The organism is Ruegeria sp. BHSB058, assembly GCF_059613285.1.
Genome location: NZ_JBXWSF010000031.1, coordinates 1 through 44,784, shown reverse-complemented (window position 1 = coordinate 44,784; position 44,784 = coordinate 1). Strand labels below are relative to the sequence as shown.

Here is a 44,784-nt window from a genome sequence, read left to right as displayed (position 1 = left end):
ATCGCGTTTGCAGCCGAGACAACCCACAAACCCGACGAAACCGATTTCGTCGGCTCGCTCAGCAAACTGAACGAAGCCGGCTGCGACATCGTCACCATCGCCCTGGGCGTTCGCCAGGCCATCACGGTTGTTGGCACCGCAAATAAGATGGGCCTGAACGACATGAAGTTCATGGGCACCTCTGCCAGCTTCCTGACCGTCGTGGCACAAGTCCCCGGTGGTGTCACCGACGGCTTTTATGCCGCTGCTTCCTGGCAGGATCTTTGGGCACGGGCGGACGAACCGGCCCCCAAGGCGTTTATCGAGGAATACAAGGCCGCCACCGGCGAAGACGCGGTTGGTTTTGCCATGCTCGGATATGCGGCGGCGGAAATGATGGTCAGGGCGCTTGAGGCCGCTGGCCCGGACCTGACACAGGAAAGTTTCATCGCCGCAATGGAAACCCTGAACTACCAGGACGATCTGGTGGGCAACCACATGACCTATGGGCCAGACGATCATCAGGGTGCTGACTCGGTCTACGTCAATGTGGTCGAGAATGGCGCGTGGAAGAAAATCCACGAAGAGTAATCGGCCTCGGGCGCTCTCCGTTCAGGAAAGCGCCCTTTTCGTTAATCCTGGTCAGTTTGATTTTCGATTGTAATTCAACAACATCTGTTCCGGCAAAATAGTGCCGGATCCAACAAATCGGTTGCCGCCGAAACCGGCAACGCGTCATAGTCCGGGCATGAGCGGCCCATCACTGACACAGGAATTTTCCGACGGTCGCCTCTTGATCCGGTTCAAGGGGCGGTTGTTGACGCAGTTTCTGGGCCAGGCGGAAACGCAGTTGGCTCAACTCCGTTCCGATGCTGATGTGGTCGCGTTTGACCTGTCAGGGGTCGAGGCCATCGACACCGGCGGTGCGTGGCTGATCGCGGACCTTCAAAAACGGTTGGAAAAGGCGAACACGCCGGTTTCGATCATTGGCGCGTCGCAGGCGCAGAAGGCCCTGATCACGACCGTGGCGAAAAGTCTGTCCGATGAAGCAGCAGCGCAGGAACCACCACGCGGGTTTTTGCCATGGGTGGAACATATCGGCAAAGGCACGGTCGCAGCGTGGATGGACACGCTGTCGATCCTGAACTTTCTGGGACTGACCCTGCATCGGCTGGCCCGTTCAATGGTGATGCCATGGCGGTTGCGTGCCGCGCCGTTGGTAACGCAGATGGAAGAAACCGGTCTCAAGGCTGTTCCGATCATTGCCCTTATGGGGTTCCTGATCGGGGTGGTTCTGGCTTTTCAGGGATCTACCCAGCTCAAACAATTCGGGGCCGAGGTCTTTGTGGTCGAACTGATCTCGATATCGATCCTGCGCGAGCTGGGCATCCTTCTGACCGCAATCATCGTTGCCGGTCGATCCGGATCGGCCTTCACCGCCTCCATCGGCTCGATGAAGGTGCAGGAAGAGATTGACGCCATGCGAACCATCGGACTGGACCCGATCGAGGTTCTGGTCGTTCCCAGAACGCTCGCGTTGCTGATCGTCCTGCCGATCCTTGGCTTCATCGCGGACATATCCGGCCTGATCGGCGGCGCAATCATGAGCTGGATCGACCTTGGTGTCAGCCCGGGCATGTTCGTGACCCGACTGAAAGACAACACGGATGTCTGGCACCTTGCGGTCGGTCTTATCAAGGCCCCGTTCTTTGCCCTCGTGATCGGGGTCATCGCCTGCTGGCAGGCAATGCAGGTTCAGGGATCGGCCGAAAGCGTCGGGCGCCGAACCACGGCATCGGTGGTGCAATCCATCTTTATGGTCATCGCGCTGGATGCGCTGTTCTCGATCTTTTTCTCGGAAGTCGGGGTCTGACATGGCCGACGATTCAACCGGACAAAGCGAGATGCCAGACCGCGAAGCTGTCATTCGCGTGCGCGGCCTGACCACCCGGTTCGGCCCTCAGGTCGTGCATGACAATCTTGACCTCGACGTCTGGCGCGGCGAAGTGCTCGGCGTTGTCGGAGGTTCGGGCACCGGCAAGTCGGTCCTGTTGCGAACGATCGTCGGGCTGAACACGCCTGCGGCCGGGTCGATCGAGGTTCTGGGCGTTGACTTCCTCAACGGTCCCGAAGAAGACCGCCTGAGGATCGAACAAAGCTGGGGTGTGGCCTTTCAGGACGGTGCGCTTTTTTCGTCGCTGACCGTGTTGCAGAACGTGATGGCGCCGATGCGCGAACATCTCAAGCTCAGCGAACACCTGATGAAAGCGCTGGGGGAGTTGAAGATCAGCCTCGTCGGCCTGCCCCGGCTCAGCTGCGGGAAATTCCCGTCCGAGCTTTCAGGCGGCATGCGAAAGCGCGCGGCCTTGGCGCGCGCGCTGGCGCTGGACCCCGAGATCGTGTTTCTGGATGAACCGACCGCCGGGCTCGATCCGATTGGCGCGGCGGCCTATGACGATCTGATCGGCGAATTGCAGCGTGCGCTTGGGCTGACCGTTTTCATGGTGACGCATGACCTCGACAGTCTTTACGCGATCTGCAACCGGGTCGCGGTACTTGCGGAAAAACGCGTCCTGGTTGAGGGTCCTATTGATGACATGACATCTGTAGACCATCCTTGGGTACAGGAATATTTCACCGGTCCGCGCGCCAGAGCCGCGCAGAACAGGGAACGGGACAGTTAGGGGCAGCGGATGGAAACCAAGGCAAACTATATCCTGATAGGAGCCTTTACGCTGGCAGGCATTCTGGGCGTTTTCGGTTTTCTGTTGTGGCTCGCCAAGGTCGAGGTGAACCGCCAATACGCCTATTATGACATTCTGTTCGACGATGTCTCGGGCCTCGCGACCGCTTCAAGCGTTCGCTACAACGGCTTGCCCGTCGGTCAGGTCCTTTCGCTTCATCTTGACGACGACGATCCGTCAAAGGTGCGTGTACATATCGAAATCGACGCCGAAACACCGGTCAGGCAAGACACGATCGCTGAACTACAAGCCCTCGGCGTCACCGGCGTCAGCTATGTCGCGCTGTCCGGCGGCACGCCGGCTTCCGCACCATTGCCGTCCGGCGGCACCATAAAAAGCCGCCGAAGCGCACTGCAATCGATATTCGAAGGGGCGCCTGAACTGATGAGCAAGGCCATTTCCTTGCTCGAAGACCTGCAATCCATCGTGAACGAGGAAAACCGAACCGCGGTTTCGAAGCTGCTCGAAAACCTGTCCTCTGCATCGGGCCGGTTGGATCAGGCCCTGTCCGATTTCGAAACGCTGTCCAAGGATCTGGGCGGCGCATCCCGCGAAATCGCGGCCTTTACCGACAAGCTAGGCAAGCTGACGGAAACGGCGGAAACCACACTCAACACGGCAACCACCGCATTGAACGACACGCGCGACGCGGCCGTTTCCACTCTGGATACGGCAAAACAGACCTTTGCCACTGCCGACGGGCTGATGAAGAACGAAATAACCGAATTCATCGGCAAGGGCACCGAAGTCGCCGAGACCGTCAATCGCGTGGTGGCCGAGGTGGGTACAGATGTGACCAGGGTTGCCGAACGCCTGAACGCGTTGTCCGACGAAGGCAGCGTGGCACTTGCAGTCGCGACCGAAACATTTTCCAACGCCAATGAGACCCTGTCAGACATCAGCAGCGCCATGGAAAGCGCCGGGACAACGCTGTCCTCTGCCAACGAGACATTCGAGTCGGTGAACAAGGTTGTGAACGAAGACGTCGGCCAGATCGTGACGGACTTGCGCGGGGCAATCGACACATTCAAAACCACCGTCGACAATGTGGCCAACAATGTCGACCGCATCGCCGACAACGTGCTGGACGCGTCGCAATCCGCGTCGGATCTGATGGGGACGGTCGATGGCATCGTTCAACAGAACCGCAGGCAGGTTTCGGATTTCATGCGCGTGGGCCTGCCGCAACTGCAACGCTTTGTCGAAGAATCCCGCCGCCTTGTCGTCAATCTCGACCGTCTTGTGGACCGTATCGAACGCGACCCGGCACGCTTCCTTCTTGGCACTCAGGCATCGGAGTTCCGTCAATGAAACGATCTGACTTTCTTGCCCTCGTCATCGGGGGGGCTCTTCTGAGCGGCTGCACCGGTCTGGATACGCTTAAGAAAGCGGCAGAACCGAACGATCTTTACGTTCTGACCCCCAAAAGCACGTTTTCCGCGTCACTCCCGCGTCTCAGACAGCAGATCGTGATCGAAGAACCGACCGCTACGGCGGCGGTCAATACTGATCAAATCGCGGTCCAGCCCACGCCGCTTCAGGTTCAGTATCTGCCGCGCGCCCGCTGGGTCGACCGCGCGCCACTCATCGTGCAGGCATTGCTGATCGAAAGCTTCGAGAATTCCGGCAAGGTCGCTGCAGTCGGCCGTTCGACCGTGGGATTGCGGGCGGATTACGTGATCGTGCCGGAACTGCGCGAGTTTCAGGCTCATGCAATCGGCGGCGACGATCAGACGAAATCGCTACGCGTCGATGTCAGGCTGAACATCAAAATCATCGATACTTACGAAGATCACATCATCGGATCAAATTCGTTCGAAAAAGCAATCATTTCTGCTTCGGACAAAGCTCCCGATCTGGCGATGGCCTTTGATCAGGCTTTGGGTAACGCGATGAAAAACGCGGTCGAATGGAGCATTCGCAGGATCCATTCCCATGCCGCACAAAACCCCAGACCGGATTTGTTGTGATCACACGCCGTTGACTTGTGTCTGGATCGGGTAGCGGGGATGACCCGGCTCTTTCAATGTGCGAATTCGCGCAAAACCGCCCCGGCGTTCTCGTTGGTCCTTGCACCGTTGCGCATGGCCAAACGCCCGTTCACCATGACATGGGCAACACCTGACGCATAGCGCCTTGGATGACGCGCCGAACAGTTGCTGGCGATGCTGGCCGGATCGAAGACGCAGATATCTGCCCTGTGTCCCGGTGCCAGACGCCCACGGTCCTTCAGCCCCAACCGATCCGCCGGGACAGAGGTTATGCGCCGGATGGCATCGGGAAGTGACAGAACCTTTCGGTCTCGAACATAATACTGAAGAAATCGTGCGGCCCAGCCATACCCGCTCAGCGATCCGACGTGATCCCTGAGAATTCCGTCCCTGGCCACGGCGATAGTGTCGGAAATCACCGCGCATTCAGGCTGTTTCAGACACAGATCTATATCAGCGTCCCGAAATGACTTTGATGTCCAGAAGACGCCCATCAGATTGTCGCCCTCTTCCAGAAGGATATCGAGAACCGCATCATATGGATCAACGCCGCGCATCCGTCCGATCTCGGCAAAATCGGCACCGACCAGATCCTTGTTCACCGACGCGTTCAGCAGAACGATATCGCTCCATTTCCGGGCCTTCACGATCAGCCACATGGGCTGCGGATTGGCCTTGATCCTTGCGCGCTGTTCCGGATCCGAGAGGCGTTTCAGCACTTCGTCCAGTCCTCCCGCCTGCGCCCATTTGGGCAGGATTGCCGCCGTCAGCGTATGGTTCCAGTCATGGGGAATGACGTCAAAGGCTACGTCGACATCGTGGCGGCGGGCCAGATCGATCATTTCCAGCGTGTGCTCCATCGCATAGTCCGGCGCGCCGAATTTCGGCTGGATGTGCGAAATCTGCAGTTTCGCGCCCGATTGGCGGGCCGTCGCGATGGCTTCGGCAAAGCCCAGGTCATAGTGCGTATCGCGGTTTCTCACATGGGTTGCATAGAGCCTTCCGCGTTGAGCTGCCTTTTCACACATCGGCACCAGATGTTCGGGCGCGGCCAGAATTCCGGGCCAATACTCCAGACCGGTCGAAAATCCACCAGCTCCCTCCTCAAGCGCCTGTTCCACCATCCGGCTCATCCGGTCAATCTCGTCCGGCTCACCCGCCCGCAGCGCATCCCCCAGAACCGCGCGATGAATGCTGCCATGACCCACAAAGGCCATGACGTTTACGCCAAGCTCAGTGCTTTCCAGAGCATCCAGATAATCGCCAAAGCTGTGCCAGTGCGGATGATCGGCCTTGTCGGTGTACCACGGGGAAACGGCCGGGATCTCGCTGTGACTGCACACGGGCGCACAGCTGATCCCGCATTGCCCGACAACCTCGGTCGTGACGCCCTGGTGCACCTGGCTTTCGGCGCGCCCATCGGCAATCAGGGTGAAATCGGAATGCGTGTGCATGTCGACGAAACCGGGCGAAACGGCCAGCCCGCTGACGTCGATGATCTCTGCCGATCCGTTGTCTTCCAGTTGGCCAATTGCCGCGATCCGGTCGCGCGTAATACCAATATCGGCGGTGAAACTTTCCGCGCTCACTCCGTCGAAAACTTCACCGCCCTTGAGGATCAGATCGAACATCTCCTTATTCCCCTACTTTGCCGGCCCATAGACCCAGTCGGGCAGGAACAGGGTCAGATCCGGGATTAGGATCAGGATCACCATGCCGATGATATAGGCCAGAATGAACGGCAGCACGGCAACCGAAATCCGTTCGATTGAAACTCCGGAAATCCGCGCCGCGACCGTCAGGTTTGCCCCCAACGGAGGGGTCAGGAACCCGATCTCGCAGGTGATCACCGTGAACACTCCGAACAGGACCGGATCGATGCCCAACGACACGGCCAACGGCAGGAACACGGCGGTGAACAGAACGATCTGGGCCAGCGATTCCATGAAGGTGCCGATAAAGATGTAGAACACCCCGATCAGCAGCATCACCAGGATCGGGTTTTCGGTGATCGACGTGATCCCCTGTTGCACAGCGGTGGGCACGTCGTAGAACGCGGTCAATTGCCCAAAGGCCAGCGTAGGCGTCAGCAGGATCAGGATGCCGGTCAGCAAAGCCGTGAAACGCAGCGCCTCGACGATCTTTCTTGCGGTCAGTTCGCGATAGATGAAAAGCCCCACGAACAACGCGTAAAACACCGCAACGCCTGCGGCCTCGGTCGGCGTGAACGCACCACCATAAATGCCGCCGAGGATCAGCACCGGCGCTCCGATCGACCATTTTCCCTCCCAGGCGGCGTGAAGGAACGGCCGCCATGAAAACGGATGCCCCGTCCCGCCATAGTTCCGACGGCGGGCGATGATATAGGTGGTGACCATCAGCAGGATCGTCACCAGCACGCCCGGAATGAGCCCCGCCAGAAACAGGCGCGGGATCGATGTCTCGGACACAAGACCGTATATGATCATCAGGTTCGACGGCGGGATCAGGCTGCCAAGCGCTCCGGCGCTGGCGGTGATCGCGGCGGCAAATGGGACGTCATAACCGTCCCGCCGCATCGCCGGCACCGTGACAGAGCCGATGGCCGCAGTCGTTGCCGGCCCCGACCCGGACAATGCGGCAAAAAGCATGCAGGCAAAAACCGTCACAAGCCCCATCGACCCGCGATAGGCGCCAACCAGTTTGGTCGCAATTGCAATCATCCGGTTGGCCATGCCGCCAACCTCCATCAACCGACCCGCCAGAACGAACAGCGGGATGGTCAGCAATGGAAAAGGCGTCAGGCTGGAATACCCCGTCTGCGCCATCAACGTGTAAGGGATTTCTATGAGATAGAGCGCCAACGCAGTGGTTATGCCAACAGCCACGAAAAGTGGTGTGCCGATGATCGTAAGCCCGACGAAGGCAATCGCAAGAATGAGAAGCGGATTCACAGCTGATGCTCCTGCTCGTCGGTGGTTTCATCCCATTCCTCGTGCAGCATTCCCGGGATACCTTCGCCGCCATCCCTGTACCATGTCACATAGGTCTGGATCAGGCGCACGAGCATCAGCGCGTAACCGATCACAAGCACGGATTGCGGATAGAACTGGTCGATGCCCAGACTGGGACTGCGCGAAGTGAATTTCCACAATACGGCCAGATAATCCCAACTGACCCGGATCATGAAAATCGAAAACGCGGCCCATGCCAGATCGGCGGCAAAGATCACGATACGGCCCGTCCGCTCGGGCAGGGCTTTGACGCCAACGAGGATTCGGATGTGAAAGCGTTCGCGCACGCACAGCGAGGCCCCCATGTAGACAGCCCAGACCATGCTGATCGAGGCAATCTCTTCGGACCAGTGCAATGCGACCTGAAACACATAGCGCGCGATCACTTGCGCAAAGACGCTAAAAGAAATCACCACGAGAGCGGTGCAGCACACCACTTCTTCGAAGTGCCGTTCCAGCCATTTCAGCGCTGACATATCGGGCACCTGTTCCTTGGGCTTGGTCAGATCAGGCAGGGCGCATGCAGCGCCCCGCCAAAGCGGCGGATCTTCAGTTGGCCGCCGCCTGAATGGCGTTGACGAGTTCGACGAAGTCTTGCCCACGCTCTTCTGCAAATGCCTGCTGCACCCCCTGAGCGGCGGTAATGAAATCGGCCTTGTCCGGCGTGGTCATCGCCATGCCGCCCTCGGCAACCAGCCATTCGCGGATTTCCTCGGTTTCCGAAGCGACCTGACGGCGCAGTTCCGCCCCGGCCTCGTTCGCGGCCTGCTGAACCATGGCGCGCTGTTCGTCACTCAACCGTTTCATGAAAGCGTCCGATGCAAAAAGCGGCGCCATCGCCACGAAATGTTCGAGGATGACAAGATGGGGCTCGAACTCATAGAACTTCATGTCGCGAATGAACGAGGTTCCGTTGTCGCCACCGTCCACGGTTCCGGTCTGCAAGGCGGTTGGTGTTTCCGACCAGGCCAGCGGCACCGGCTCTGCCCCAAAGGCTTCGAAGGTCGCAATCATCACCTCGTTCTTGGGAACCCGGATCTTCAACCCTTCCATGTCCGCCATCGTATTGATGGCACGCTGCGAGTTGTAAAAATCCCGATAGAGCGCCGGCCCGAAGCTCAGCAAATGAACGCTGGTCTCGGCCTGCAGCCTGTCCTTCATGACCTGACCGACTTCACCATCGACCACCCGTTCCAGATGGTCCTTGTTCTGGAATATGTATGGCAGAACCGTCACATCCATCAGTGGCCAGTGCGGCGACACGTTGTTCGCAGTGATGAAAAATCCATCAACTGTTCCCAACTGCATCGCCTTGAACGCCTCGTCCTCTGTCGAAATCTGGTTGCAGCAACGCAACTTGACTTCGATCGCCCCGTCCGAGATCGCCTCAAGCCGTTCCTTGAACAGCGTACCGAAACGGCCATAGATGGAGGCTTCGGGCGCGCCGAAACCCAGGTTCATTGTCACATCGGCGGCCGCTGCCGGTAACGCCGAAAGGCTCAGCCCGGCGGCAAGCGACACTGAGGTAGCCAGTTTAATCAAAGAACGTCTGCGCATATCTCTCCTCCCTGACAGCACAATTCGCCCATCGGCCCGGTCCCCGTCTTGTTTGCGAGCGGTTGCTTTGCCGGACGTCGATCGACGTTGTTCCAAAGGCTAGCCGAAGCCCATACCTCCAGAAAACAGGGTTTTGTGAAGCGTAATGTCACATAAAATGCAGTTAAGGCCGAAGCAGAAGATGTTCGAACGCACCTTTCTGAGCCAGAGATTTGCCCGTGTCGATGATGGCACGCACTACGGCAGAACTCTCAAGCTGCGATGCATAGCCGATGCCGTAAACCGGTTCATCCACCTCGCCCGAGATGGGAATCGGAGTATATCCCCCCTGCCCGTCGCGGTCATTGGGACCGCAGATGTTCAGGATCGCATAGCCGAACTTGGCGCCCACCAGACCGCGCAAGACAGCGCCCGACTTGGTGCTGTGGACAATATCCGGCACCAACCCCTGTTTTTGAAACATGCTAAGGAAATAATCCCGCGTTCCATGCACATCGAGCATGATCAGAGGTTGTTCGGAAAGCTCATCAAGTGTGACCGACTTGTGCTCGGACAATGGCGAATGATGCGGAACAAGCGCCCAGGGTCTGGCCCGGAACAAGGGGACAAAGCGGTTGTCGGGATGCGTGTAACGGCGATAGGTCAATACCGCATCCACTGCACCAGAACGCAGCAATTCGTTCACGACCAGCATGTCGCCTTCCATCACATCGATACGGATGTCGGGGTAACTGTCGGCAATGCAGCGCAGCAGCGGTGGCAGAACGTAGGGGGCCGTCGGCTCGTAACAGGCCAGCCGCAGCGTCCCCGTCGGATCACCGACAAGCGACAACAAGTCGGATTCGAAAACTCTGGATTGCTCTAGGAAAGTGGCAATCTGTTTGCCCGCCATCTGTCCCAATTCGGTCGAAATCAGCCCTTTGGCCGGTATCCTGCGAAACAGCTCCGCGCCAAGGCTTTGTTCGATATGATCGATCGCCGCCGTGATCGACGATTGCGAAATGTTCATCTCGACGGCGGCGCGCGCAATCGAACCTGTCCGCATCGCGGCATCGAAATAACGCAATTGTTTGAGCGTGAATTTCATCTCAATCCACCATTCAATATATCTTATTGAGAGGTTAAATCCATTTTGCCGTGGAATAAAGTTGCGATACTCCGGCTGTTACCCGGGAGGACAGCATGCAACCCACGACCGTTTTCCGTTGCCGCAAGATCATCACCATGGACCCGAACCGCCCCGAAGCGACCCATGTGGCCGTGCGTGACGGCAAGATCCTTGCCGTAGGCGATCAGAACTGCGCCTGGCCCGGCGATGAAACGATCCTCGACGACAGTCTGGCCGACGCGGTTTTGATGCCCGGTTTCGTCGAAGGTCACGCACACATGATGGCGGGCGCGATGTGGCGCTATGCCTATGTCGGATTTCACGACCGCATGGACCCGAACGGCGTCCTGCATCGAGGGCTTGAAGACATCCCGGGCGTGGTAGAACGGCTGCGCCTGTATGATGCGGACCTTCCCGAAGGCCATGCGTTGATTGCTTGGGGGTTCGATCCGATTTTCCTTTCCGGGGAAAGGCTGGCGCGGCATCACCTTGATCAGGTTTCAACAACGCGGCCCATAGTTGTTCTGTTTTCGAACTTCCACCTGCTGTGTGCCAATTCGGCAGCTCTGACCGTGGCCGGATATGGCAGCCACACCAATGTCGAAGGTTTGGTGAAGGGTGCCGATGGCGAACCAACCGGTGAACTGCAGGAAATGGCAGCGATGTTTCCGGTCATGCGCCGGACCGGGATCGACTTTCGGGCACTGACCCAGACTCCAGAGATCATCCGCACCTATGCCCAGGTCTGTCTGAGGGCCGGGGTGACGACGACCACCGACCTGTTCGCGGAAATGGATGACGCGGATGTCGATGTTCTGCTCGGCGTTACGTCCAAGCTGGACTTTCCCGTCCGTCTCGTCCCGGCCTTGGGCGCCACTGGCGGCGATCCCGCCGCGATTGCGCGCCGCGCCTTGGCGCTGAAGGCGCGATCGTCCGACAAGCTCCGTCTGGGGGCGGTCAAGCTGATGACCGACGGGTCGATTCAGGGCTGGACCGCGCGGGTGAAATGGCCCGGTTATGTGGGTGGACAACCCAACGGAATCTGGAACACGCCACCGGACCAGATATTCGCCCTGTGCGAGGCGATGCAGGAACACGGGGTGCAGATGCATATCCATGTCAACGGTGACGAGGCCTCTGACGTATCCCTCGCGGCTCTCGAGTCAGCGGCCCGCAAACACCCCTGGCCGAATGCAAGACATGTCCTGCAGCATTGCCAGATGATGGGAGCCGACCAGTTCCGGCGCTGCGCACGGCTGGGTGTCTGCACCAACATATTTTCCAATCATATCTGGTATTTCGGCGATCAGCATGCGGCCCTGACCATCGGCGAAGACCGGGCATGCCGAATGGATGCGGCGCGCACAGCGCTGGACCAGGGTGTTCGGATCGCGATCCATTCGGACGCGCCTGTCACGCCGATGGCGCCCCTGTTCACGGCCTGGTGTGCCGTCAATCGCCAGACCCTGTCAGGCCGAATTCTGGGAGAAAGCCAAAGGATCACAATACCGGAAGCCCTGCACGCGATCACACTTGGCGCGGCTTTCACATTGGGATTGGACGGCGAAATCGGAAGTATCGAAACCGGCAAACAAGCCGACTTCACCATACTCGGCGACGATCCCACGACCGTTTCCGCCGACCGGCTCAAGGATATCGCCGTGCTTGGGACCGTTCTGGGCGGCAGGGTTCACCTGCTGTGATGCGATTGCCCCTGACGGTCATCGGCGGCTATCTTGGTGCGGGAAAAACCACCCTGATCAACCGCTTGCTTGGCGAAGATCACGGATTGCGCCTTTTGGTTCTTGTCAATGATTTCGGCGCGATCAACATCGACGCGAATTTGCTGGCGTCCGCCGATGCAGACACAATTGCGCTGACCAACGGCTGCGTATGCTGCACAATGGGGGCGGACCTGTTCATGACGATCGGGGACATTCTGGACCGCCCCGACCGTCCCGATCACCTGATCATCGAAGCCAGCGGTATCGCCGACCCGGCCGCCATCGCCAACGTCGCCAATGCCGAACCCGACCTGAGCTATGCCGGGATCGTCACGGTTGTGGATGCAAGGCAAATCCAAGACCTTCTCAATGATGATTCCATTGGGCCTCAGATTGCCCGGCAAATCGCCGTGGCCGACCTTTTGGTGCTCAGCAAGACTGAAAAAACCACCGAAAACCCGCGCGACCATCTGAGGCCAATAAATACACATGCCCCAATAATCCAAGGTGACGCCCCCATCTCGCGATTGTTGTGGGAAATCACCCCGCGCCCGTTTTCGAGTAAAACACCGCCCCATCCGGCCTATACCGCGTGGTATTGCGAAAAGGCATTTGCCGAAGACCGGCGGTCACTGCAGGAAAAGCTCGATCGCCGGCCAGCCGGCATCTATCGCCTCAAAGGTTTTGTCGAAACCCGCGAAGGGCCTTATCAGGTGCAGATTGTCGGACGGGTCTGCGAGATGCGGGCCATCGTGGATGACACCAGCACCGGCCTGGTCGCACTGGGCCTTGCCGACCGTGTGACCGAAGCTGACATTGAACAATGGTGGCGCGGTGCTACCGATCAGACAGCTGGTGTTCGGCGCTGAACGTAAAAAACACCGCACCACGCAGTCACATTCCATATCCGGCAAGCAAAAAACACTGACGTGACGGCAAGTTGCGCTGAAACCTTGCCAGATCGTGCCATAGAGGCTCTACTGTCAGGGCCATCAATTCCGGCAAATAACAAGAAATTTAAGTCAGGGAGTGTGTAAAATGAAAAACCTCGTACTTGGAGCCGCGGCCGTTCTGGGCATGTCCGCCGGTGCAGCTTCGGCGCAGGAGTTCATCTCGATCGGAACCGGAGGTGTGACAGGCGTCTACTATCCAACAGGCGGCGCAATCTGCCGTCTGGTGAACAAGTCGCGCAAAGAGCACGGCATCCGCTGCGCCGTCGAATCCACCGGTGGCTCGGTCTATAACATCAACACCATCAAGGCCGGCGAGCTTGAGTTCGGCGTCGCCCAGTCCGACTGGCAATACCACGCCTTTAACGGCACCTCGAAATTCGAAGGCGATGCCGCGTTTCCGGGCATTCGCGCCGTCTTTTCGGTTCATCCCGAACCCTTCACCCTTCTGGTGCGCGCCGACAGCGGCATCGACAGTTTCGAAGGCCTGAAAGGCAAGCGCGTCAATGTCGGCAACCCCGGTTCCGGTCAGCGCGCCACGATGGAAGTCGTGATGAATGCATTTGGCATGGGAATGGATGATTTTGCTTTGGCCACGGAATACAAAGGATCGGAAATGGCCAAGGAAATCTGCGACGGCAATATCGACGCGATGATCTATACCATCGGGCACCCGGCGGCGGCCATCAAGGAAGCCACCACAACCTGCGACGTGAAACTGGTCAGCGTCACGGGCGAGCCGATCGACAAGCTGGTGGGCGACAATCCCTATTATCGTGTCGCGACGATCCCCGGTGGCATGTACGCCGGAAACGATCAGGAAACGACTACTTTTGGTGTTGGCGCAACATTCGTGACCTCGGCCGATGTGTCGGATGACGTGGTGTATGTCGTGGCAAAATCGGTGATGGAGAATATTGACGATTTCCGTCAGCTGCACCCGGCCTTTGAAAATCTTGACCCCGCGGAAATGGTCAGTGACGGTCTCAGCGCACCCCTGCACCCGGGGGCGGAACGCGCCTATAAAGAACTCGGTCTGATGCAATAAGCGTCAACTTCCAGCACATCGGATGCGCCCGGCAGCGGGCGCATACCCATTGGCGAAACGCCGTGGACAGGGGGACGACATGACTGACCAGACCCAACCCGAACGCAGCGCTGACGACATGGTTGCCGAGGCCGACACCGGGGCAAGAAACCCGGTGGGCTGGCAGGGCCGGTTGATCATCGGAACCTGTATCGTGTGGTCCCTTTTCCAGCTTTACATCGCGTCAAAAATACCCGGCATCATCGCCCAATCGACCGGCATCGGGATTTTCGCCAATATCGTCGCACAGGCCCGCTTTGTGCACCTGGCCTTTGCCATCATGCTGGCGACGCTTGCTTTTCCGCTTTTCAAGACCTCTCCGCGCGACCGCATACCCGTCTATGACTGGGTCTTGCTGATCCTCGGCGTGGGCGCTTGTCTGTATCTGGTGATCTTCCGGTTCCAGATCGCCGACCGCCCCGGCCTTTGGACCCCCACCGACATCGCGGTTTCAGCCACCGGGATGTTCGTTCTGATGGTGGCCGTCTATCGCTCGCTCGGATTGCCGCTGGTCGTCATCGCCAGCTGTTTCATCCTGTTTGCCTTTTTCGGCGGATATTCGGAATGGGCCCGCAACATCACCAATTACGGCGGCGCATCACTGTCCAAGGCCCTGGGCCATTACTGGATGCAGACCGAGGGGGTTTTCGGGGTGGCGCTCGGCGTCTCGACCACGATGATTTTCCTGTTCGTCCTGTTCGGCGCTTTGCTGGATCGGGCGGGTGGCGGCAACTGGTTCATCAAGGTCGCCATCGCCATGCTGGGCGCCCTAAGGGGCGGACCAGCCAAGGCTTCGGTGCTGTCCTCGATGATGACCGGCATGATCTCGGGCTCATCCATCGCCAACACGGTCACCACCGGGACGTTTACTATCCCCCTGATGAAACGGATCGGCTTTCCCGCCGAAAAGGCCGGCGCGGTCGAGGTGGCGTCATCCACCAACGGTCAGCTGACCCCGCCGGTTATGGGGGCCGCGGCCTTCCTGATGGTGGAATATGTCAACATTCCCTATATCGATGTGGTCAAACACGCCTTTCTGCCAGCGGTCATCAGCTATATCGCACTGCTCTACATCGTGCACCTTGAAAGCCTGAAGATGGGGCTGGAAGGCCTGAAAAAGGAAGGTCGCAAGATCGGCGTCCTGATGATCCTGATCCTGTTCCTGTCCGGTTTCATTTTCCTGGGCCTCTGCACCTTCCTGATGATCGGTTTGCGCGCCCTGCTCGATCCGATCATGACCGAAAGCGTCTATGGCGCCGTAGCCATCGTCGCGGGTCTCTATCTGATTCTCGTCTACATTTCCTCCCGTTATCCGGACATCGAAATCGACGACCCGAACGCCCCGGTCCCGGCGGCGCCACGACTGACACCGACGCTGATTGGCGGAGCCTATTTCGCGCTGCCGATCTTCATCCTGATCTGGAATCTCATGGTGCGCACCGACAGCCTGGAGCGGCTTTCGCCCGCCCTGTCCGCCTTCTGGGCCACTGTCTTCATGATCATCATCGCCCTGACTCACCGCCCGATCAAAGCGTTTTTCAGGGGCCAGGATTTCGCCGGTGAAACCCTGCACGGCTGGAATGACTTTGTTCAGGGTCTGATCCTCGGCGCGCGCAACATGATCGGGATTGGCGTGGCAACGGGTGCGGCCGGTATTATTGTCGGAACCATCTCCTTGACCGGCGCGCATCAGGTCATAGGTCAGGTGATCGAGGTCATCTCGGGCGGCAACCTGATGATATTGCTCGTTCTGGTCGCCGTTCTGTCGCTGATCCTCGGCATGGGGCTTCCGACAACGGCCAATTACATCGTTGTCTCGTCTCTGATGGCTCCGGTCATCGTGTCGGTGGGGGCGCAGTCCGGCCTGATCGTGCCGCTGATTGCCGTTCATATGTTCGTCTTCTATTTCGGCATCCTCGCCGATGACACGCCGCCGGTCGGCCTTGCGGCATATGCGGCGGCGGCCATATCGCGGGGCGATCCGATCAAGACGGGCATTCAGGGCTTTGCCTATGACATCCGGACAGCGCTTTTGCCGTTCCTCTTCATTTTCAACACCGATCTGTTGCTGATCGACGTGGGTCTCGCCAAGGCGGTGCTGGTCTTTTTCGTGGCCCTTCTTGCGATGTTGTTGTTTGCAGCGGCCACGCAGGGTTATTTCGTGGCCAAATCAAGAGCATGGGAAAGCGTGGTGTTGCTGTTCATCGCCTTCCTGCTGTTCCGGCCCGGGTTCTTCCTGGATCAGGTCAGCGAACCTTATGCAAGCGCCGATGGACCCGCAGCCATTGCGCTGATGGCCGATGCCGATGACGGCCAGGACATCCGCATAACAATTGCAGGCCCGGATTTCGACAACGCCGAAATTCGCCCGACCACGATCGTGATCCCGGCCGTTGCCGGCGATGCCGAGGCCGCACTCTCGGCTCAGGGCCTGTCCTTCATCGAAAGCGGTGACACCTTGGAAATGGAGGAACCGTTTGGCGGGCCCTTTGGATCGCTCAGTATCGATTATGACTTTTACGGCGATACCCCGGTTCATCTGGTAAAGGCCGAGATAGAAAACGACCGAATGCCGAAAGAAATCTTCTTCATCCCTGCCCTGCTGTTGCTGGCGGGCATCGTCATGATTCAGCGGCCTCGCGCCACGCAACCCGCATTCTGAGGGAGTATGGCCATGTTCAAGACCCTACTGATAGCCGTCGACATCAGCGACCCTCTTGGAGCGGCGCGCAGCACACAAGCCGCAGTCAACATGGCGCGTGCCGAGAAAGCGACCTTGCATGTGCTGAACGTCATTCCCGACAGCGGCATGGCGATCGTGGGCGCAATGCTTGGACCGGATCATTCGAAAAAGATTGCAGATCAGGCCAAATCCGAACTCGAAACCTGGGCCAGGGATGCAATCCCACCCGATATCGATGCGCGGCTGCATATCTCGCATGGCACGATCTATGACCAGATCATCAAGGTCGCCGATCAATTGGGTGCCGATGCGATCTTTGTCGGCGCGCACCGGCCGGAATTGCAGGACTATCTGATAGGCCCGAATTCCGCCCGCGTGGCCCGACATGCGCGACAATCCGTGTTCGTCGTTCGGTGATATCCGCCCTGACGGCCGCGCGTTCGCCGAAAAAACCGGCGCCCAATCAATGCGAATTCGATGGGCGGTCTAACGCACTGCACTCGACACCATGGCTTCGTTTATTGTTCTGCGCGTTGTGCCTGTTTCCAGCGTAGACATGATCGGCTCGGATCTGGCGATGACTTTTCCGCTTCGGACCACCACCAGACGGTGCGCGCGCAGCCGTATCGCTTCGATCTTGTCTGCCGCCTGCAACAGGACGAAATTCGCCCTGCACCCTTCGGCAACACCGTACCTGTCCAATCCCAGTATTTTGGCGGGGTTTTCCGTCACCGCATCAAAGCACCAATCCATATCCGCTCGACTGGAAAGCTGGCCGACGTGAAGCCCCATCATGGCCACATCCAGCATGTCGGCCTTGCCCAGCGAATACCAGGGATCCATCATGCAATCCGACCCAAATCCAACGACTATTCCGGCGTCGCGCAGCTCACGAACCCGGGTCTGCCCCCTGCGCTTGGGATAAGTGTCGTGCCGGCCCTGAAGCATGATGTTGATCAACGGGTTCGGGATGGCGTGAACCTGCGCTTCGGCCATCAGGGGGATCAGCTTCGAGACATAATAGTTGTCCATCGAATGCATCGACGTCAGGTGCGATCCGGCGACCCGACCCTGCAGGCCAAGCCGCTGGGTCTCGAAAGCCAGGGTTTCGACATGTCGGCTGAGAGGATCATCACTTTCATCGCAATGCATGTCGACCATCAACCCGCGCTCTGCCGCGATCTCGCATAGCAGCCGCACCGACTCAGCCCCATCCGACATCGTGCGTTCGAAATGAGGGATGCCCCCCACGACGTCCACGCCCATGTCCAGCGCCCGCACCGTGTTCCGCATCGCGGTCGGATCACGCAGAACGCCGTCCTGAGGGAACGCGACCAGCTGCAGATCAAGGTAATCCTTGACCCTCTCACGCACCTCCAATAGGGCCTGAACCCCTTTCAGTTCGTCGTCGCAAGTGTCCACGTGGCTGCGGATTGCGCCGATGCCCTTCGATATGGCCAGATCACAATAGCGCAACGCACGTTCGATGATGTCATCGACCGATTGAATCGGTTTCAGCTCACCCCAAAGCGCGATGCCCTCCAGCAACGTGCCGGACATGTTCATGCGCGGAGTGCCCAGCGACAATGTCGCGTCCATATGGAAATGAGGATCAACAAAGGGCGGTGACACCAGGTACCCGCCTGCATCGATCTCCTCTCGCGCCTCTGCGGCGATGCCGGGTTCAACCGCGGTGATCCTGCCGCCCTTGCACCCGATATCCAGACCCTTGCGGCCATCTGTGAGGGTGGCATTTCTGACAATCAGGTCGAACATCTCATCTCCTACCTCTGCCCCTTGAACCACGGGGTCAACAACGCGCGGGGATAGTCCGCCGAGCGAGCGGCAATCACAAGCGCGATGATTGACAGGATATATGGGGCCATCAGGAAAACCTGGCCGGGCACCAGGGCGCCCATTTCCGTTTGCAAACGCACCTGCAATGCATCGAACGCCCCGAACAGCAATGCGCCAAACAGCGCCTTTCCCGGTCGCCAGCTTGCAAAGATAACCAGCGCGATGCAAACCCAGCCGCGCCCGTTGACCATGCCAAAGAAAAAGGCGTCAAACGCGCTCATCGTCAGGAATGCGCCGCCAAGCGCCATCAGCGCGGACCCCGCAACAATGGCCCCGATCCTCAGCCCATAGACGGACAACCCCTGCGCATCGACGCTGTCGGGGTTGTCTCCGACCGCCTGAATGGCGACCCCCAGGGCCGTGCGGTTCATGACGTACCAAACAACCGCCACCATCAAAAGCGCAAGCCAGGTCAATGCGGTCTGCTGAAACAGAACCGGCCCGATGAATGGCAGGTCTGACAGGACAGGCAGCTCGATGGCCCGGAAAGGCTCGATCCTCGGAGGAGAAGAAACATTCGGCAATGCCGTGCGATAGGAAAAGTAACTGACCGACGTGGCAAACAGCGTAATCCCAAGGCCCGAGACGTGCTGTGACAACCCCAGGGGAACGGTCAGTATCGCGTGCATCAGGCCAAAGAAAGCGCCTGCCAGCGCGGCCACCAGAACGCCCCCCCACAACCCCGCCCCCAACCACACGGCCATCCAGCCACTCATGGCGCCGATCACGAAAATACCCTCGATCCCGAGGTTGAGAACGCCAGAGCGTTCGCAGATCAACGCCCCCAGAACACCAAAGATCAGCGGCGTGGCAATCCGCAGCGACGCCGCCCAGAAGCTTTCGCTCACAAGAATGGTCAGAAGATCCATCATGTCCGCGCGCTCCCGGAATGGGTGCGAACGACCCGGTATCTGGCGATGAAGCCTCCGACAAGAACACACAACAGTGCGACCGACACCACGAGATCGGCAAGAAAGGACGACACACCCAACGCGCGGCTCATGGAATCCGCTCCAACGAAAACCGAAGCGATGAAAATGGCCGCAACCACCACGCCCGCAGGCGACAGCCCCGCCAGCATGGCGACCACGATACCGGTATACCCAAAGCCCGGAGACAGATCGGACGTCACATACCCTTTCAGACCGGCAACCTCGCTGACGCCGGCCAACCCGGCCAATCCGCCGGAAATGACCGCAACGCCAAACAGCGAGCGGTTCACGTTGATGCCGGCATGCCGGGCGGCGGCGGCATTCTCGCCGACAGCCCGAAGCTTGAACCCCCAAACCGAACGCGCCAGCATGAATTGCGCGATGGCCGCCAGCACCAGTGCCAGCAACAGCCCGGAATGAACCCGCATGCGATCCACCAGCGGCGGCAGCATGCCCTGATCCAGCACCGGTGCCGATTGCGGCCAGCCAAGCCCCATCGGGTCCTGCAATGGGCCTTCCAGCATCATCTGAAGAAAGATCAGAATGATGAAATTCAACAGCAGGGTCGTCACAACCTCATCTGCCCCGAAACGCACCTTCAGAAAGGTCGGCCCGGCCATGCCGACCGCTCCCGCAGCTGCGCCCAATACAATGATCAGCGGTACAAGAAAGACACCGGGAAGATCGACTGCCCCCGATCCGATGGCGACAGCCGCCATGGCGCCAAGGTAAAGCTGCCCCTCGGCCCCGATATTCCAGAGTTTTGCGCGAAAGGCGAGTGCCGCCGCCAAGCCGGTGAAAATCAAAGGCGTGGCGCGTGTCAGCACCTCGGAAATCGCAAAGACTGATCCAAAGACGCCCTTGATCATTTCCCCATAAGCGACGATCGGATTGGCGCCCGCAGCCATCAAGGGGATCGCCGCGAAAGCCAATGACACCGCCGCCGACAAGATCGGAATACCCACCGCATACAAGCGGGACGGGTTTTCCCGTGGCTCGATCCGTATCATGCCGTCTCTCCTGCCATCATCAGACCAATCCTTTCCCGGTCATGGCTGGCGGCAGTCACAAGGGTTCCGTCACGGATAACCATGATGCGATCCGCAAGGCCCAGAATTTCGTCCAGATCCTCAGATATCAGCACGACACCCGCACCGCGTTCGCGGGCCTCCAAAAGCCGTCGCCCGACTTCGGCCGCAGCCCCCATATCAAGGCCACGCGTCGGCTGATTGGCAAGGATCAGACGCGGTGCTCGATCAAAGACGCGCGCCAGGATCAGTTTCTGGATGTTGCCGCCGGACAGCAGGCGTGACGCGACATCGACCCCCGGACCGCGCACGTCATAGGCTTTGGACAGCTTCTCGGCATTTCCCCTAATTGTGTCCTTGCGCAAAAGACCACCAGATTGAATTTCGGGATCGTCCAGCCGTTCGATCACCAGATTTTCCGCCACCGTCATCGCCCCCACGATCCCTTCGTGATGGCGGTCTTCGGGAATGCGCCCGACGCCGGACCGTATCATGACGGCAGGGCTGGGTTTGGCAATCTCTTCCCCGTTCACGCGAATGGAGCCTTCTATTGGCCGGACAAGGCCCGAGATCACATTGGCCAGCGCGCCCTGACCGTTTCCCGAAATACCAGCAATGCCAAGGATTTCGTGCGCATGCACGGTCAGAGTCGCATTTTTCAACGTGTCGCGTTGCGAACGGCCCGCGACCGAAACGCCCTCGATCGACAGGACAGGCGCGCCGGGAGCCATCTGCACCCGGGCGACCTTCGGTGTATCGGCACCAACCATCATGCCCGCAATGGCCTTTTCGTCCGCCTCGGATGTGGCCATTTCCCCGACTTTCCGCCCATGTCGCAGGACCGCAATCCTGTCAGAAAAAGACAGCACTTCCCGCAGCTTGTGGCTGATGAAAATGACGGCCAGACCTTCCTTGGTCATCAGCTTGATATTTTCGAAAAGCGCATCCGCTTCCTGTGGGGTCAGCACGGCGGTGGGTTCGTCCAGAACCAGAATGCGCGCATCCCGATAGAGCGCCTTGAGTATCTCGACCCTTTGCCGCTCGCCCACGGAAAGGCGACCAACGGGCACATCCAAAGGCGCGCTGAGACCACTTTGCGTTATGATGTCTTCGATTTTCCGGCGCGCGGCTTGCCGGTTCCGGCGCAATCTGAGCAAGGGTTCCGACCCCAGCGTGATATTGTCCAGGGCGTTTATGTTTTCGGCCAGAGTGAAATGCTGATGCACCATGCCGACACCCGCCTCAAGCGCGGCCTGCGGGTGACCAAGCGGCAGAGCGCGCAGCGTTCCGCCGCTGTCTGCCACTTCAACCGTGCCCGCGTCCGGCAGGTAATGTCCGAACAGCATGTTCATCAGCGTGGTTTTGCCCGCGCCGTTTTCCCCTAGAAGCGCCAGCACCTCGCCGCGCTTCAAGGTCAGGCTGACATCATCGTTGGCCACTACCGGGCCGAACCGCTTGCACAGCCCGGCAAGCCTGAGAACCGTGGTCTCTGTCATTGGAAAACAAGGGCCGGCGGTTTCGCCGGCCCCCATGAAATCAGTTGTCGGAAACCGGGCGGGCATCGTTCACGTTGACACGGAACAGCCCGTCCAGGATCTCGGTTTCGCGCGCGTTCACGGCATCGATCACGTCTCCCGAGACCAGGTTTTCATCCAACACCAGCGAACCGCCGCCATAGGCCATAAAGCTGAACTGGCCATAATCAGCAGCTTCGAACGATCCGGCGGATACGTTGGCAATCGCTTTGTCAATGGTGGGCTCCATGTGCCAGAGCGCCGAGGCCATGATCGTCCCCGGATAATCCTGCGAGGTGTCGATCACGTTTCCGACCGCCTTGACCCCGCGTTCGACCGCAGCGTCCGACACGCCAAAGCGTTCGGCATACATGATGTCGGCCCCTGCATCCATCATCGCAAAAGCGCTTTCCTTGGCCTTGGGCGGGTCGTACCAGCTGTCTATGAAATTCACGATGAACTTGACGTCCGGGTTGGTTTCCCGCGCGCCTTCCATGAACGCATGCATCAATCGGTTCACTTCGGGAATGGCATAACCCCCGACCATACCGATGACATTGCTTTCCGTTGCGGAACCGGCAACCATGCCGGTCAGATAGGATGGTTCGTGAATCCAGTTGTCAAAGACAGAAAAGTTCGGAGCAACCGGACCAAAGGAAGACCCCATCAGGAACGCGGTGTCGGGATAGTCCTTCGCCACCTTCCGCGCGGCGCGTTCCAGACCAAAGACTTCACCAACGATCAGTTGCTGCCCCTGCTCGGCATACTCGCGCATGACCCTTTCATAATCCGTATTTGCGACGTTTTCCGAAAACAAATATTCGATGTCCCCGCGTTCGGCCGCAGTGTTCAATGCCTTGTGTATGCGGCTGATCCACTGCTGTTCCACGGGAAGCGTATAGATTGCGGCCACCTTCACTTTGTCGGCGACTGCGGTTCCGGCGGTTAGGAGGGTCGAGGCGGCAACAAACGCTGCAAGCATCACCCTTCGAGTGACTTTACGTATTCTCATTTTCCTCTCCTGTTTTTTGATAAGCGTGCATTTTTTGACCAAATAATCAATTATTTTCGGTGGCGTGCCTCCACGAAAACGATGAGGACAGCGAAAACCCTTCGCCTCCTGCTGCCTGGCTATCCGATCCAACTGAGATTTTGCAGACCGCCTGAAAAGGCGGTCCGGCATTGTCGCGGCAGACAATTGGCCCACCTTCCCCGGCTTCAGGTCGGCACCCTTGCTTCAAGCCACCGGAAGAACAACGCGATGATGCCCGCAATGACCATGTAAACCGCCGCCAGCAACAAAAGCGGTTCATAGACGATGAACGTATCCGCCCGCACGCGCGAGGAAACCGCATAGATTTCGATCACGGTAATCGTGGCAACCAGCGGCGTCGCCTTGAGCTGCAGGATCGTTTCACCGCCCAGCGTCGGCAAGACGTTTCTGACCGCCAGCGGCAGCCAGATACGGCGGAACATGGTAAATCGAGGCATCCCAAAGGACTTGGCGGCCTCCAACTGACCCTTGCCGACCCCGGCGAAAGCGCCGCGCATGACCTCTCCCTCGTATCCGGCATAGGACAGGGTCAGCGCCAGAACCGCATAGGGCCAGGCCTGACGCAGATATGGCCACAGCTCGCTCCCCCTGATCCAGGGATACTGGGGAAACAGCGAGCCAAGCCCATAGTACAGCAGCCAGATTTGCAACAGCAGCGGCGTACCCCGGATAATCGTGCAAAAGATCCGTGCAGGCGCGGCCAGATACCACGGGCCAATGGCCTGCGCCAAACCCAGCGGCACCGCAAGCAAGAACCCCAGCACCGTCGTCACCACCAAAATCCAGATCGTGCGCCAAAGCCCCTCAAGCGCCAGCGGCATGTATTTCGGAATCCAATCCCACCGCAACGTCAGGGCGCACCACAGCACGAACAGCGCAAAAAGACCCATAAGAACCAAACGGTGCGGTTGCAGCAGCGCGCGCAGGTCGATCATTTTGCGCCGCCTTTCAGTGAGGGCTGACCACGCCGCGCCCATTTCTCAACCCAGCCGAACACCGCACCCGAACACAGGGTGATCGTCAGATACAGTGCCCCTGCCGCCATGAAAAAGGTGAAATAGGCGCGTGTGCTGCTGGCCGCCTGCCGTGTCTCCAGGGTAAGCTCGGAAAACCCGACAATCGCCAAAAGCGCGGTATCCTTGGTCGCAATAAGCCACAGGTTCGCCAACCCCGGCGTGGCAAAGGACATCATCGCCGGAATCGTCACGCGCCTCATGATCATGAATGCGGGCATGCCAAACGACCTGGCCGCCTCGATCTGTCCCGGCGGAACCGCCTTAATGGCCCCACGCAAAACCTCGGTGGAATATGCGCCCTGAACAATGCCCAGCACCCAGATACCGGCCAGCACGCCGCTGATCTCGACCCGGCCATAGCCCATCATCGCGGCCGCCTTGTTGATCAGGTCCGAACCGACGTAATAGAGGATCAGGATCAGAACCAGTTCCGGAACCGCCCGGATCACCGTCGTATAGATGGCGAGCAGATCCCGCAGGACCGGCCCGCCATATAGTTTTCCATAAGCCCCGAACAGTCCGATCACCAGACCCAGGCCATAGGCCCCGAAAGCGATCTGCAGCGAATTGGCGAGACCGCGCAACAGGTTCGCACCCCAGCCCGGCGGAGACAGCGACAACAGTTGCGCGCTCTCCGCCAGACCAAGCGATGCCAGGATCGTTTCCAAGACCGACCCTTAGTTGCTGTAGATACTGGTCGTGAAATAGTTCCCGGTGATCTTGTCATGAGTGCCGTCGGCCAGGATTGCCGCAATCCCCTTGTTCAAGGATTCGCGCAACGCGTCGTCGCCTTTGCGCACACCCGCACCAACACCCTTGCCGAGAATGCTCTCGTCATTGGCAACCGCACCCTTGATCTCACAGCACCCGCCCGCATCGGTTCCCACGAAATCCGCCATTGCGATGCTGTCAGCCTGGGTGGCATCGATACGACCTGCAACCAGATCCTGATTGGCCTCGTCCTGTGTCTGATAGACGCGCAGCTCGGAGTCCTTGAAATACTCCTGGGCATAGGCCTGGTGGATGGTCGACGCCTGAATCCCGACGATTTTCCCAGCCAAAGACTCCGGCGTCGGCTGAATGTCCAACGCCTTGTCCGCAACGATGACCGCCGGCGTGTTGTAATAGGGGTCGGAGAAATCGATGGTTTTCATCCGCTCTTCGGTGATCGACATCGAAGCCATGATGGCGTCGATCTGCTGGCCGGTCAGCGACGGGATGATGCCATCCCAGGCAACGGGCGTGATGACGCAATCAAGTTCAGCTGCCGTGCAGACGGCGTTGATCACGTCGATCTCCCACCCGACCCAGTTGCCAGAGGAATCCAGCGAGGCGAAGGGCGGATAAGGTTCCGCCGCAACGCCGATCTTGACCTGTTCGGCAGAAGCGGCCCCTGTTGCGACAGCAAGTGCCGCGGCGGCAAGCATAAGTCTGGTTTTCATTGTGGTCTCCCTGTTGTCAGGCCTGCGGCCCATTTTTTTCAGTCAATGCACTGATTTCAGAAACTGTTTCAGACGGTCCGATTTTGGGTTGCCGAACACCTCGGCAGGCGGTCCCTGCTCCTCGATGCGGCCCTGATAAAGATAGACCACATGATCGGCGACCTCGCGCGCGAACTTCATCTCGTGCGTCACCAAAAGCATCGTGCGGCCCTCGGCGGCCAGATCCCTGATCACCGTCAGCACTTCTCCGACCAGTTCGGGATCTAGCGCAGAGGTCGGCTCGTCGAACAACATCACGCTGGGATCGACGGCCAGCGCGCGGGCAATCGCGGCGCGTTGCTGCTGTCCGCCCGACAGGAACGAGGGGAAAACATCCGCCTTGTCGCCCAGGCCAACCCGCTCCAACAGCTCGTGCGCGCGTCGTGTCGCCTCGGCCCGCGGTACTTTCAAGACATGGACCGGCACTTCGATCACGTTTTCCAACAGTGTCCGGTGCGTCCAAAGATTGAATTGCTGAAACACCATCGCAAGCCGCGTCCGGATACGCTCGATCTGACGCCTGTTCGCCGGGCTGCCATCGGCGCGCATCTCGACGGTTTCGCCCCCGATGACGATTGTTCCCGATGACGGCGTTTCCAGAAAGTTGATACATCTCAGCATGGTCGACTTCCCCGACCCGCTGCCGCCGATAATGGCCACCACGTCGCCCTTGTTGGCGGTCAGGGAAACGCCTTTCAGAACCTCGAGACTGCCGAAAGATTTGTGCAAATCATCGACACGAATGGCCTCTTCCGAGGTCTCGGCAATCGCTGCCCTGTCAACGGCCAAGGTTTCTGGCATGGTACGGCTTCCCCGCTTTTCCGCTTGTAGTAAGCCGCAACACCAGTAATTATGCAAGCGTATAATTACGTCGGTCATCAAGACGGAACAGCGCATGCCCGAAGAACGCCGAAAGTTTACGCGTGAAACGCCCGAGCAACGCAAGATTGCGTTGATCGAGGCCGCGCTCGAACTTGTGGCGGAAAACGGCGTCAGGGGTGCGACGGTGCGCGAAATCGCGGAACGGGGCGATGTCACGCAAGGCCTGATCCGGCATTACTTTTCATCAAAGGATGACCTGATCGTTGCCGCCTACGGGCACCATATGGATCGGATGACGGATCTCACCTTCGCCCCGGCCGCCGAATTCAGCGGGTCCGCAACAGACCGTCTGGCGATATTCGTTCGCGCCGCGCTCAGCCCGCCTGTGGTCGACCCGCGTTCGATCGCCTTGTGGGCCAGCTTTCTCAACAAGGTGAAAAACGACGCGCAGATGAAGGCCACGCACGAACGCACCTATGACAAGTTCCGAAACCGCCTCGAAGATCTGATTTGTGCCGCGCTCAGGGAAAACGGTCGGAACGAAACGCCAAGGCGGCTGCACCACCTCGCGACGGCCTGCAACGCGGTCATCGACGGGCTGTGGATGGAGGGCGGCGCACTGCCCGACATTTTCGACACCGAGGAACTGGTCGGTATCGGCCTTGAATCGGTCGGCGCCATTATCGGGTTGAAGCTTGAACAATGAAAGTACGACAATGAAAACCGCTGCAATTACAACGCGTCTGGCAGGGCTCGGTGGCGCCAAATGGGACGTCCATCAAAAAGCCCGCGAGATGCGTGATCAGGGGCTGGATGTCATCGAAATGACCATCGGTGAACCGGATGTTCCGACGCCCACCGCATTGATCGATGCCGCAGACCGCGCCATGCGCCGCGGAAGAACCGGCTATTCCGATGGCCGCGGCGAGGCCGGACTGCGCCGGGCCTTGGCCGAAAGGTACAGCCAAACGCACGCCCGCCCTTTCAGCCCCGAGAACATCCTGTGCTTTCCGGGAACCCAGACCGCGCTTTTTGCCGTGCTGATGGGCGTCGCCGAACACGGGGACGAAGTTCTGGTCGGCGACCCGATGTATGCCACGTATGAGGCCGTGATCCGCGCCACGGGCGCGGACATGGTTGCCGTTCCGCTGCAAGCCGAAACCGGCTTTCGGATGCAGGCCAAAGACATCGCTGCGCGTATCACGCCGCGCACCCGCGCCATTCTGCTGACCACGCCCCACAATCCGACAGGCGCAATTCTGACCGCCTCCGACATCAGCGCCATAGGTGATCTGGCAAAAAAGCACGACCTGTGGCTGATTTCCGACGAAGTCTACCAGGACCTCGTCTTTCCGGGGCAGGCTTTTGTTTCGCCGCTGTCCTCGCCGGACCTGGCCGACCGGGTCATTGCCGTGTCATCGATATCCAAATCCCACGCCGCACCCGGGTTTCGCAGCGGCTGGTGCGTGGCGCCGGCGGCGTTCTGCGACGCGCTGCTGCCGGTCTCGGAAACCATTCTGTTCGGAAACCAGCCGTTCATTGCCGATATGACCGAACTGGCCGTCCGCGAAGGCTCAGCTGTCGCCTCCGGCATGCGCGAGCGGTTCGCAGCGCGCGCCGCCCTGCTGGCAGATCGTCTGAACCATGATACCAGCCTGATCGTTCATGAACCGCAGGCCGGAATGTTCGCGATGGTCAACGTGGCCGCGACCGGACTGGACGGGAAAACCTTTGCCCTTGACCTGCTGGACAAGGCAGGCGTTGCCGTGATGCCCGGCTCCTCTTTCGGCGCATCGCTCGACGGCTGGATCAGGGTTGCCCTGACCATCGATGACGACACATTCACCACGGCAATCGACCGCATGATCGCCTACGCCAAAAAACTGGGGCGCGACGCCGCATGACCCACGGAACACAGATGATGAACAACCCTTCCTTCGAATTCACCCATGCAATCACCCGCCGCCCGTCCGCAAGCGTCGTCAACGGTCTCAGGGCCGAAGACACCGGCACACCGGACCTCGCATCGATGCTGGCGGCACACGCCACCTATGTGACCGCCCTGAAAAGCACCGGCGCGACGGTGATCGAGCTGGAGCCACTGGATGCATTCCCCGACTCGGTGTTTGTCGAGGACACGGCCCTGTGCCTTCCGCAAGGCGCGGTCCTGATGCGTCCCGGCGCCCCCTCCCGTCTGGGGGAAGTTGCCGAAATGGCCCCTGCCCTGACCGAATGCTTTGACGACATCCACGAGATCAAAGGGCCCGGATTCATCGAAGGCGGCGACATTCTCGTAACCGGCCGCGAGATTCTGGTTGGCCGGTCCGCCCGCACCGACGAAGCCGGGGTTCGGGAACTGCGCGACATCGTGTCCGGCTGGGGGCACAGCCTGCGCGAAGTGTTTACGCCAAAAGGTGTCTTGCATTTCAAGACCGATTGCTCGCTGATGGATGCGGAAACCGTGCTTTCGACACGGCGGCTGGACGCATCGGGCTGTTTCGACGGGTACCGGGTTCTTCATACCGCCGACGGCGAAGAAGCCGCGGCCAATGCGATCCGTTTCAACAATCTGGTCCTCTTCCCCGCAGGCTTTCCCCGCACCGCCGAGATGCTGGACCGCCAAGGCTTTGAGGTGGTCGAGATCGACAACCGTGATTGCGCCCGGCTTGACGGCGGCATGTCCTGCCTGTCGCTGAGATTTTCGGCCAGACCCGGGTAACCACACCGGGCGCACCTCCCGGCACAAAAGGAACCGCCGCACCCTGCGTTCCACCGCTTGACGGACCACCGCCGATTGAATATCTCGAAATCACAGAGCGCGGGTATGGTGAAAAGGTATCACGCGAGCTTCCCAAGCTTAAGTTACGGGTTCGATTCCCGTTACCCGCTCCAAGGCTCCTTGATATTTCTCTCTACTTTCAACGCACTATCGCCCACTCTTAATACGGAGCCGCTGAGGCAATTAAGCTGACATGGAAAAACCGGCAACGTCTGGGTGTATTGCAGAGCCTGAGCCCCAGACATTTCCCAAAACCTGAAAACCGAAACGGCATCCATCTTGAACCTGTCAGCATGGCCTCACGTTCCGGGGCCTGTTCACTCTCATTCTACAGCTCGGACAATTGACGACTTTCCACCATGTCCTGGGCTTGCTTGAATGCCGTTTGCGGGACGTGATCATGTGAAAAATGCCAGAAATGTTTCCGTCTCATTCCATCGAGAACACATTCGGCCACTGCGTCCGGGCCCATAGAATCATGGATACGCCTTAGTGTTGCTTTGACACACCAGACATTCTTTAAGTTTCATCCGAGTTTTTCGTCACAGTGTCTTGGTTGAGAAAGGACGGAGAACTCTAAACCCGAGTGGTATAGGATTGCGTCCGAGCACAAGTTGGGTTTGTCTAACGTGAGAGGTCACTAACATGCGATCTGGTGTTTTAATGCCAGGCGCAGATTTCGAGGGATTAAGTCAATAGTGTTCCTTAGCCGATCTACAAATACAATGAAGCTTCAAAGTATCGTACGGGTTTTCGTTGCGTCTACAGCGATTAACCTTCTTCCCGCAATGGCTGGCTCATTTTCTTTTTCCAAGTCTGAATGCGAAATACTGGAGCGTCCAGATTTTCGAGCGGACTATGACTATATGCGGGCAACTGCTGAAGCTTGCATCAAAAGCGGCCGAGGTAACGAGTGTAGCTCCGATCCCGGGAAGTGGCAGGAAAACATTCGCGCTACGCTCTTTTTAGGAGAAATTCTGAACACCCCGATTCTGCAAGATATCGATGATACGTTGCAGGTGTTTGGTGAAGATTTTAGTGAAGCTACTGGTTTAGAACTGAACACTCAGTTGCCGTTTGACGCTTCGGGTAATCCCCAAGATTCGTTTGGCAACATGGTTGTTTTTTTTCTGGATGACCAAGTTGACCGTTACATTCGCCGAACGGGGGCATTTTACCCTCTAGAACGGTACGACGTAATGAGCAGTAAAACTGATTGGTGCTTTGCTAGGGTCTACTTCAAGAACAAAGACATCACACTTGCTCTCTTGGCTGTAGGGCCAGATGTGCCAAAAAAACGAATTCCAAGATGCGTTCTGGAGGAGGTTTTCAATTCGACAGGTCTTACAGGTGATCCGGAAGGTTATGGCTCAGTTTTTGATAAATATTCTCTAGATTACACAGGTGGTATCCCTAAGTTAAGTGAGGATTTGAAGTTGATGATGAAAATGCACTATCATTTTTTTGACTTTGACGCCCAGACAGTGTTCCAAAACCAATGTCAGGCGGCGTTGGAATAACTCAATGCCGCTGGGCGCTGTCAGTTCGTCGCAGCGTCCGGAATTTCGCAACCCATGGATGTTCGTCGCCGCGGCAACAAATCATCAACGTCACGATCCGGTGTTATGTGAAGCGATCTCTGGTTGAACCGCTCCCTACGGCATCTAGGTGTCCGTCGTCAGGGATTCCAGCCTCAATCGCTTCACCCACCATTTCCCTGAATGCACTGGTTTTCTCTGAAACCGGAGCAGGCCTGTGCGTGTAGTCCGGGCGTTCTCCGGCCAAAATATGAGAGCGTGTCGCACCGGGACACAGAACCGACGAAGTGACCTTCGAACCGGACGCCCGCAAATCTCTTTCCAAAGACTGCATCAGGCCGACAACGGCAAACTTTGATGTGTTATACGCCGCCAGAAACGGCACGCCATACAATCCCGACTCGGATGCAGTTGCAAGAATGTGGCCTTCGTTCTGGGCCTCGAACACTGGCAGGAAAACCTGTATCCCGTTAATAACACCCCACAAATTGACGGACAGAACCCACTCCCATTCCGCCATCGTCGTTTCTTGCACAGACGCGAACGGTCCCACACCAGCGTTGTTGCAAAGCAAATGAACAGCACCAAACGCGCGTATCGTCTCGTCTGCTGCACGCTGAACATCTTCCAGCTTTGAAACATCCGCGACGACGCAAATGGATTTGCCTGCAAGACCGGATGCGGTCTCTTCAAGGGCCGCACCGTTATGTCCGACCAGAACAAGGTTCATGCCGGCTTTTGACAAAGCCTGCACAAGACTGCGACCGATGCCGCGTCCGGCCCCTGTTACAACTGCTGTTTTTCCCACGGTTTCCATATTCACCGCTCCATCTGGTCACGGCCTGACAGCCACCGCGTGACACAGGCTGTCTACCGCAACAAAACATCTCCGAATTCATCGCGGAGCTTGCGTTTCAGAACCTTGCCGGTGGCATTCAGCGGCAAGGCATCGACAAACACCGCCTTGTCCGGAATCTGCCAACTGGCGATCTTGCCTTCGAAATAGGCCAAAAGCTCTTGCTCGGTCGGGTCTTCGCCTTCGGCTTTCACCGCGACCAACAGCGGGCGTTCGTCCCATTTCGGGTGTTTCACACCAACAACCGCCGCAGTGGCAAGCTTGGGATGGGCCACGGCGATATTTTCCAGCTCCACCGAACTGATCCATTCCCCGCCGGATTTGATGATGTCCTTCGACCGGTCGCGAATGGTCATGTACCCGTCTGCGTCGATTGTCGCCACATCTCCGGTGGCAAACCAGCCATCCTGCAGAATTTCCTGATCTTCCATGTGGAAATAGCTGTCCAGCACCCAGTGCCCGCGCACCATAAGGTCGCCCTGTGTCACACCGTCATGCGCAAGGTCATTGCCGTCATCATCGACGATCTTCAGATCGACCCCGAATGGCGGGCGCCCCTGGCTTTCGCGCAGCCGGTATTGTTCGTCGATCGGCAGATCCCGGTGCTTGGCCAGCGGTATGTTGGCGCTTCCCAGCGGGCTCATTTCGGTCATGCCCCAGGCGTGAACCGTATCCACCCCGTATTGGTCCCGGAATGTCGCAATCATCGACGGCGGGCAAGCCGACCCGCCAATGATGGTTCTTTTCAGGCTGCCCAGCCTGCTGCCCGATTTCGCGGCAGCGGCCAGCAATCCCTGCCAGATCGTCGGCACGCCCAGCGAGGTTGTCACCTCATATGTATCGATCAATTCGACAAGCGCCTCACCGGTCAGGTTCGGCCCCGGCAGAACCATGCGCGAACCGGACATCGCGCAGGCATAAGGCGACCCCCAGGCATTTACATGGAACATCGGCACCACGGGCAGCACCGTGTCCATCGCCGAGTATCCGATCACATCCCGAGTGTTCGACGCAAAGCTGTGCAGCACGGTTGACCGGTGGGAATACAAGACACCTTTCGGATGCCCGGTGGTTCCCGATGTATAACAAAGGCTTGACGCGGTGTTTTCATCGAAACTGGGCCATTCGAAACCGGCATCCCCGGTTTCGATGAACTCGTCATAAAACAAAAGCCCCGGTATCTGATCGGCGGCGTTCCGGTCGCGCGGCCCCATCAGTATGAAATGGCGCACTTCGGTCAGCTTGTCGTGCAGCGCCGCGATGAGCGGTACAAAGGTCGCATCAAAGAATACCACGCGGTCTTCGGCATGGTTGATGATGTACACCAGCTGCTCGGGGAACAGGCGGGGATTGATCGTGTGACAGACAAACCCAGCGCTGGACGCCGCGAAATAGGCCTCCAGATGGCGGCGATTGTTCCAGGCGATCGTTGCCACCCTGTCCTGCGGTTCCAGCCCAAGACGCGTCAGGGCCGACCCCAGACGATGGGCGTTGACAGCAACCTCACCCCAACTTGACTGCGTGACACCGCCCGTGGTCTCGACAGACCAGATCTCGGTCGTCCCGTGATATCGTTCCGCGTGGTCGATCAAGGACGAGATCAGCAACGGCTGCGTCATCATCTGTCCAAGCATGCAAAATCCTCCCCTTCGGCAGGGCGGTATTCACTCCGCCCCTGCCTGACATCCCTGTCCCGTGGTCCCGGCAAGACACACCGGGGCACACGCCCTCCTGCGTGGAACAGTGCCAATCAATCGATGCCAAGACAACCGCTTAGATTGGATCAGCCAGCCCGGTCGCTCCCGCCGCCTCAGTCCCGGTGCCGAAGTGCATAGGCAACCAGCGCCGCGGTCGAGCCGTCCTTGCCATCGGCGGCAGCCTCACCATCGACGATCGGCCCCAGCGATGTGGCCAGCTCCTTGCCCAACTCGACACCCCATTGATCAAAGGAATTGATCCCGAGAATGATACCCTCGACAAAGACGCGGTGTTCATAAAGAGCGATGATCTGGCCCAGGACATAGGGTGTCAGCTTTGGATACATCAAAGTTGTCGACGGGCGGTTGCCAGAAAAAACGCGATGCCGCGCCTGACGTTCCAGTTCCGCCCCGGTCAACCCCGCTTCCGCCATCCTCGACCGCGCCTCCTCCAGCGAACGACCGCGCATCAATGCTTCGGATTGCGCCAGGCAGTTGACCAGCAACAGCCTGTGATGATGTCTCAGTTCCGGTTCATGCCCCTCGGCCGCGACCATGAATTCGCAGGGGATCACGTCCGTGCCCTGATGGATCAACTGGTAAAACGCGTGCTGGCCGTTCGTACCCGGCTCTCCCCAGACAATCGGCCCCGACGGGAACGGCAAGGCGGTACCGTCCATGGCGACGGACTTTCCGTTCGATTCCATCTCCAACTGCTGCAGATAGGCCGGCAGACGCAAAAGCCTCTGATCATAAGGCAGAACCGCACGGCTGGGGTGACCCAGAACCTGACGATGCCAAACGCCGGCCAGGGCCAGCATCACCGGCATGTTCTCGTGCCAGTCCGCCGATCGGAAATGCAGGTCCATCGCCTGGGCCCCGCGCAAAAAGGCGTCGAACGCCTGGGATCCGACGGCAATCAACACCGGAAGACCGATAGGCCCCCAGACCGAGTATCGCCCGCCAACCCAATCCGCGAAACCGAATACCTGCCCGGACGGAATGCCAAAGGCTTCGGTCCGATCCGCAGCGGAGGAAACGGCCGCAAACTGCAGGGCCGGATCGCCGCCGCCTTCCGTCATCCAGGCCCGTGCCGTACGGGCATTCGTCATGGTCTCGATGGTCGTAAAGGTCTTCGACGCCACGATCACCAATGTGCGCGCGGGATCCAACGGGCGCAGCGTATCCGCGATATGCGCGCCATCCACATTCGACACGAAATGCATCCTCGGCCCGTCATGATACACAGACAGGGCCGCCGTCGCCATGACCGGCCCAAGATCCGACCCGCCGATGCCGATGTTCACGACGTCGGTGAAACTGCCCCCCGCCCCTCGCAACGCGCCGCCACGTATCTTTTCGGCAAACACCCGCATGCGCTGCAGGGTTTCCAGAACATCCGGCATCACGTCCTGCCCATCCACCACGACCGGGCCGCCGTCGAGGTTGCGCAACGCCGTGTGCAAGACCGCGCGGCCTTCGGTTTCGTTGATGGCTGCCCCCGAAAACATCGCCTCGCGGCGCTCGGCCAGTCTTACCGTATCACACAGCGCCAAAAGACGCTTGCGGACATCCTCGTTGATCTGTGTCTTGGAATAGTCGAACAACAGATCGCCGGCAGCGACGGAAAACCGTTCGGCACGGTTCGGATCGGCCTCGAACAGATCCAGGATTTTCCGGTCCCGCGAATGTGCGGCGACACCTTTCAATTCATCGAACATCACCGCTCTCACGCTGCCCAGTGAATGGTCGCACCGCGAAGCACCGCGGTAATCGGGGCGTCTTCGGGAGGAAGCGACATCGCCCGTTCCAGGGCCTCGCGTTTTTCCGCCCCATAGATGACCAGATGTTTGGACAACGCCCCGTCCAGGACCGGTCCGGTCAGCGTGATCCTGGTTTCGGGCTGGGTCTGCGGGCGCGCCACGGCCAGCACTGGCGCGTGGTCGCCCATCGCGTCCATCAGCCCCGGCATTCCCGGAAACAGAGAAGCCGTGTGCATGTCCTCGCCCATTCCCAACACCAGAACCGACAGCGGCAATTCCGGCGCAAGCATGGCCTCAATGTCGGTCAGTACATCCTCTGGCTCGGAACCCGGCACGTATAACGGCAAAAAGCGCGCCGACGACGCGCGGTTCACCAGCAGACGTTCCTTGATCAGCCGTGCGTTCGAGCGTTCGTGATCTTCGGGCACGCAGCGCTCGTCGGTTGGCAGAACATGCACCCTGTCCCACTCGATATCCGCCGCGCACAGACTGTCGAATATCGGCCCCGGCGTGGTACCTCCGGGTACGGCAAATGACGCCGTTTCTTCGTGAAACAATACAGCCTCAAGCTCACCGGCCAGCATGTTCGCCACATCCATCGCCAGCAAATCCCGATCCGCATATTCCTGAATTTTCATGGCTTGATCCCCTGCCAGCGACGACCGTCGCGTTTCATCAACAGTTCGGCGTCACCCGGCCCGATACTGCCACAATCATAGGGTTTGGGCACATCATTTCGCGCCTCCCATCCCGCGATGATCGGATCGGTCCAGGCCCAGGCGGCCTCGACCTCGTCACCGCGCATGAACAACGTCTGGTTGCCACGAACCACATCCATGATCAACCTTTCATAAGCATCGGGCGGATCCTGGTTTTCAGGCCCCAGCGCTTCGGCGAAACTCATGTCCAGCGGAACGTCCACCAGACGCATACCACCCTGCCCCGGCTCCTTGATCGTTACCTTCAGCGTAATGCCTTCGTTGGGCTGCAACCGGATCGACAGAACATTCGCGTGGCGTCCGGCCTCTTCGCCAAAGATTGAATGCGGCGCATCCTTGAACATCACGTTGATGACCGAAGACCGGGCCACCAACCGTTTGCCCGTGCGCAGATAAAATGGCGTACCCGCCCATCGCCAATTGCTGATATGCGTGCGCAGCGCGACATAACTTTCCGTGCTGGAACGCGGATTTCCCACCACATCCCGATATCCGGTCAGCCCTTGTGCGGTCGCAAACTGCCCTCGCACGATGTGATGCGGCAAGACCGGATCAAGCGCGCGGATCACCTTGAGCTTTTCGTCCCGAACCGCGTCAGGATCGAACTTGGCGGGCGGCTCCATCGCGATCAGGCACAAAAGCTGCATCAGGTGGTTCTGCATCATGTCCCGCATCGCGCCGGCGCGGTCGTAATACTCTTCGCGCCCGTCCACACCGACCGTTTCAGCAACGGTAATCTGAATGTGATCCACGTATTGGCTGTTCCACAGCGGCTCGAACAGCATGTTGCCGAACCGCACCGCCATCAGGTTCTGAACCGTTTCCTTCCCCAGATAATGGTCGATCCGGTAAATCTGCCGTTCCTGGAAATGACCCGCCAATGTCCTGTTCAAATCCCGGGCACTGGCAAGGTCATGGCCGAACGGCTTCTCGACCACGATCCGCGTTTGGTCGGTGACCATGCCATGCGCTTCGATCCGCTCGGCCAGCGCGCCGAACAGGCGCGGCCCGACCGAGAAATAAAAGGCCCGAACCCTGTCCGGCGACAGGCGCTGGGCAAGCTCCCTCCATCCTTCCGATCCCTGCGCCTCGATTCGCACATATCCGACACGTGCCAGGAATGCCTGCAGGGCCTGCCCGTCTTTCGCCCGCTCCCCGGCGTGGTCTTTCAGGAATCCTCCGACAAGTTCGCGATAGCCTTCATCGTCAAGATCGCTGCGCGCAGCCCCCAAAAGCAGCACATCATGCGGCCATTGCCCCGCACAAAAGCGCCGAAACAACGCCGGAAGGATCTTGCGCCGGGCAAGATCGCCCGTACCGCCAAAAATTACGAGGTCGAACGGATCAACCGGAATAACGCGTGAAACCATAACTTGTCCTTAACGTCGATCTGGTTGCCTGTCCAATGTTAGCGCAATCATAACCCTGCTCTCTTCAAATCAAAACTCTGTCAGCACCTGATGGCCTACTTTAACTTTCTTCCCGCGTCAGGCTAGAACGAACCGACAAGTTCAACAGCCGGATGTGGGTATGAAAGACAACGTGTTGCACAAAGCAAACCTGGGCAAGTTCCAGGACAGATACGTGACAGCCGACGGACAAACCCGCGCGTCCGTCCGCCTGAGCGACCCCCGGACCCTGTGGTTCAATACCGGAACCCTGTGCAACATCGAATGCGCCAATTGTTACATCGACAGCAGCCCCACCAATGACGCGCTGGTCTATATCACCGCCGCAGAAGTGCGCGAGTACCTCGACCAGATTGCAGCCCGCAACTGGCCGATCCGCGAAATCGGCTTCACCGGCGGCGAACCATTCATGAATCCGCAAATCATCGACATGGCCCGCGCTTCGCTGGAGCGGGGATTCGAGGTCTTGATTCTGACAAACGCCATGCAGCCGATGATGCGCCCGAAAATGCGCGACGGGCTGATCCGCCTCAAACAGGATTTCGGAGACCCCCTGACATTGCGCATCTCGCTTGATCACCCCCGACCGGAACTGCACGACACCGAACGCGGCACAGGCAGTTTTGACAGAACACTCGAAGGCATGAAATGGCTGCGTGACAACGGGATTCGGATGACCATCGCGGGCCGCACCGTCTGGGGCGAGACAGACGCCGAAAGCCGCCAGGGCTATGCTTCTTTCTTCAAGGAACACGGCATGGACATCGACGCCAACGACCCCGGCCAGACCGTGCTGTTTCCCGAAATGGATGAAACCGTCGAAGTGCCCGAAATCACAACGGCCTGCTGGGGCATTCTGAACAAGGCGCCAACCGACGTGATGTGCGCAACCTCGCGTATGGTGGTCAAACGCAAAGGGGCGTCGAAACCGGCTGTTCTGGCCTGCACCCTGCTGCCCTATTCGCCGGAATTCGAATTGGGCTCCACGCTGGAAGACGCCGAGGCGGACGTACATCTGAACCATCCCCATTGCGCCAAGTTCTGCGTTCTGGGCGGGGCCAGCTGCTCGGCCTGACCCCTAGTTCAGTTCCGGCGATTTCCAGTATTTCGTGCCAGACGCGCTCGCCGCGACGCGCCACCCCTTCTTGCTGAGCACGAAAAACGTCCGGCCATCGACGAATCTGGCCGCTTCCTGAGTGGTGTCGTCGCCGAACATCGCCCCGGTTTCCGCTGTCGCGTCGTATCCCTCGGTCACGAACTTGTCGAAATCCGCCTGCGTTTCGAACAGGATGACGAACTGGGTCTTGAAACCACCGATCCCCAACGAAGCGCCAACACCGCCGGTTCCCATGTTCATATACGTCCGCCGGGCATCAAGCCTGGACACCGCAACGCCGCGCCCGTAACCGGCAGATACCGGGAACACGGTCACCTTGCGCGTGTCGAACGCCGCATATCCCTCGCTGATTTCGAACAGCTGGGCCGCATCTGCATTCTCGGTCAGGAGCCTTGCCAGAATGTCGTCCGCCATCGCGTCGAGCTTCGCGCGCGTCTCCTCCGGCGTGGCTTCGTTCGTGACCAGTTCGGCGGTCGAGTCGACCGTGTCACCGACGGCCTCCGCTCCCTTTTCCAGCGCTTTTCCGGCCTTCTTGGCCCCGCGCCCCACGGCATCCGCTGTATTCTCTGCCCCCTTCTTGACCTTGTCCAGAAACCCATCGGCCATCACAGGACTGCTCAAAGCAGTCAAAACACCCAAAGTGATAACAAGTCTGAGCATGAATTCCCCCGTGATTCGACCAACAGTTCCCCGACAATACCCAACCCGGTTTCAAATTGGCGTTCTTTCGATGCCCGGAAAGAAATCGCAAAGCTGGATCAGGCAGCCGCCGGCCCGGCGCGTGGCCTGCGCCCACGAATTGCTGCGGCCAACCCTGTCTTGGCCGGGGCCGGTGCAAAATCACCGCATTGGCAGGCGCTGCTTGGCATTCGGCATGCCCAGCACTTTCTTGTGCGCCTTGATCCAGTCGCTCAACTGCTTTTCAAATCCTGCAACGCTCTTTTCCATGTAACGCTCGATCAACGAGTTCGATTTTGCCACCTTGCAGTTCTTCAGGTCCTTGGACCGCAGCTGCGCCGCCACGCGCGCGCTCTTTTCTGCCGTCTTCATGACCAGCTGCAGCTGATTCCGCATTTTCGCTTCGGCCTGCAAATAGGCCTGTTCAGCCTTGCGCATGTCCTCGACCAGTTTGATCAGCCTGTCGTTTTCCTTTTTGAACTTGTCATGCTGCCTCAACAAACCATCCCCAACCTGAACCCAGGCAGTCCGGCATTTCTCGTCAATCCTGATCTGCGGCGTATGCCATAATGCATCCATCGAGTTTCCCCCCTCGAACTGGTTTCCGATCCCAAACGGCGGGCATTATGCACCGGTTGCGAAAATTGGCCAAATACACCCCTTCGCCGCGATCTGCTGAATGAACACTCAACCGCCTTGCCCCCTGCGACCCGGATACTCCAACACGCCTGGCCGCATGAGAGGTGGACAGATACACAGGATTGCATTATTTGAACACCTGTTCATATCCGGGGAGAGGAACCAGAAATGCAGCTCAGCACCACCGCCGTCATCGTCACCGGAGGGGCCTCGGGCCTTGGCGAGGCCACCGCCCGCTATTTCGCCACAAACGGCGCGCAGGTCACCATCTTTGACCGCGATGTCGAGCGCGGTCAAAATGTCGCCGCCGAGATCGGCGGGCATTTCGCCGAAACCGATGTAACCAGTGAAACGTCGGTCGCCGCCGCCATCGCCAATGCCGTCGACAAGATGGGGCGGATCACCGCCGCCGTGAACTGCGCCGGGATCGGCACCGTCGGCAAGACGCTGGGCAAGGACGGCCCGCTGCCGCTCAAGACCTTCGACATGACGATCGATATCAACCTGATCGGCAGCTTCAACGTCGCCCGCCTCGCCGCCGCCGAAATGGCAAAGAATGAACCGGATGAAAACGGCGAGCGCGGCGTGATCATCAATACCGCCTCCATCGCCGCCTTTGACGGACAGAAAGGCCAGGTCTCCTACTCCGCCTCCAAGGGCGGCATCGTCGGCATGACCCTGCCGATGGCCCGCGACCTTGCCCGTGACAGCATCCGCGTCATGGCCATCGCGCCCGGCATCTTTCTGACCCCGATGCTGCTGGGCCTGCCGCAAGAGGCGCAGGATCAGCTTGCCGCCGAGGTCACCTGCCCGCCGCGTCTGGGCCGCCCCGAAGAGTTTGGCCGCATGGCCGGCTTCATCGTCGAGATGGGCTATCTCAATGGCGAGGTCATTCGCCTCGACGGCGCGTTGCGGATGCGCTGAACGGTTCTGACGAAACGGCCCGGAGCTATGCTCCGGGCCGGTTTTCATATGTACATTTTGGACAACCGGGGTCTGAAACCCGGTACAATTCGCACAATCCGGCTCAACCGGCCTCGGCCTTCTCTTCCAGCATCAGCCATTCCTCCTCGGCTGCGGCCAGCTTTGCCTGCCGCTCGACCAGCGCCTCGGTGGCCTTCTGAAACTTGACCGGCTCACGGGTGTACAATTCCGGATCCGACATGAACTCCTGCAACTTTCCGATCTCGGCTTCCAGCCGTTCGATCTCCTTTGGCAGCTTTTCAAGCCGGTGTTTTTCCGAGAATGTCAGGCCCTCTTTCGGCTTGACTTCCAACTTTATCTTTGGCGTTGATGCCTTTGTTTTTTCTTCTTTTTTTACAGTTTCATCACTGCGCTGCGCGATATAATCCGACCAACCTCCGGCATAGACGACGGCACGCCCGTTGCCCTCCATCGCGATCGTGGTGGTGGCCACCCGATCCAGAAAATCCCGGTCGTGGCTGACCAGAAGGACGGTGCCGTCATAGTCGTCCAACAACTCCTGCAACAGATCCAGCGTTTCCACATCCAGATCGTTCGTCGGCTCGTCCAGCACCAGCAAATTCGACGGCTTCGCCATCAGTTTCGCCAGCAGCAACCGCGCTTTTTCCCCACCCGACAACGACTTGACAGCCGCCCTTGCCTGTCGTTCGTCAAACAGAAATTCTTTAAGATAACCAACGACATGCTTGGGAATGCCGCGCACCATGACCTGGTCTGCCTTGCCCGAAACACGCATCTCCGGATCGCCTGTCAAACTGTCCCAAAGGCTCATCTCGGGATCAAGTTGCGCCCGGGTCTGATCGAATACCGCCACTTCCAGATTGGTGCCTGTTGCTACCGTTCCGTCGTCCGGCTCAACTGTCCCCAGCAACATATTGAGAACAGTTGTTTTTCCAACACCATTCGGTCCGACAAACGCGACCCGGTCACCACGCTGGACCAGCAAATCAAAGTTGCGGACGATCTGCTTGCCGTCGAAGCTTTTGCTCACGCCCTTGGCGTCAATCACCTTGCGACCGGATTTCGGACCTGATTCCAAAGACATAGCCGCAGATCCCTGCCGCTTGATCTGAGCCGCACGTTCGGCTCTCAGCGCCTGCAGCGCCCGCACCCGTCCCTGATTTCGCTTGCGCCGCGCACTGATGCCTTCGACCGCCCAGCGGGCCTCGGATTTGATCAGCCGATCCAGCTTGTGGCGCGCGGTGTCCTCTTCCTCCCAAACTTGATCCCGCCAGGCCTCAAAAGCCTCGAAACCCCTCTCTTGCCTACGAACCATTCCTCTGTCTATCCAAAGGGTTGCGCGCGTCAGCTCACGCAAGAATGCGCGGTCGTGCGAGATCAGGACATAGGCCGCACGAGTGGCCTTCAACTCATTTTCCAGCCATCGGATCGCCTCGATATCCAGATGGTTCGTCGGCTCATCCAACAGCATCAGATCGGGGGCTTCGGCCATCAGCTTGGCCAGCGCGGCCCGTCGCCGCTCACCGCCCGAAGCGGTGTTTACCGCATGGGCGGGATCGAATTTCAACCCTTCCCCAGCGCGCTCCACCTTGTACAACTCGCCGGGCTCCAACCCGCTCGATGCATAATCCCCCAGCGTCGCAAAACCCGACATATCCGGATCCTGCTCCATGTAACCAACTGATTTACCTGGAGGAATAACGATATCGCCTGAATCCGGCTCCACCAGTCCGGCCATCACTTTCATCAGGGTCGACTTGCCCGATCCGTTTCTCCCCACCAAAGCGACCCTGTCGCCCGGCTGGATTACCAGATCGAGATCGGAAAAAACCGGATCACCCCCGAAAGTCAGGGAAATGCCGGACATCTGCAACAAAGGAATTCTCGCCATTCCCGCCAGCTAAACCGGAGCGCTCACCGCGTCAACGGCCTGTGCTTCTTCCTGTTCCAAATACCCGGCGACTGAACGCAACAAGCGCTTGCGCGACGCAGGGATCGCGCCGATTTCAAGCCCGGTAAAGACATGCAGCGTGTTCATGTACCGATCCACAACCGCGTGATCGCCAACCCAACCGCCCATCGCCAGATATGCCCTGAGCATTGGCGGCATCCTCAACATCGCCTGCTTCACATCCGGCCGCCTCCTCAGCCGCGCGGCAAACCGGAATACATCCGGCGACTTGACGCGCGGTAGCCAGCGTTTCGGGCCGAGGTGTCTGTCCTTCAACATGGCAAACGCATCCAGGTATTGCCTGGTTTCAGTGCCAGCAAACGAAGAGCACCCAAACAGCATTTCCACATTGTACCGGTCCACGAAAACCGCCATCGCCCCCCATGCGACCCGCAGAATATCAGGGTCATTCCAATCGGGGTGTACACAGAACCGTCCCATTTCAACCATACGTCCGGTGAAATCGTACAACCCCGAAAGGTCATAATATTGTGCGGAATAACTGCGATGAATGTCACGTCCGCAGTCAAGCGTCAGCATCCTGAAGCAACACACGATACGCCCGTTCGCGCGCATGTCCTCAATCAGGACATGTGTACAGCGTTGATCGAATTCGTCCTGATCCAGCACTTTTGATTTGAACGCAAGACTACGCAATGCCTGTGCGTCAGCGACATCCCCAGCCGAAGAGGCACATCGCGCCCTATAACGTCCTTTGTCCACCAAAACCGTTTCTGCCAAGGTTGACTTCCCCGCAGCGCCGCCCGGATCACGTAAGCACATTCGCTGCGTCACGCAAGCGGCGACAAGGGCAAATCGGCATAACAATAGGCCATTATCAGTTCAACGCGTTTGCCGGGTTGAAGCTTCCGATGCTGCCTAACAACTGACGCAGGAAGGTCTTGTCCTCCACGCTGGAACTGGTCACTCGACGCTCGAGCGGCACGACGATCCCATCTTCCAGCGTATAGCGCTCGATATTGCGTAGCACGCCTCGCTGGTCAAAGGTGATGGCTACCAGCTCCCGCGACACAACCTCGGGCTGTTTCGGGCCATAATGACGGAACCGGGACACGACATAATAATACCCAGAATCCTTCAACACCCCGGATGCCCCCGGTGCGCCGACCGCTTCGATCACGCTATCGCGGGTATCAACCCCAACTTTCAGTTCAGCCAGTTCGGCCTGGCTCGGAGCATAACCGTGCTTCTTGTATATCGGCGTACAGGCCGTGGCGACAGCCAGACAGGTCCCGAATGCGATCACCCGGATTGCCGGTGTCAGCAGATCATTAAACTTTACCATCCAGAACCTCTTGCCTTGGCGCCACGCGGCTTCTATCCGATTACAGAAACCAACGCGCCGGTTCAACACACGAAAGATCCCGGATGAGAGACCAGACACCCCTTCGGGTCGCCGACCTTGCCCAAAACACGCCAACGGAGTTCCACCTGCGTCCCGACGCATCTGAACTGGAACGCATCAGAGATGAAATGGACCTGTTGGGCTTGCGTAAACTGAGCTTTACAGGAGAGCTTCGGTCACGAGGAAAACGCGATTGGGTTCTTTCGGCAAAGCTGGGCGCAACCGTGGTCCAGCCTTGCGTGATCTCTCTGGAACCTGTCACCACCCGCATCGATTCCGATGTGCGCCGCGTGTTTCTGGCCGATTGGCAGGAACCAGACGAAGCCGAGGCCGAAATGCCCGAAGATGACGAGACCGAGGCACTGGAAGCATTCATCGATCTCGACACTGTGATGATTGAAGCGCTGTCTTTGGCCTTGCCACAATATCCTCGCAAGGACGGTGCCGATCTGGGTGAAGCAGTATATACGGAACCGGGAAAACAAGCCATGACAGACGAGGACGTAAAGCCGTTTGCGGGTTTGGCCGAATTGCGCAAGACGCTGAAAAAAGACAAGTGACATAAAGCCCGAGACCTGTCATAGCAGGCGCTCAGAAAAACCACTTGAACATGACGAGAATCGCAGTATTTTCGCGCGCTCATCGGATTTTGGGTTGGACATCGTGAGGGCAGTGCCCTAAACGCGCGTCACGCCACGAGAAAACGAAGAATGTAACCCGGCCGGCGGCAGATCCGCAGGCCCCAGTCAGACAAAGGTTGAGACAATGGCTGTCCAACAGAACAAAGTTTCCAAGTCGCGCCGCAAC

The 44,784-nt window shown here is 58.8% G+C and carries 41 protein-coding genes and 1 tRNA gene; 18 read left to right on the top strand and 24 right to left on the bottom strand.

Annotated elements, in window-relative coordinates:
• The 5 genes from AC2FNB_RS10190 to AC2FNB_RS10170 all read left to right on the top strand — a co-directional run.
• Positions 1-570 (top strand): ABC transporter substrate-binding protein (locus tag AC2FNB_RS10190; RefSeq protein WP_496746084.1); only part of this gene is annotated, 570 nt, incomplete at its 5' end.
• A gap of 157 nt (positions 571-727) precedes the next feature.
• Positions 728-1,852 (top strand): ABC transporter permease, encoded by a 1,125-nt coding sequence (locus tag AC2FNB_RS10185; protein WP_496746082.1) that lies wholly within the window; start codon positions 728-730, stop codon positions 1,850-1,852.
• A gap of 1 nt (position 1,853) precedes the next feature.
• Positions 1,854-2,663 carry an ABC transporter ATP-binding protein gene (locus tag AC2FNB_RS10180; RefSeq protein WP_496746081.1) on the top strand — a complete coding sequence of 270 codons (810 nt, stop codon included), beginning with the start codon at positions 1,854-1,856 and terminating at the stop codon, positions 2,661-2,663.
• Between the two features lie 9 nt (positions 2,664-2,672).
• Entirely contained in the window at positions 2,673-4,034 is a 1,362-nt protein-coding gene (locus tag AC2FNB_RS10175; protein WP_480749995.1) for an MlaD family protein, read from the top strand.
• Positions 4,031-4,693 (top strand): ABC-type transport auxiliary lipoprotein family protein, encoded by a 663-nt coding sequence (locus AC2FNB_RS10170; RefSeq protein ID WP_480749994.1) that lies wholly within the window; start codon positions 4,031-4,033, stop codon positions 4,691-4,693. The genes AC2FNB_RS10175 and AC2FNB_RS10170 overlap by 4 nt, the downstream gene beginning before the upstream one ends.
• 53 nt (positions 4,694-4,746) lie before the next feature.
• Here AC2FNB_RS10170 and AC2FNB_RS10165 read toward each other — a convergent pair whose 3' ends face one another.
• The 5 genes from AC2FNB_RS10165 to AC2FNB_RS10145 all read right to left on the bottom strand — a co-directional run bounded on the left by AC2FNB_RS10165 (position 4,747) and on the right by AC2FNB_RS10145 (position 10,351).
• Positions 4,747-6,345: an N-acyl-D-amino-acid deacylase family protein gene (locus tag AC2FNB_RS10165; RefSeq protein ID WP_496746078.1), complete on the bottom strand. Its 1,599-nt coding sequence runs from the start codon at positions 6,343-6,345 to the stop codon at positions 4,747-4,749.
• A gap of 12 nt (positions 6,346-6,357) precedes the next feature.
• The gene (locus AC2FNB_RS10160; protein WP_480749992.1) at positions 6,358-7,647 is read right to left on the bottom strand and encodes a TRAP transporter large permease; all 1,290 of its coding nucleotides are present in this window, start codon (positions 7,645-7,647) and stop codon (positions 6,358-6,360) included.
• A complete protein-coding gene (locus tag AC2FNB_RS10155; RefSeq protein WP_496746076.1) occupies positions 7,644-8,183 on the bottom strand; it encodes a TRAP transporter small permease in 540 nt (179 codons plus the stop codon). The genes AC2FNB_RS10160 and AC2FNB_RS10155 overlap by 4 nt, the downstream gene beginning before the upstream one ends.
• Before the next feature lie 73 nt (positions 8,184-8,256).
• The gene (locus AC2FNB_RS10150) at positions 8,257-9,264 is read right to left on the bottom strand and encodes a TRAP transporter substrate-binding protein (RefSeq protein WP_480749990.1); all 1,008 of its coding nucleotides are present in this window, start codon (positions 9,262-9,264) and stop codon (positions 8,257-8,259) included.
• Positions 9,265-9,427: 163 nt separating this feature from the next.
• The gene (locus tag AC2FNB_RS10145) at positions 9,428-10,351 is read right to left on the bottom strand and encodes a LysR family transcriptional regulator (RefSeq protein ID WP_496746074.1); all 924 of its coding nucleotides are present in this window, start codon (positions 10,349-10,351) and stop codon (positions 9,428-9,430) included.
• A gap of 95 nt (positions 10,352-10,446) precedes the next feature.
• Here AC2FNB_RS10145 and AC2FNB_RS10140 point away from each other — a divergent pair, with 95 nt between their 5' ends.
• From AC2FNB_RS10140 to AC2FNB_RS10120, 5 genes are all read left to right on the top strand, one after another.
• Positions 10,447-12,075, top strand: a complete 1,629-nt coding sequence (locus AC2FNB_RS10140; RefSeq protein ID WP_496746072.1) for an amidohydrolase — start codon at positions 10,447-10,449, stop codon at positions 12,073-12,075.
• Complete coding sequence (locus tag AC2FNB_RS10135; protein WP_480749987.1) at positions 12,075-12,965, top strand: CobW family GTP-binding protein; 891 nt, start codon at positions 12,075-12,077, stop codon at positions 12,963-12,965. Before AC2FNB_RS10140 ends, AC2FNB_RS10135 begins: the two co-directional genes overlap by 1 nt.
• Positions 12,966-13,134: 169 nt before the next feature.
• On the top strand, positions 13,135-14,094 hold the full coding sequence (locus AC2FNB_RS10130; protein ID WP_480749986.1) for a TAXI family TRAP transporter solute-binding subunit: 960 nt from the start codon (positions 13,135-13,137) through the stop codon (positions 14,092-14,094).
• A 79-nt stretch (positions 14,095-14,173) separates the two neighbouring features.
• Positions 14,174-16,795, top strand: coding sequence for a TRAP transporter permease (locus AC2FNB_RS10125; protein ID WP_496746066.1), 2,622 nt, complete (start codon positions 14,174-14,176; stop codon positions 16,793-16,795).
• Positions 16,796-16,807: 12 nt separating this feature from the next.
• Positions 16,808-17,233, top strand: a complete 426-nt coding sequence (locus AC2FNB_RS10120; RefSeq protein WP_496746064.1) for a universal stress protein — start codon at positions 16,808-16,810, stop codon at positions 17,231-17,233.
• Positions 17,234-17,302: 69 nt separating this feature from the next.
• Here the strand turns inward: AC2FNB_RS10120 and AC2FNB_RS10115 are convergent, their stop codons facing one another.
• The 9 genes from AC2FNB_RS10115 to AC2FNB_RS10075 all read right to left on the bottom strand — a co-directional run bounded on the left by AC2FNB_RS10115 (position 17,303) and on the right by AC2FNB_RS10075 (position 26,499).
• Entirely contained in the window at positions 17,303-18,592 is a 1,290-nt protein-coding gene (locus AC2FNB_RS10115) for an amidohydrolase family protein (protein WP_496746062.1), read from the bottom strand.
• Between the two features lie 8 nt (positions 18,593-18,600).
• Positions 18,601-19,542 carry an ABC transporter permease gene (locus AC2FNB_RS10110; RefSeq protein ID WP_496746088.1) on the bottom strand — a complete coding sequence of 314 codons (942 nt, stop codon included), beginning with the start codon at positions 19,540-19,542 and terminating at the stop codon, positions 18,601-18,603.
• The gene (locus AC2FNB_RS10105) at positions 19,542-20,612 is read right to left on the bottom strand and encodes an ABC transporter permease (RefSeq protein ID WP_496746086.1); all 1,071 of its coding nucleotides are present in this window, start codon (positions 20,610-20,612) and stop codon (positions 19,542-19,544) included. The genes AC2FNB_RS10110 and AC2FNB_RS10105 overlap by 1 nt, the downstream gene beginning before the upstream one ends.
• The gene (locus tag AC2FNB_RS10100) at positions 20,612-22,129 is read right to left on the bottom strand and encodes an ABC transporter ATP-binding protein (RefSeq protein ID WP_496746060.1); all 1,518 of its coding nucleotides are present in this window, start codon (positions 22,127-22,129) and stop codon (positions 20,612-20,614) included. Before AC2FNB_RS10100 ends, AC2FNB_RS10105 begins: the two co-directional genes overlap by 1 nt.
• Positions 22,130-22,169: 40 nt before the next feature.
• Complete coding sequence (locus AC2FNB_RS10095) at positions 22,170-23,159, bottom strand: BMP family protein (RefSeq protein ID WP_496746058.1); 990 nt, start codon at positions 23,157-23,159, stop codon at positions 22,170-22,172.
• A gap of 206 nt (positions 23,160-23,365) precedes the next feature.
• Positions 23,366-24,136, bottom strand: a complete 771-nt coding sequence (locus tag AC2FNB_RS10090; protein WP_480749980.1) for an ABC transporter permease — start codon at positions 24,134-24,136, stop codon at positions 23,366-23,368.
• Entirely contained in the window at positions 24,133-24,885 is a 753-nt protein-coding gene (locus AC2FNB_RS10085; protein WP_480749979.1) for an ABC transporter permease, read from the bottom strand. Before AC2FNB_RS10085 ends, AC2FNB_RS10090 begins: the two co-directional genes overlap by 4 nt.
• A gap of 9 nt (positions 24,886-24,894) precedes the next feature.
• On the bottom strand, positions 24,895-25,659 hold the full coding sequence (locus tag AC2FNB_RS10080) for a transporter substrate-binding domain-containing protein (protein WP_496746056.1): 765 nt from the start codon (positions 25,657-25,659) through the stop codon (positions 24,895-24,897).
• Between the two features lie 42 nt (positions 25,660-25,701).
• Positions 25,702-26,499 (bottom strand): ABC transporter ATP-binding protein, encoded by a 798-nt coding sequence (locus AC2FNB_RS10075; protein ID WP_480749977.1) that lies wholly within the window; start codon positions 26,497-26,499, stop codon positions 25,702-25,704.
• Between the two features lie 94 nt (positions 26,500-26,593).
• Between AC2FNB_RS10075 and AC2FNB_RS10070 the strand changes: the two genes are divergently transcribed.
• The 5 genes from AC2FNB_RS10070 (at position 26,594) to AC2FNB_RS10050 (ending at position 30,819) form a co-directional block, all read left to right on the top strand.
• Positions 26,594-27,226 (top strand): TetR/AcrR family transcriptional regulator, encoded by a 633-nt coding sequence (locus AC2FNB_RS10070; protein ID WP_496746055.1) that lies wholly within the window; start codon positions 26,594-26,596, stop codon positions 27,224-27,226.
• Positions 27,227-27,236: 10 nt separating this feature from the next.
• Positions 27,237-28,424: a pyridoxal phosphate-dependent aminotransferase gene (locus tag AC2FNB_RS10065; RefSeq protein WP_496746053.1), complete on the top strand. Its 1,188-nt coding sequence runs from the start codon at positions 27,237-27,239 to the stop codon at positions 28,422-28,424.
• A 17-nt stretch (positions 28,425-28,441) separates the two neighbouring features.
• On the top strand, positions 28,442-29,239 hold the full coding sequence (locus tag AC2FNB_RS10060) for a dimethylarginine dimethylaminohydrolase family protein (protein ID WP_496746051.1): 798 nt from the start codon (positions 28,442-28,444) through the stop codon (positions 29,237-29,239).
• Between the two features lie 99 nt (positions 29,240-29,338).
• Positions 29,339-29,412 (top strand) — tRNA-Gly (locus tag AC2FNB_RS10055).
• Positions 29,413-30,024: 612 nt separating this feature from the next.
• The gene (locus tag AC2FNB_RS10050) at positions 30,025-30,819 is read left to right on the top strand and encodes a hypothetical protein (RefSeq protein WP_496746049.1); all 795 of its coding nucleotides are present in this window, start codon (positions 30,025-30,027) and stop codon (positions 30,817-30,819) included.
• Between the two features lie 103 nt (positions 30,820-30,922).
• Here AC2FNB_RS10050 and AC2FNB_RS10045 read toward each other — a convergent pair whose 3' ends face one another.
• The 5 genes from AC2FNB_RS10045 to zwf form a co-directional block, all read right to left on the bottom strand.
• A complete protein-coding gene (locus AC2FNB_RS10045; RefSeq protein ID WP_496746047.1) occupies positions 30,923-31,654 on the bottom strand; it encodes an SDR family oxidoreductase in 732 nt (243 codons plus the stop codon).
• Between the two features lie 53 nt (positions 31,655-31,707).
• Entirely contained in the window at positions 31,708-33,327 is a 1,620-nt protein-coding gene (locus AC2FNB_RS10040) for a long-chain-fatty-acid--CoA ligase (protein ID WP_496746046.1), read from the bottom strand.
• 176 nt (positions 33,328-33,503) lie between these two features.
• Positions 33,504-35,111: a glucose-6-phosphate isomerase gene (gene pgi, locus AC2FNB_RS10035; RefSeq protein WP_496746044.1), complete on the bottom strand. Its 1,608-nt coding sequence runs from the start codon at positions 35,109-35,111 to the stop codon at positions 33,504-33,506.
• Positions 35,112-35,119: 8 nt separating this feature from the next.
• On the bottom strand, positions 35,120-35,791 hold the full coding sequence (pgl, locus tag AC2FNB_RS10030) for a 6-phosphogluconolactonase (RefSeq protein WP_480749971.1): 672 nt from the start codon (positions 35,789-35,791) through the stop codon (positions 35,120-35,122).
• Positions 35,788-37,242 (bottom strand): glucose-6-phosphate dehydrogenase, encoded by a 1,455-nt coding sequence (gene zwf / locus AC2FNB_RS10025; RefSeq protein ID WP_496746042.1) that lies wholly within the window; start codon positions 37,240-37,242, stop codon positions 35,788-35,790. The genes pgl and zwf overlap by 4 nt, the downstream gene beginning before the upstream one ends.
• 160 nt (positions 37,243-37,402) lie before the next feature.
• Between zwf and AC2FNB_RS10020 the strand changes: the two genes are divergently transcribed.
• Positions 37,403-38,356 (top strand): radical SAM protein, encoded by a 954-nt coding sequence (locus AC2FNB_RS10020; protein WP_496746040.1) that lies wholly within the window; start codon positions 37,403-37,405, stop codon positions 38,354-38,356.
• A gap of 3 nt (positions 38,357-38,359) precedes the next feature.
• Here AC2FNB_RS10020 and AC2FNB_RS10015 read toward each other — a convergent pair whose 3' ends face one another.
• Both AC2FNB_RS10015 and AC2FNB_RS10010 read right to left on the bottom strand, forming a co-directional pair.
• A complete protein-coding gene (locus tag AC2FNB_RS10015; RefSeq protein WP_480749968.1) occupies positions 38,360-39,058 on the bottom strand; it encodes a lipid-binding SYLF domain-containing protein in 699 nt (232 codons plus the stop codon).
• Positions 39,059-39,238: 180 nt separating this feature from the next.
• Positions 39,239-39,655 carry a hypothetical protein gene (locus AC2FNB_RS10010; protein WP_480749967.1) on the bottom strand — a complete coding sequence of 139 codons (417 nt, stop codon included), beginning with the start codon at positions 39,653-39,655 and terminating at the stop codon, positions 39,239-39,241.
• Between the two features lie 228 nt (positions 39,656-39,883).
• Here AC2FNB_RS10010 and AC2FNB_RS10005 point away from each other — a divergent pair, with 228 nt between their 5' ends.
• Positions 39,884-40,639 carry an SDR family NAD(P)-dependent oxidoreductase gene (locus AC2FNB_RS10005; protein WP_496746038.1) on the top strand — a complete coding sequence of 252 codons (756 nt, stop codon included), beginning with the start codon at positions 39,884-39,886 and terminating at the stop codon, positions 40,637-40,639.
• Between the two features lie 103 nt (positions 40,640-40,742).
• Here AC2FNB_RS10005 and AC2FNB_RS10000 read toward each other — a convergent pair whose 3' ends face one another.
• The 3 genes from AC2FNB_RS10000 to AC2FNB_RS09990 are packed head-to-tail and all read right to left on the bottom strand — an operon-like array spanning position 40,743 to position 43,917.
• Complete coding sequence (locus AC2FNB_RS10000; protein WP_496746037.1) at positions 40,743-42,551, bottom strand: ABC-F family ATP-binding cassette domain-containing protein; 1,809 nt, start codon at positions 42,549-42,551, stop codon at positions 40,743-40,745.
• Between the two features lie 9 nt (positions 42,552-42,560).
• Positions 42,561-43,394: a GNAT family N-acetyltransferase gene (locus AC2FNB_RS09995; RefSeq protein WP_496746036.1), complete on the bottom strand. Its 834-nt coding sequence runs from the start codon at positions 43,392-43,394 to the stop codon at positions 42,561-42,563.
• Between the two features lie 55 nt (positions 43,395-43,449).
• Positions 43,450-43,917 (bottom strand): outer membrane protein assembly factor BamE, encoded by a 468-nt coding sequence (locus AC2FNB_RS09990; protein ID WP_480749963.1) that lies wholly within the window; start codon positions 43,915-43,917, stop codon positions 43,450-43,452.
• An 83-nt stretch (positions 43,918-44,000) separates the two neighbouring features.
• Between AC2FNB_RS09990 and AC2FNB_RS09985 the strand changes: the two genes are divergently transcribed.
• Positions 44,001-44,537, top strand: a complete 537-nt coding sequence (locus AC2FNB_RS09985; RefSeq protein WP_480749962.1) for a YceD family protein — start codon at positions 44,001-44,003, stop codon at positions 44,535-44,537.
• Positions 44,538-44,784: the final 247 nt, after the last annotated feature.

Coding starts and splice junctions, on each gene's coding strand:
- AC2FNB_RS10185 (WP_496746082.1), top strand. CDS start 728: ATGAGCGGCCCATCACTGACACAGGAATTTTCCGACGGTCGCCTCTTG.
- AC2FNB_RS10180 (WP_496746081.1), top strand. CDS start 1,854: ATGGCCGACGATTCAACCGGACAAAGCGAGATGCCAGACCGCGAAGCT.
- AC2FNB_RS10175 (WP_480749995.1), top strand. CDS start 2,673: ATGGAAACCAAGGCAAACTATATCCTGATAGGAGCCTTTACGCTGGCA.
- AC2FNB_RS10170 (WP_480749994.1), top strand. CDS start 4,031: ATGAAACGATCTGACTTTCTTGCCCTCGTCATCGGGGGGGCTCTTCTG.
- AC2FNB_RS10165 (WP_496746078.1), bottom strand. CDS start 6,345: ATGTTCGATCTGATCCTCAAGGGCGGTGAAGTTTTCGACGGAGTGAGC.
- AC2FNB_RS10155 (WP_496746076.1), bottom strand. CDS start 8,183: ATGTCAGCGCTGAAATGGCTGGAACGGCACTTCGAAGAAGTGGTGTGC.
- AC2FNB_RS10150 (WP_480749990.1), bottom strand. CDS start 9,264: ATGCGCAGACGTTCTTTGATTAAACTGGCTACCTCAGTGTCGCTTGCC.
- AC2FNB_RS10145 (WP_496746074.1), bottom strand. CDS start 10,351: ATGAAATTCACGCTCAAACAATTGCGTTATTTCGATGCCGCGATGCGG.
- AC2FNB_RS10140 (WP_496746072.1), top strand. CDS start 10,447: ATGCAACCCACGACCGTTTTCCGTTGCCGCAAGATCATCACCATGGAC.
- AC2FNB_RS10135 (WP_480749987.1), top strand. CDS start 12,075: ATGCGATTGCCCCTGACGGTCATCGGCGGCTATCTTGGTGCGGGAAAA.
- AC2FNB_RS10130 (WP_480749986.1), top strand. CDS start 13,135: ATGAAAAACCTCGTACTTGGAGCCGCGGCCGTTCTGGGCATGTCCGCC.
- AC2FNB_RS10125 (WP_496746066.1), top strand. CDS start 14,174: ATGACTGACCAGACCCAACCCGAACGCAGCGCTGACGACATGGTTGCC.
- AC2FNB_RS10120 (WP_496746064.1), top strand. CDS start 16,808: ATGTTCAAGACCCTACTGATAGCCGTCGACATCAGCGACCCTCTTGGA.
- AC2FNB_RS10115 (WP_496746062.1), bottom strand. CDS start 18,592: ATGTTCGACCTGATTGTCAGAAATGCCACCCTCACAGATGGCCGCAAG.
- AC2FNB_RS10110 (WP_496746088.1), bottom strand. CDS start 19,542: ATGGATCTTCTGACCATTCTTGTGAGCGAAAGCTTCTGGGCGGCGTCG.
- AC2FNB_RS10100 (WP_496746060.1), bottom strand. CDS start 22,129: ATGACAGAGACCACGGTTCTCAGGCTTGCCGGGCTGTGCAAGCGGTTC.
- AC2FNB_RS10095 (WP_496746058.1), bottom strand. CDS start 23,159: ATGAGAATACGTAAAGTCACTCGAAGGGTGATGCTTGCAGCGTTTGTT.
- AC2FNB_RS10090 (WP_480749980.1), bottom strand. CDS start 24,136: ATGATCGACCTGCGCGCGCTGCTGCAACCGCACCGTTTGGTTCTTATG.
- AC2FNB_RS10080 (WP_496746056.1), bottom strand. CDS start 25,659: ATGAAAACCAGACTTATGCTTGCCGCCGCGGCACTTGCTGTCGCAACA.
- AC2FNB_RS10075 (WP_480749977.1), bottom strand. CDS start 26,499: ATGCCAGAAACCTTGGCCGTTGACAGGGCAGCGATTGCCGAGACCTCG.
- AC2FNB_RS10070 (WP_496746055.1), top strand. CDS start 26,594: ATGCCCGAAGAACGCCGAAAGTTTACGCGTGAAACGCCCGAGCAACGC.
- AC2FNB_RS10065 (WP_496746053.1), top strand. CDS start 27,237: ATGAAAACCGCTGCAATTACAACGCGTCTGGCAGGGCTCGGTGGCGCC.
- AC2FNB_RS10060 (WP_496746051.1), top strand. CDS start 28,442: ATGAACAACCCTTCCTTCGAATTCACCCATGCAATCACCCGCCGCCCG.
- AC2FNB_RS10050 (WP_496746049.1), top strand. CDS start 30,025: ATGAAGCTTCAAAGTATCGTACGGGTTTTCGTTGCGTCTACAGCGATT.
- AC2FNB_RS10045 (WP_496746047.1), bottom strand. CDS start 31,654: ATGGAAACCGTGGGAAAAACAGCAGTTGTAACAGGGGCCGGACGCGGC.
- AC2FNB_RS10040 (WP_496746046.1), bottom strand. CDS start 33,327: ATGCTTGGACAGATGATGACGCAGCCGTTGCTGATCTCGTCCTTGATC.
- pgi (WP_496746044.1), bottom strand. CDS start 35,111: ATGTTCGATGAATTGAAAGGTGTCGCCGCACATTCGCGGGACCGGAAA.
- pgl (WP_480749971.1), bottom strand. CDS start 35,791: ATGAAAATTCAGGAATATGCGGATCGGGATTTGCTGGCGATGGATGTG.
- zwf (WP_496746042.1), bottom strand. CDS start 37,242: ATGGTTTCACGCGTTATTCCGGTTGATCCGTTCGACCTCGTAATTTTT.
- AC2FNB_RS10020 (WP_496746040.1), top strand. CDS start 37,403: ATGAAAGACAACGTGTTGCACAAAGCAAACCTGGGCAAGTTCCAGGAC.
- AC2FNB_RS10015 (WP_480749968.1), bottom strand. CDS start 39,058: ATGCTCAGACTTGTTATCACTTTGGGTGTTTTGACTGCTTTGAGCAGT.
- AC2FNB_RS10010 (WP_480749967.1), bottom strand. CDS start 39,655: ATGGATGCATTATGGCATACGCCGCAGATCAGGATTGACGAGAAATGC.
- AC2FNB_RS10005 (WP_496746038.1), top strand. CDS start 39,884: ATGCAGCTCAGCACCACCGCCGTCATCGTCACCGGAGGGGCCTCGGGC.
- AC2FNB_RS10000 (WP_496746037.1), bottom strand. CDS start 42,551: ATGGCGAGAATTCCTTTGTTGCAGATGTCCGGCATTTCCCTGACTTTC.
- AC2FNB_RS09995 (WP_496746036.1), bottom strand. CDS start 43,394: ATGTGCTTACGTGATCCGGGCGGCGCTGCGGGGAAGTCAACCTTGGCA.
- AC2FNB_RS09990 (WP_480749963.1), bottom strand. CDS start 43,917: ATGGTAAAGTTTAATGATCTGCTGACACCGGCAATCCGGGTGATCGCA.
- AC2FNB_RS09985 (WP_480749962.1), top strand. CDS start 44,001: ATGAGAGACCAGACACCCCTTCGGGTCGCCGACCTTGCCCAAAACACG.